This is a genomic window from Alcanivorax sp. VBW004, from assembly GCF_009718865.1.
Classification (GTDB): Bacteria; Pseudomonadota; Gammaproteobacteria; order Pseudomonadales; family Alcanivoracaceae; genus Alcanivorax.
The window spans coordinates 1,745,299-1,802,969 of the sequence record NZ_WNHC01000001.1 but is presented as its reverse complement, the minus strand read 5'-3'; the positions used below and the strand labels follow the sequence as shown (position 1 = coordinate 1,802,969).

Genomic DNA, 57,671 nt, shown 5'->3' with positions numbered 1-57,671 from the left:
CATTGGGGGTGGGCTCGGCAGGGGGGGTGCTGGTCACCGGCACCGACGATGAGCCGCCCCCGCCACAGGCGGTGAGCAAAAGGGTCAGGGTGACAGGCATGACAAACGCAGGCATTTTCATCGCAGGCTCCTCCCCGGGCGGCAACCGCTGGCGCGCCGGGATCAGCGTGGACCGCTGATTGTTCTTGTTAAGATCCGCACAATCCGCACGGGTAGACCTTGATTGTCAGAGAGATCCCGGCGCCACACTGTTGCGGTACGGTGGTGCCATAGTTACCGGCATGGCGGCATTCTTTTCAGAATGTTGCACGAATGTGCCACCCAATGAGAAAGGAATGGCTGGACCGAATGGCGCACACCTCATTAGCTGATAAGGTAGCCCCATCGAATGCACAGGACTGCCTATGACCCGCCTGAAACTCGCCCTGCTGATGCTGGTCGCACTGACCGCCAGCACCGCCCTCTGGCACCGCTACAAGCCGCTTCCTCCGGGACTGAACGTGCAAGGGGAAACCCATGCGGTGTACGGGCTCAAATTGCTGGTAGACGATACTTGGGAAAGCGGCAACGGTGGCGAAACCACGCGGCTTAGCCGGCAACATATCTTCGACGAATTCTTCCGGTTAATCGGTCAGGCGGAAAAACTCATCGTGGTCGACATGTTCCTGTTCAACGATTTTCAGGGCACCGCCAGCGAGACCGAACGGGCATTGTCCAGCGAGCTCACCAACGCCTTGCTGGCTCGACGCGCCAGCCACCCGGCCATGCCAATCGTGGTCATCACCGACCCCATCAATACGCTTTATGGCGGGCTCCACAGCAAGCACCTTACGCGCCTGAAGAAAGCCGGCGTCACCGTCGTCACTACGCCTTTGCCGGCACTGCGCGATTCCAACCCCAGTTGGTCCGGCCTGTGGCGGGTGTGCTGTCAGTGGCTGGGCAACAACCCGGACAAGGGCTGGCTGTCCAATCCCATGGGGCCGGGACAGGTACCCCTTCGCAGCTACCTGACGCTGCTGAACTTCAAGGCCAATCACCGCAAGACCCTGGTGGTGGACGAAGGTGAACACTGGACCGGCCTGGTCACCTCCGCCAATGCCCACGATGGCAGCAGCGCCCACAGCAATATCGGCCTACGCTTTCAAGGCAATGCGGTCAAAGACCTGCTGGCCAGTGAACTGGCTGTCGCAGAGCTGACCGCCACCCGACTGCCCACACTACCCACCTTGCCAACACAACCGGCTGACCCGGCCGCCGACGCACGCCTGCAACTGCTCACCGAAGGCGCCATTCGTGATGCCTTGCTCGCTACCCTCAACCACAGCCAGGCCGGCGACCAGATTGATGTGTCCGTGTTCTATCTGTCCCATCGCCCGCTGATGAAGGCCCTGCTCGCGGCACAGCAACGGGGCGTACAACTGCGTGTCCTGCTGGATCCCAACAAGGATGCCTTCGGGCGTGAAAAGAACGGGATTCCCAACCGCCAGGTGGGGAGTGAATTGCACAACGCCGGCATCCCGGTGCGCTGGTGCAACACCCAGGGTGAACAATGCCATACCAAAATGCTGCTGCGCCGCAGCGCCAACAGCGCCGAACTGATCCTCGGCTCCGCCAACTACACCCGGCGTAATCTGGACAACCTGAATCTGGAGAGCAGCGTGCGGCTGATCGCCGCCCCCGACCACCCCATCATGCAACAGGCCGGCGACACCTTCGAACGGCGCTGGGAAAACCGTTACAACGAAAAACACAGCACCGACTATGCGGTGTATGCGGATGACTCGGTGTGGAAGTACTGGCTGTATCGAGGGATGGAATTCAGCGGCTGGAGCAGTTTTTAGGGATAGACGCCGTAGGAGCGCCACTTGAGGCGCGAACGCTTAGGTCCGAGTTGCGAGAAACGAGGCACGAGAGAAAAAAGCTTTTCGAAACTCAAACCTCGTCCCTCACTCCTAATGCAATTCGGGTGCAAGCACGTTCTACAGTGGCAATAAAACGCTGGGGGTTATTCTGTCGCCGGAGATTCTTTCACTGGCCGATTGCGATGCCAGTCCAGGCCGGCGACAGCGCCGTTGATCAGCCAGGCCGCAGCCACCAGACCGCCCGCCATGGGCCAGCCCCAGCTTTGTGGCAACAACTCCGTGCCGGGAACAAACAACAAGAACAGTAGCGTTTCCAGCAGCGCCAGCAACACCGGCGCCACCAAACGAGCCGGGTAATGCAGCTCCACACCCAACCAACGCAAGCCCGCCGCGCCCATGGTCAGGCCTAGCCAGATAATAATAATGCCACCGATGACTACTGCCATTGCCGTCTCCCTGCCTGTTCAGTTCTGTCCGCCATAGAGCGCTTCGCGGCCGTGGCGCACTTCCATGCCTTCGCGCACTTTTTTTGGCAAACCACCCACCACCAACGCGAAGGAATGATCGATCATGCGCTGGATTTCCCCTTCAGGAATGGAACCATCCAGTTTGATCGTATTCCAGTGTTTCTTGTTCATGTGATAGCCGGGCAGCACGGCGGTAAAGATATCCCGCAGCGCCAGGGCCTGATCCGGATCGCACTTCAGATTCATGCGCCCTTCACCGCTCTCTTGGCCCAGCGTTGCGAACATCTTGTCGCGCACTTTCATCACCGCCACATCCGGGCCAAAAGGATAATCCTCCATCGCTTCGGGCTTGCCGAGAAGATATTGGCGAGCGGTATCGACATCCATGTCCACCTCGTTTCAAATGCGGGTTCCATTGCCCGACCCGCAGTAAAACGGCCATGTTTAGCATGGGTCAGGTTCTTCGATTTTCGCTGTTAACTATTCACTGTTAACTATTAACTGCCTTCTCATATTTCCCGGGTTTCGCGGAAACGAATGTCCGGGTGACGTTCCTGGGCCAGTTGCAGGTTAACCCGCGTGGGTGCCAGGTACGTCAGGTGCCCGGCACCGTCACGGGACAGATTGTCATAGGCCTTGCGTTCAAAGGCGGACAGCTCTTTATCGCTCTCGGCTTCCACCCAGCGAGCCGTGGCCACACTGACCGGCTCATAACGGCAATCCACCCCGTATTCGCCTTTCAACCGCGCCGCCACCACATCGAACTGCAGGGTACCCACCGCACCAAGAATCACATCGTTATTGCGCAGCGGGAAGAACACCTGGGTAGCACCTTCTTCTGCCAGCTGGGTCAGGCCCTTGTGCAACTGCTTGCTCTTGAGCGGGTCGTTGAGCACCACCCGCTGGAACAGTTCCGGAGCGAAGTGCGGAATGCCGGTAAAGGCCAGCTCTTCACCTTCGGTGAAAGTATCGCCGATCTGAATGGTGCCATGGTTATGCAGCCCGATAATGTCACCGGAGAAGGCTTCTTCCACATTATCCCGCTCACCGGCCAGGAACGTCAGGGCATCGGGAATGCGCACATCCTTCCCGGTCCGCACCTGCTTGAGCTTGATACCCTTTCGGTAGGTGCCGGAACAAATGCGCATGAATGCAATGCGATCCCGGTGGCGGGGGTCCATATTGGCCTGAATCTTGAACACAAAGCCCGTCATCTTGGGCTCATCGGCCGCCACGGTGCGAGCCGTCGCATCGCGGGGCTGGGGTGGCGGCGCCCACTGCACCAGACCATCGAGCATATGATCGACACCGAAGTTGCCCAGCGCGGTACCGAAGAAAACCGGAGTCAGTTTGCCGGCCAGGAAACGCTCCAGATCGAACTCGTGGCTGGCACCCTGCACCAGCTCCAGGGTATCGCGCAGCTCCTCGGCGTAGTCAGCCCCCACGGCCTCATCCAGTTCGGGATTGCCGAGCCCTTTGACCTCACGCACGTCCTGTACGGTGTGGCCCTGACCGGTCTTGTACAACACGGTGGTGTCAGTGAGCAGGTTGTAGACACCCTTGAAGCTCTTGCCCATGCCAATGGGCCAGGTGATCGGCGCGCACTCGATATTCAGCACGTCCTCGATTTCATCGAGCACGTCGATGCCATCGCGCACATCCCGATCCAGCTTGTTGATGAAGGTAAGAATCGGCGTGTCACGCAGACGGCACACTTCCATCAGCTTGACGGTCCGTTGCTCCACACCCTTGGCGGCGTCGATAACCATCAATGCCGAGTCCACCGCGGTGAGGGTGCGGTAGGTATCTTCAGAGAAGTCCGCGTGGCCGGGGGTATCCAGCAGGTTGACCGTGGCGTCCTTGTAGGGGAATTGCATCACCGAGGTGGTCACGGAAATGCCCCGCTCCTTCTCCATCTCCATCCAGTCGGAGGTGGCGTGCTTGCCGGACTTCTTGCCTTTCACGGTGCCTGCGCTCTGAATCAGGTTTCCGTACAGCAACAGCTTTTCGGTAATAGTGGTTTTACCGGCGTCCGGGTGCGAAATGATCGCGAAGGTGCGGCGCTTGGCCACCTGGTCTTGCAGGCTCATGGTGCTCAATCTCTGACTGGGTATTTCGAGGGCGCGAGTATAACAGCCTTCGCGGCCTCATTTCCCGTCAGACCAGCCCGGAACCCTTCAGTTGCCGCTGGCGCATCAGCAGGTACAGGGCAAAGCCCACCGCAACCCCGGGAACCACGCCCAGCAACAAGGCCAGCCAGCCGCCGCGCACCTGATAGCGCTGGCGCTCAAACAGCACCCAGATCGCCAGAATCACCCAGCACAGGATGACATCGGTGGCGTAGCCAGCCGCATAAGGGTTGACGAAACCGCCAGCGGCGGCAGCCAGTATATCCGGGTTGGCCATGAGCGGCGGGATGACCAGCACCGCAAAAGCGCCGCAAAAGATCAGCGCCACCATGATCAGCAAACGACGAAACAGGCTTTCGGACATGGGCAATCCCTCCTTGGGTAAGTTTTTCTGTTCCCCTATCGTTGGCATTAATCGACCCGCTGTCCAGTAGCTAACAATGGCGCCATTGGGTCAGCGGCTAAAGCGGTGCTAGAGTGACCGCTCCTCTTTTCAATCAGGACACAGCCATGTCTGCCACCCTTCGTTGCGTTCACATTGTGACAGCCCTGCTCGCCCTTACCCTGTTGAGCGCCTGTAGCCGTAGCCCCGATGCCGGCGATGCCCAGAAAGCCCTGGAAGCGGAAATGCGTAACGCCCATCTGGATGGATTGCTGGAAGTCACCGATGTGGAAAAGCACAACGGTTACGAGGATGGCGATGGCCGCTACACCGTGGAAGTCAGCTACAGCCTGGAGGCCCAGGAAGACCTGGAGGGCTATACCAACCAGGTAAAAGGGAACGAGGAACTCTCCGGCCTGGACCGGTTCGCCATGATCATGGCGCTGAGCGCGTTGCGGGTGGAACACGGCAATTTCAAGAAAGGCGACACCTTCCAGCGCCAACGGGTCATCCACTTCCGGGATACGGAAAAGGGCTGGATGCCGTTGGAATAGGAAGCCGCTGCAGGCTTCACGCTACACGCGGCAACGCGGTTTGGGGATGGTGCCGTACGACGGCCGCCCTGCCCGCGGAATTCAGTTGAAAGTTCAAAGTGAAAAGTTGAAAAGGAAAACCGGGGGTCGGACCACGCCGTTGGCTCCAGGGAACCGCTGAAACCTGCCGAGCTCAGATATCCCTGATCGCTCTCCTGGCGATGGCCTCGCTGCGCGAGGTTCGTCCCCTGGAAGGGAACTCCTACAGCAGCTGCGTAGAAACCACTGCGGGTCACGGCACTTTGCCTCCTTGCTTACCTTTTTTCGCAGAGTGTAATTATTTATGCCCCGAGGCCAGCAGGCACTGCATCAGTACCGCATCCTCGTGGCCATCGCCCCGGCGGTAATAGTTTTTGCGGATGCCGGAAACCGTGAAATCCAGTGACTCATACAGCGCCCGGGCACTGTGATTGCCTTCCCGCACTTCCAGGTAGATCACACTCATGGCATCGCGGCGGGCCGCGTCTATGGCCTGCTCCAATAATCGACGGGCCAGACCCTGACGCTGGCGAGCAGGGGCCACGGCGATATTGAGCACATGGGTTTCATCAAGAATTCGCGACATAATCAGAAACGCCGCTGGCTGCCCCTCAACCTCCACCACCTGACACAGATAATGGGCGTTGCCGAGGCAATCGAGAAAGTGACTACGGCTCCAGGGGGTCAACTGCGCCGCCGTTTCAATGGCCAGCACCGCCTCCAGGTCTACCTCCTGCATGGCCCGAATCGGGCCGGCATCATCAAACGCCATCGTAGCCGTGGGCCTGCATGGCTTGCCAGCTGGCTTTCTTGTGCTGCACCGGGTCTGCCAGCATTTCTGCCAGGCTGCTGATCACCAGTGCCGGCAACCGTCCCAGCTCGAAAGGCTGGTAACGGGGCTGTTCAAACAGGGCCTCGGCCACCGTTTCCGGCAGACATAACAGCACCCGTTCTCCGCCGCTCTGCTCGCTGAGGCCGGCCACAAAGGCGGACAAGGCCTGGGCGGCTTCGTGCGCCGGCATGGGTTGCTCTGTGAGAGGGCAGAAGAAACGACGCGGGCGCTGCGCACGCCCCTGAAACAGCGCCAACAGGTTGGCCATCAACGGGGCTTCGAAACGCCCCAGCCCCGGAGCCTGGCTGTCTTCCTGGGCACACAGCAACCAAGTGGTGCCACCCAAGTGGGCTTCCAGCGTAAAGGTCAGCCCTTTCACTTTCGCCTTGGCTGGTGCAGGGGCCTCCTCCTTCGCCTGCTCTTGGGCAGGTGCCACGGAACGGGCCGATGGCGCTTTCGCCAATGCATCGGCTGCCGATGCCTCAGGTGCATGCTCGGCCGGGTTGGATTCAGCGGCGGCCAAGGGAACATCGACAGGAGCTTCAGGCTCCCGGGACGGCACCGCCACATCAACAGCAGGCCCTGCCGATGCAGGAGCATTAGCCTGCTCTTCCTCCGGCCAGTCCAATGCCGGTGACGGCGCCGCCCCGGGCAAAGCCACGCGGGCCACCCAGGGCGTCAGCCCCATGGCCTTGAGATAACTCTGCCGCTGCGCTTCGTTCATTGAGCACCTCCGGTGCCGCCAGACGCCGGACGCACCACGCACCACGCAAGAAGAGCACCACCGACTCTCTTACCGTCAGGCCTCAGGCATCCGGCGTCAGGCAGTTTCTTCATACATCCGCCGCTTGAGGGTGGGCTCGTTCCACGCCGGCTGCGAAGTGATTCAAGGCGTTGAGGTAGGCCTTGGCCGATGCGGTAATGATGTCCACATCCGCGCCATGGCCGTTGACGATACGGCCGCCCTTCTCCAGGCGCACGGTCACTTCCCCCTGACTGTCGGTGCCCGCAGTAATCGCGTTAACCGAATACAGTTGCAGGGCCGTGTGGCTGTCCGCCAGCGTTTCAATCGCCTTGAAGGCGGCATCGACTGGACCGGCACCCGTGGCGGTAGCGTCCTGTTCAACACCATCAATGGACATCACAATGCGGGCCTGCGGGGTTTCACCCGTGCGCGCGCTGGCTTCCAGCAACACCAGCTTGAAGCGCTCCTGCTCCACCGCCCGTTTGGTGTCGCTGACCAGCGCCTGCAGATCCTCGTCGAACACTTCGTGTTTCTTGTCCGCCAGGTCCTTGAAGCGCAAAAAAGCTTCGTTCATGGCCGCTTCAGACGCAAACACGATGCCCAGCTCGTCCAGCCGGGCCCGGAACGCGGCACGGCCGGAATGCTTGCCCAGCACCATGCGGTTTGTGTGCCAGCCCACATCTTCGGCGGACATGATCTCGTAGGTCTCGCGGTGCTTGAGCACCCCGTCTTGGTGGATGCCGGATTCATGGGCGAAAGCGTTGGCGCCGACGATGGCCTTGTTCGGCTGCACCGGGAAGCCGGTAATCTGCGACACCATTTTCGAGGTGGGCACAATTTCCCGGGCATTAATGCCGGTATCTACATTGAACAGGTCCTGACGGGTTTGCACCGCCATCACAATCTCTTCCAAAGAGGCGTTGCCGGCCCGTTCGCCCAGCCCGTTGATGGTACATTCCACCTGCCGCGCCCCGGCCTGCACCGCCGCCAGGGAATTGGCCACTGCCAGCCCCAGATCGTTATGGCAATGCACGGAGAAGACCGCCTTGTCCGCATTGGGAATGCGCGTGAGCAGCTGGCTGATGGTGTCGCCGAATTGCTCGGGAATGGCATAGCCCACGGTGTCCGGAATATTGATCGTACGCGCGCCGGCATCAATCACCGCTTCGATAATACGGCACAGGAAGTCGATCTCGGAGCGGCCCGCATCTTCACAGGAAAACTCCACGTCACCCATATGGTTGCGCGCGTGCTTGACCGCCGCCACCGCGTGTTCGATGACCTGATCCGGCTCCAGCCGCAACTTGTGCTGCATATGAATCGGGCTGGTGGCGATAAAGGTATGAATCCGCCCGGATTCGGCCCCGGCCAGTGCTTCCGCCGCCCGGTCGATATCCGCCGCCTTGGCACGGGCCAGGGAACAGATGGTGGATTCACGCACGGTATCGGCAATGGCTTTTACGGACCGAAAATCCCCCTGGCTGGCGATGGCAAAGCCGGCTTCGATCACATCCACCCGCATGCGTTCCAGCGCCCGGGCGATACGCAGTTTTTCATCCTGGTCCATGGTGGCACCGGGACTCTGCTCACCGTCACGCAGGGTGGTATCAAAAATAATCAGGCGGTCTTTGCTCATGGGATCTCTCGCACATTATCGGGGGACTGGATCACCCCTTTTCACCGCAGGAGCACGCTTACACGCTCCTGCGTTTCAAGTTCAGACTGGCGAACAGTTTACACCAGTCGCAGGGTGCGCAGCACGGCCTCACGCAAGGCGTCACCCGCTTCGCGCCCGGCGATGCCCTCAGCCAAACGGATCTTTTTGCCATCAATCTCGGCGATCAACGCCATGTACTCGGTCTGGCGGCCATTGCTGGTGCTGCTCATGCCCGTCTTCAGCACCACTTGCTCTGCCCGCAGTAACTGGCCCTTGCGGGTAAACACGGGGATTCCCAGCCAGCGACGCAGGCTGCGCACTTCGCCACCGCGAATCCACACATCCAGACCCCTGCCCAGGGTGAACACGGTAATCCCCACAATGAGATAACCAATCAGCCCGAAAATGCTGCCCATGAAGTACAACATAAAGCCTTCGCTGGCGGCGGCGATAAACAGCCCGGTGCCCACGGCGGCGAAAATGCCACCAAACACCAGCAGCGCCAGTTTCATCCCCAGGTGGCGGCCCGGACGGCTTTGCAGATGCAGGCCCTGGCTGGTCTGCTCCACCCGTATCTGTTCATTGGCGGATTCCAGTGCCTCCACCTGCCGCTCGCGCTGGTCGGCCATGACGTGGGACTCCGGCAGCCGGAAACGGCTCTCACTCTCTCCTGCCACTACCGGGATATCCCAGCTGCGTTTCAGCTTGCGATCTTCAACCATGCCCTCCAGCTCGACTCGCCAGCAGATATAATTGCGACCGCTACCGGATGACGGCGGCTGCTCCGCCGGCACATCGAAACAGAACAGGATATCGCTGCCCTGCTGGGTGGGCTGGCACAGGGCGCGCTGGTCGGTCTGCCAGAGGATGTCTTCCACGGTCTTGCGGTCTTTACCGCTACCGCTTTCGCGGCCACGGATGCAGCTCAGCCACACATCCATATCCGTCTCCCGGGGCAACGCCTTGCCCAGGTGGATGGCGCCCTCTACCTGACCGCCGGCATGGCCGGGCTCAGGATCCAGTTCCAGCGGGGTGGGGCCGAAGAACTGATAATTGCTGCGCATCTTCCAGCCCGCCCAGGCAATGCCTGCGCCCACGGCAGGAAATAACAGCACCATCAGAATCGCATAATCTCCCCCGCTGACCTTGTCCCAGACTGCCAGATAGGCCGGCGATGGCAGCAGGATGAAGATGGCGCCGAAGCCCACCAGAAACCAGTGGCCGGATTTTTCCTTGCTGTGGTACTGCCCCCCTTCTGCCAAATCCGCCTTGCCCTTGCTTCTCCGGTTGAACAGAAACATCAGGCCGCCACCCACCAAGGCAAAGACGCCGCCGAAGGCCAGGCCAAACACCAATGATCCCCAGCGCAGAGTGCGATCCAGAAAAGCCTCGGAGGGATTCGCCGGGTTGACCCAGGCCATAACAGTACGCCCCCGGGAGCGAGCGGACTCCAGCCGGCTGGCCAGACGCTGCCAGTAATCGTCGAAATTATCGCTGCCGCTGTACTGACTCACGGTGCTGCTGGAATAGCTGCGCCCGTTATAGTCATAACGGTACTGGGCGCTGACACTGTAGGTGGTGGAGCCGTCGGAATAACTGCGATTGAGCGTACTGCTAAGCACGGTGGCCGGCACCCGGTCCCAGCTTCCGGCCTGCCAGTATTGAAAGGCGGGCTTGAGCCCGACAAAGAACATCACCGCCAGGCCTGCCACCAGGAAAACGCCTGGAAACAGGATGGTCATGCACCCTGATGCTTTATTATCTTTCTGTGTTTCCTGTTCTGCGTTTTCTGCCGTATTCGACACCCGTGATTCCCCCAAACAACAACACTCCGGCCAGGGCACCGTACAGGTGGGCATTCACATAAACCCGCCCGTCGATCCAGCTACGGAGATACTCCACGTCATAGCCTGCCTGCTGCTCACTGACAATGCGCCCGGCGATCACCAGCAACACCAGTGAATGCAACCAGGGATTCCCCCGCCAGCCCTGCAGCAGGCAATAGACCAGCAAGCCATGGAGGATACCGGACAGCCCCACATAGTGCTGCAAACCGGTATCCAGAAAATACAACGCCAGCCCGGTGAGCACCCCACAAAACAGCAACCAGCTCCAGAATCGCGCACGATCAAGCAGGTCCGTGAAAAAGTAACCACACAACAGCAGGCCAGCCAGGTTCAGCAGCATATGCCAGTGATTCAGGTGCACCAGATGGCAGGTGAAAAGTCGCCACCATTGCCCCTGCTCGATCGCCCCCCGATCAAACGCCAGCCAGGGATTCACCCAGGCATGCGCCAGCCCCAACACCACCATGGCGACGACGACCAGGGCAAAGTGCGGGAGGAGTTTTCTGTCTCTGGGTTGCATGTGGTTGCCTGTCAGGGATGAAGGGGAATTATGGGAAGGGTGAGTTGAAAGTTCAAAGTGTAAAGTTGAAACGCGGGGTCGGGAAGTGCCACACGAAAACCGGCGGTGCCCGCGATTCCTCGCAAGAGCGGTGCCATGCTAAGGCGCTCTCGGCGCGGCTCAAACGCTTGTCGATTGGCACGAGTTCTAACCGCGTTTCAACTTTACACTTTGAACTTTCAACTCGCTTCTGCCCCAAAAAAGAAAACCCCGCACAAGGCGGGGTTTTCTTTAAGGCTTTCAATGGTCGAATGACCGGCTGATTTACATCATGCCGCCCATACCACCCATGCCACCCATGCCGCCCATGTCCGGGGCGCCACCAGCGGCATTTTCTTCCGGCTTGTCCGCCACCATGGCTTCGGTGGTGATCATCAGGCCGGCGATGGAAGCCGCTGCCTGCAGCGCGGAACGGGTCACCTTGGCCGGGTCCAGAATACCCATTTCCAGCATGTCGCCGTACTCGCCAGTGGCCGCGTTATAGCCGTAGTTACCTTTGCCATTGCGCACTTCCTGCACGATGACGGAGGCTTCTGCACCGGCGTTGTAAGCGATCTGGCGCAGGGGCATTTCCAGCGCACGGAAGGTCAGAGCGATACCGGCGTTCTGCTCATCGTTGTCACCCTTGATAGAGCCAACGTTGGCCAGAGCGCGCACCAGGGCAACACCACCGCCCGGTACCACACCTTCTTCTACCGCAGCACGGGTGGCGTGCAGGGCATCGTCCACACGGGCTTTCTTCTCTTTCATTTCAATTTCGGTGGCAGCACCGATCTTGATGACCGCAACACCGCCGGCCAGCTTGGCCACGCGCTCTTGCAGTTTTTCCTTGTCGTAATCAGAGGAAGAATTTTCGATTTCCTTGCGGATCTGCTCCACACGGGCGTCGATATCTGCCTGCTGGCCAGCGCCATCAACAATGGTGGTGTTGTCCTTGTCGATGTTCACTTTCTTGGCGGTACCCAGATCTTCCAGGGACGCGTTTTCCAGGCTCAGGCCCACTTCTTCGCTGATCACGGTACCGCCGGTGAGGATGGCGATGTCCTGCAGCATGGCCTTGCGACGGTCACCAAAGCCCGGCGCTTTCACGGCGGCGCACTTGATGATGCCGCGCATGTTGTTCACAACCAGAGTCGCCAGTGCTTCGCCTTCGATGTCTTCAGCGATGATCAGCAGCGGCTTGCCTGCTTTAGCCACATTTTCCAGGGCCGGCAGCAGTTCACGGATGTTGGAGATTTTCTTGTCTACCAACAGGATGTACGGGTCTTCCAGCTCGACCTGCATCTTTTCCTGATTGTTGATGAAGTACGGGCTCAGGTAACCGCGGTCAAACTGCATGCCCTCAACCACGTCCAGCTCGTTCTGCAGGGACTGGCCTTCTTCAACGGTGATAACGCCTTCCTGGCCCACTTTTTCCATGGCCTGGGCAATGATTTCACCAACAGATTTATCGGCGTTGGCGGAGATGGTGCCGACCTGCTCGATGCTCTTGGTGTTGTCACACGGAGTAGACAGCATCTTCAGCTCTTCCACCACGGCGGCCACGGCCTGGTCGATACCACGCTTCAGGTCCATGGGGTTCATGCCGGCGGTTACGGACTTGAGGCCTTCGTTTACGAATGCCTGAGCCAGTACCGTGGCAGTGGTGGTGCCGTCACCGGCTTCGTCGTTGGCCTTGGACGCGACTTCTTTCACCATCTGGGCGCCCATGTTCTCGAACTTGTCTTCCAGTTCGATTTCGCGGGCAACGGAAACGCCATCCTTGGTGATGGACGGGGCGCCGAAGGATTTTTCCAGCACCACGTTACGGCCTTTCGGGCCCAAGGTTACCTTAACGGCGTCGGCCAGAATGTTGACGCCTTTGGCCATACGTTGACGCGCTTCGTCACGGAACAAAATTTCTTTAGCCATGTTTTATATACCTCTGCGATTCTTTACCCAGTGATGGGCTGAATGCCCTTGCGGGCGTTCGATGTCTGTCTAGACCGGAAGAGTTATCCGGGCCGTATTCAGCGTTCAGCCTTCAACGACGGCCAGAATTTCGGCTTCGCTCATGATCAGCAGCTCTTCGCCTTCCACCTTCACGGTGGACCCTGCGTATTGGCCAAAGATCACCTTGTCGCCTGCTTTCACATCCAGCGGGCGCACATCACCGTTTTCGGTGATCTTGCCATTGCCTACGGCAATGACTTCGCCACGGGACGGCTTCTCGGCAGCGGAACCGGGCAGCACAATACCGCCAGCGGTTTTGGTTTCTTCCTCTTCACGGCGAACCAGCACGCGATCATGCAAAGGACGGATGCTCATTTTTCCTTAAACTCCCAGTTAGTTCTTTTGACACCCAAGTCGGCCACAGCGGCCAAACTCGACAGTCTGAATTAGCACTCTCATGAGTGGAGTGCTAATCATAGTAAGGACGCCAGCACAGTCAACAGGAAATACCGATCATCGCCGGGGCTCCCTGCGCCTGCCTGCTGGCCGTGGAATGGGGTCGTAACGGCGGGATTCAAGGGCGGACGAGGAAAAAATCCTCTGGAGGAGTACGGGCGAGCATCACCAGGGTGTCACGCACTTGCCCAGCGTCTTCCGCCCGGGCCGGGAACGGTAGCCGACGTAACCGCGCCTCATGCCACAGCCAGGCACCCCAGGGGTCCACCGCCAGCATCTGCGCCCCCTGCCCCGGCGCGCCCAGCAAGGCCAGATAGTGGTCGATGGCCTCGGCGTGATCATCATTCATGTGCCCGACCATGGCCTGTTCACGGGCCAGGTCCCAACCCCACGGCTGCACCAGCGCTTCGGCATTCAACCAGGTCGCCCGGGCAAAACCCGGTATCCAGCGCGCCGTCGTCGGGCGCAACGCCAGAAAATAAAAATCCAGCTGGAGGTACTCGCGGGCGTGAGGAAACACCTGAAAGTAACGCTCCCCCTCGGCCGGGGGCACAGCCACCACCTCGCCGGACACGGTCAACCGCATGGCCGCCTGCCAGTCGCTGTGCTGTTGCTCCACCCACACCAGTGATGCCGCCGGGTTGGCCGCCAGGTTCACACTATGCGCCGCCAACGCACTGACCAGCATCAACAGGCGCCCTTCATGGTCCGGAACCACATTGACGGCAGACGCAAACGGCGCTCCCTCACTGTCCACGGTAGCCAGTGCCGCATGGCTGTGCTGATAGATAAACGACTGGGCTTCTGCTTCCTGATGCATCTGTGGTCCTGCTCTCCGTTTCCCGTTTTACGGCGGGCCTGAGCAATCCGGTCATTGGCCTGCCCGCTGCACCTCACCATAATCCGTTGCAACGTGAACCGACAGTGTAAGGAATCACCATGGAACTGAACCAGAAAGTGATTGTTGTGACCGGCGCCGGCCGTGGCCTGGGTCGTGGCATCGCCACCTTTTTTGCCGGCAAAGGCGCCAGGCTGGCCTGTGTGGATCTGAGCCAGGAAGACCTGGACGCCACCGTAACAGCCTGTGAAGCCGCTGGCGGCGAAGCCCGCGCCTACCTGGCCAATGTGGCTAAAGAGGAAGAGGTGGAAGCCCTGTTCAACAATGTGGTTGCCGATTTCGGCGCCCTGCACGGCCTGGTCAACAACGCCGGCATCACCCGTGACGGGTTGCTGATCAAGGCCAAAGACGGAGAGCTGGTCAGCAAGATGAGCTTGCAACAGTGGCAGGCCGTGATCGACGTGAACCTGACCGGGGTGTTCCTGTGTGGCCGTGAGGCCGCCGCCAAAATGGTCGAAACCGGCGCCGAAGAAGGCGTGATCGTTAACATTTCCTCCCTGGCCCGCCAGGGTAGCTTCGGCCAGAGCAACTACTCTGCCGCCAAGTCCGGGGTAGCCGCCATGGCCGAGACGTGGGCGAAAGAACTGGCCCGCTACAACATTCGCACCGGTGCGGTGGCGCCGGGCACCATCAACACCGACATGCTGGCCGCCATGAAACCGGAAGCCCGCGAGCGCCTGGTACAAGCGGTGCCCCTCAAACGTCTGGGCGAAGCCGAGCACATTGCCCGCAGCGTGGCCTTTATTTTCGAGACCGACTATTTCACCGGTCGCTGCATCGATATGGACGGCGGGTTACGGTAACAACGCCTGACGCCCCATGCCAAACGCAGGATGCGGCAACCCCAAAGAGGAAATCGGCTGGCACCGGTTTCCTCTTTTTATTGTGCTCTGCGTTTTTACTTGCAGCTGGAAGCTAGCCACTGGAAGCTACCTTTCATGAACCCTGAATTCCGAGATGCCGTTTACCAGATCGTCGCCGCTATTCCCCCCGGGTACGTCAGCAGCTATGGCGCCGTGGCAAAGCAGGCGGGCTTTCCCCGTCATGCCCGTTTTGTTGGCCGGCTGATGAGTCAGCTCCCCAAGGACACCCGCCTGCCCTGGCACCGGGTGCTGCGCGCCGATGGCTGTATTGCCCTTGCCGGCACCCCCTCGGGGGAAATTCAGACACAACGGCTACTGGATGAAAATATTCCGGTGCTGGGCGACCGCGTGCCCAGACAGTATTTCATCTAGGGAACCCGCATCGCCCCCTGCGAACAAAGTGTCTATGATGAGCCTTTCGCCAATCGGCAATACCCGCTAAGAGTCCTATGCCCCCACAATCGACCAGCTGGCAGCAATCCCTGAAGGCCTTCCTGCACCCCCGTGTAGAGACCATGTTTTTTTACGGGTTTTCGGCGGGCATTCCGTTGCTGCTGATTTTCTCTTCGCTGTCGCTCTGGCTACGCGAAGCAGGCGTAGACCGCTCCACGGTGACCTACTTCAGCTGGGCGGCGCTGGCCTACTCGTTCAAATTTCTCTGGGCGCCGCTGATTGATCGCTTGCCTATTCCTTTCCTGACCCGCTGGCTGGGCCGACGGCGGGCCTGGTTGCTGGTGGCACAACTGGCGGTCGCCGCCGCCATTTTCAGTATTTCCCTGGTCGACCCCACCCAGCCCGGCGCCCTGAATGTCATGGCGTTTGCCGTGGTGTTGCTGGGCTTCACCGCCGCCACCCAGGATATCGTTATTGACGCCTACCGGATTGAATCCGCGGGGGCGGAATTGCAGGCGCTGATGTCCTCGTCCTATATCGCCGGCTACCGGATCGGCATGCTCACCTCCGGGGCCGGCTCTTTAGTACTCGCCAGCTGGCTGGGCTCCACCAGTGAGTCCTACAGCTACGCCGCCTGGCAAAGCACCTATGCCATCATGGCGCTAACCATGCTGGTCGGGGCCGTCACCACCCTGATCATTCGCGAACCGGAAAACCACCGGCCCTCCAACGCGCAGTACACCAGTCGTCAGTACCTCAAATTTCTGAGCCTGTTCGTGGTGGGCATCGCCGCCTTTGTGTCGGTCTACATCTTCACCGCCGAGTCCGCCGCCACCTTCCGCCAGACACTCACTGATGCGGTGAACAACGGAGCCTTATCCGGCCTGGTGGTGGAAACCCTGCGCCTGGCCCTGGCGATCACGCTGGTAGCCGCACTGATCAAGCTACTCTCCCTGACCCCGCTGTATGACAAGCAGCTGGTGCAGGAAAGTTATCTCGACCCGGTGAAGGATTTTTTCCAGCGCTATGGCAAACGCCTGGCCCTGTTGCTGCTGGTTTTCGTGGGCTTTTATCGCGTTTCCGATATTGTACTGGGGGTGATTTCCAACGTCTTTTTTGAAGACATGGGCTTCACCAAGAACGAAATTGCCGGCGTGGTAAAAACCTTTGGCCTATTCATGACCATTGCCGGGGGCTTTCTGGGCGGGGTCCTGGCCATGCGCCACGGCGTTATCCGGGTGCTTTACCTGGGGGCGTTCCTCACCGTGGCTACCAACCTGCTGTTCCTGTGGCTGGCCTATGCGGGCCACGATATCCGCATCCTCTATGCGGTGATCTCCGCCGACAATCTCACCGCCGGCCTGGCCAGTGCGGCCTTTGTGGCGTTCCTGTCGCAGCTCACCAATGTGTCCTTCACTGCGGTGCAATACGCCATCTTCAGCTCCCTGATGACATTGCTGCCAAAAACCATTGGCGGCTACTCCGGCAGCATGGTGGACAACCTGGGCTACCCGGGCTTCTTCCTGCTGGCCAGCCTGATGGGCGTGCCCGTGCTGGGCCTGATCTACCTGATCCAGCGCCACAGCGCGTTTAGGAACTAACCCAAAGCACCGCTCATCGGCTACTTTTCAATCAATTCGCAAACCGGCTATAGTGGAGACTTACAAAAAACAACAAGAAATCCGATGACCGTCTCTGAACTCGATATCCTGGTGGTAGACGACGCCCGCTTTTCCGCCGCCGTGGTCAACCGCACCCTGGCCACCGCCGGCTATACCGGTATCCGCCATGCCCACAGCGCCCACGATGCCCTTGGCCAGCTTGCCGAGAAACCGGCCGATCTGGTGGTGGCCGACTGGTTGATGCCCGGCATGGACGGCCTGGAGCTGACCCGCCGCATCCGCCAGAACGACGAGGCCAACAACCGCTATACCTATGTGCTGCTGCTCACTGCCCGCGAAGGCGTGGACGCCCTGCAGCAGGCCTTTGATCAGGGCGTGGACGATTTCGTCTCCAAGTCCACCATGACCGAACAGCTGCAACACCGGGTGATGGCCGCAGACCGCATTATCCAGCGCCACAATCGGGTACAGGCCGACTACCAGCGCATGCTGACGGTGAACCGCCAGCTCAAACGCCAGGCCCTGATCGACCCGCTCACCGGTTTTGGCAATCGCCAGGACGCCCTGCGCGCGCTGGACAGCACACTCAAACACGCCCAGAAACGCGGCGGCGCCGCCTGCATGCTGCTGATGCGCCTGGAAGACTTCGAGCTACAACAACGCCAGCGCGGCAACAAGGTCATGCAACAAGGCGTCCTCGCCTTCAGCCGGAGACTGCGCCAATCCGTGCGGCCCATGGATCATCTCTGTCGCCTGCAGCAGGATCACTTTGCACTGATTACCTACCAGCCACAGCTGAGCCACTGCGACCCCACCAGCTTCCGGCGTCTGTACGACAGCCTGAACCACCGCGCCTACCAGACCGCCGCGGGCTTTCTCAGCCTGCAAGTCAGCATCGCCCTGGCCGCATCGGCTGGCGGAAACAGTGCGGACGGCATGCTCGAGCAGGCAACCCTGGAGCTGGAGCAGGCCCTGGCAGAAAAACGGATCGTCTCCGCTGCAGCAAGCGCCTGACACACCGAACATTCCCGGCACCTTCGCAGAGAAAAACGCTCCATTTCACGGCCCTCAGGGCTTACCATTCCCCCCATGACTGAATCCCTTCCACACTGGTACCTGCTCGGTGCCGGCAACATGGGCACGCTGGCCGCCTGGTATCTGACCCGTGCGGGCCATACCGTCAGCATCGTTACCGACAACCCGCAACCGCCACTGCACAAACAGCTTTTTTTTGCTGACCAAAGCGTGTCACTCACCCTCTCCTGCGCCAGCCCGGAACAGCTCCCCGCGACCATTACGCATTTATTGGTGGCCAGCAAAACGCCTTACACAGAAGCAGCGTTACGCCGGGTGAAAGGCCATCTTAGTGACAAGACTTTGGTGCTGCGCTTTCAGAATGGCATGGGTGCACTGGATGGCAGACTCCCTGCCGGCACTGCCGTGCTGGAGGCCATCACCACCAGCGCCGTGAAAGGGCAGTCACCACAGCACACCATCGTGGCAGAAAACACCACCTGGTTGGGTGGCACCCAGCAGCCACCGGAATGGCTGAAAGGCCTGCAGCGCCACTGGCCCGACCTGCACTGGGAAGCAGACATACGCTTCGTGCAATGGAAAAAACTGGTGGCCAACGCGGTGATCAATCCGCTCACCGCCCTGCACGATGTGCCCAACGGCGCCGTCGTTGACGATCCAGCCTTGCAACAGGAAGCCCGCGCGCTCTGCGCCGAGGCCGACACCCTGCTAACCGCACTGGATTCCCGCTGGCCCGGCCATTCGTTTTCCGCCGTGCTGCAGGTGGCCCGAGCGACCGCCGGCAACACCTCCTCCATGCGCGCAGACCGGCAGCGCGGCGCCACCACGGAAATCGAGGCCATCAACGGTTGGCTGCTACGCCAGGCACAGCGTCATGGCCTGGACCTGCCCACCCACCGTCGCCTGGTTGAGGCCCTGAGAGGCCAGGCGCCCACATAAACGCACAGGCCCTCAGCGGCTGGCTCTGGTAAGCTCCCCTGCGTGCAGACCCCATTGTTCGGAGGATGAATGTCCACTCGCCACGCCACTCGCTATCCCGCGCTTTTTTTACCTGCTGCTGTCAGCCTGTTACTCGCCGCCCCGTTGCCGGGGATCGCCGGTGAACCCACTGACACAACAAACACGACGGACGCGGCCAGCGACCGTCACGCCCTGGGCACGGTGAAAGTCAGTGGCGCCCGCAACACCAGCCTGGCTGGCGAGCTGCCCACCGGCACCGTGGTGATCGACCGGGAAGCCATCGACAGCCTGCCAGCGACCAATCTGGCGGATCTGCTCGACACCGTGGGCGGCCTGCAAAGCAGTCGCCTGTATGGCATCAACGGCAGTAACGCCAGCGTGGATCTGCTCGGCTTCGGCGCCACCGGCAACCAGAACACCCTGATCCTGCTGAACGGCCGCCGACTCTCCAACATCGACCTGACCACCCCGGAACTGACCGGCATTCCCCTGGCGGCCATTGAGCGCATCGAAGTGCTGCCCGGTGCCGGTGCGGCCTTGTACGGCAACGGCGCCGTGGGCGGCGTGGTCAACATCGTCACCCGCCGCAGCTATCGCAACAGCGCCGGGCTGGAAATCAACAGCGGCAGTTACAACAGCCTCGGGGGCAACGGCTACGCCACCGGCAACCACGGCAACCTGAGCGGTGCGGTGGCGCTGAGCACCCTGGACAGCGATGGCTATCGCGACAACAACGCCCTGCGTAACGACAGCGCCTTCGCTGACCTGCGCTACCAGCAGGACCGTGTTGAAGCCTATTTCACCGCCAATGGCACCCGGCAATCCCAGGACCTGCCGGGGGGCCGCGACCCCATGGAATTCAATAATGATCCGCAAGGGGCCGATACCCCCGACGACGACGCGGAGCAGGAAAGCTACTGGTTGATGCCCGGCCTGCGCATTGCCATGGCCGGCAATACCGCGCTCACTCTGGACGCCAGCCGCCGCCGCCAGACCCAGGAGTACCGCTACCCCTCCAGCGGTTTCAACGGCGAGTCAGTGGTGGACAGCTACAGCTTCACTCCCAAGCTGGAAGGCCAGACCGCCACCGGCAGTGCCATGCATAACTGGACGCTGGGCGTGGATCTGCATGAATACGATTACACCAGCCGGACCAATTTCGGCGACCGGGAACTGGAACAAAGTCAACGCGCCTGGTACCTGCACAACCTGGTCAGCCTGACCCCGAAACTGTCTGTCAGCGCCGGCGCCCGCCAGCTGGAAAGCACTCTCAGCGGTGAAGGAGCCGACAAGGAGCAGGACGGCGAAATGTACGAGGGCGGCATCCGCTACACCTTCACCGGCAACCTGGCCCTTTTCGCCGGCGCCCAGCGCAGTGTACGCATCGCCAATGTGGATGAACTGTCCCCGTTCAACCCGCCCATCGACCCGCAAACCGGCCACAGCTACACCACCGGCGCCAGCTGGTCGCAGGGCCGGCAGCACTCCACGCTGACGTTCTGGCGCGCCGAGATTGACAACGAAATCGTTTACGACCCCATCGCCTTCGCCAATCGCAATCTGGACGACCGCACCGTGCACAAGGGCGTCAGCATCAACTCCCGCTGGCGGCTGGACAAGGACATCACCTTCACCGCCAACGCCAGCGCCCAGCAAGCCCGTTTTGATGGCGGTCCCTTCAGCGGCAACGACGTGCCCCTGGTGCCCGAACACACCATGGAACTGATTGCCGACTGGCAGGCGCTCACCTGGCTGTCCGCCCAGATCAGCCACCGTTACGTAGGCGATCGGCATTACGATGGTGACGTGGACAATGAGTACCGCAAACTGGATCACTACCGCACCACCGATCTGCAACTGACGACCCGCTATCGCAAACTCTATCTCAAAGCCGGTGTCTACAATCTGGAAGACAACGTGAATGCGGACTACGGTAACTACAACCCGGCCAGCAGCAACGCGGTACTCTACCCGCTGCCAGAACGCCATTACCGGGTCGCACTGGGCATGGAGCTGTAATGAGTGATAGCAACGGAACCGGAAACCGCGACAAGACCCGCATCAACCGGGTCATCACCCGCACCGGGGATGCCGGCGAAACCGGCCTGGCAGATGGTTCACGGGTGAGCAAGTGTCACCCGCGCATCGTGGTACTGGGCGAGCTGGACGAACTGAACAGCGCCTTGGGCGTACTGCGTGCCCGCCCGCTGGATAGCGATCTGGACGCAGTACTGGGCCTGGTCCAGCAAATGCTGTTCGACATCGGCGGCGAGCTGGCCATTCCCGGCCACCGCGTCATTGATGATCACGACCTGGTGGAAGTGGAATCCCAGGCCGACACCATCAACGCCGAACTGCCCCCATTGAAAGAATTTGTGCTCCCCGGCGGCCACCCGGATGCCGCCTGGTGCCACCACTGCCGTACCGTGGCGCGCCGGCTGGAACGCCACGTTATCGCCCTGCACGAGACCGACGAAGAGGCGATCAATCCGGTGAGCCAGGCGTTGATCAACCGGCTTTCCGACCTGTTGTTCGTCATGGCCCGCCTGATCAACCTGCGCCACGAAGCCCCGGAAACCTTGTGGATGCCAAAAGCAGATCGGTGAGGTGAGGGAGCGCCAGAGGCGAAAACCCGCCCCTTCGTGGCCCGTGTTTGTCTGGCCAGGTATCTGGCGCCGCATTATGGAAAGATTGTGCAAACCGGCCCACCGCTACTGCTAGCGCGCTACACTGAAGGTCCTGACTGATGATGTAGCGCCATGGGCATTCGCAATAAACTGTTTCTGATTTTCCTGGGTACCTTTCTGGTGCTGATCGTGGCCGCCAGCGGATTCTATTATCTGTCTTTTGTGCGCAGCCTCGACACCTACCTGGACGAACGCCAGCAATCCCAGGTAGAGCGCCTGGCCAATCACCTGGGCACTCTCTACCAACAACAGGGATCATGGCAGTTTCTGCGCGACGATCCCCGCCGCCTGAAACGACTTTACTGGCTGGCCGGTGATCGGGAAGAAGGCAAAGACGACCGCGGCGACCACCGCCACCTGCAACTGCTCGATGCCCGCAAGCGTGTGCTGCTTGGTCCGCCTGCCCCGGAAAAATACCGTGTCGATGTGCCCATTCAGGATGATCGCCGCATCGTGGGTTATCTGACTTACCCAGACCAGGAAGCCATTCGCGATAAACTCGACCGCCGCTTCATGGGCCGCCAGCTTCGCTTTGCCCTGTGGATGCTGTGCGTAGGGCTCGGCCTGTCTCTACTGGTTTCCTGGCTGCTGGCCCGCCACCTGGTGGCACCAATTCTGGCGCTTTCCCGCCATACCGCTGAACTGCAGGAAGGTAACTACGACTCTCGTCTGGCCAGCGACCGCCGGGATGAGCTCGGCACCTTGACCCGCCAGGTTGACCAGTTAGCCGAGCGTCTCGACCAGGGCCAGCAGGCACGGCAACGCTGGTTCTCGGATATCGCCCATGAGCTACGCACTCCGGTGGCCATTCTCCAGGGTGAGCTGGAAGCACTGTGCGATGGCATACGCCCCCTGAATCAGGAAAACCTGAAAGGGCTTGAAAGTGAAGTCGCTCAACTGACCCACCTGATTAACGACCTGCACGACCTGGCATTGGCCGACGGTGGCAACCTGCGCTATCAGTTCCGCCTGGAAGACTTGAGCAGCCTGGTGGAAGAGGTACTCGACAGTTATCGAGGTGCGTTCGCGCAGCGTGACATCACCTGCAAAATCACTCTGCCCGACCAGGCCGTGATCCAGCAGGATCCCGTGCGGCTACGCCAGTTACTGGATAACCTGTTCCAAAACAGTCTCAAGTACACCGCCGACGGCGGCGAGTTAGCCGTCTCCCTGAACCAACAGAAAGACAGCACCTGGCAATTGACGGTGGACGACAGCGCCCCCGGCGTCCCCGACGATGCCCTGCCCAAACTGTTTGACCACTTGTACCGGGTGGAAAGCTCACGCAATCGCCGCACCGGCGGAGCCGGCCTGGGGCTCGCCATATGCCTGCGCATTGTCGAGGCCCACGGCGGTACGCTTCATGCAGAACACAGCCCGCTGGGCGGTGTGCGCATCCAGATCTCGCTACCGGGAGATGCCCAATGAGCCGTATCCTGATCGTAGAAGATGAGCCGCGCCTGTCACAGCTGGTGGCGGATTACCTGCAACACGCCCACTACCAGACCGAACAGACCGACAGCGCCAAAGCCGCCATTGCCCTGGCCCGTGAGCAATCCTTTCAAGCGGTATTGCTGGATCTGATGTTGCCCGACGGCGACGGCATGGAAGTGTGCAAAGCGATCCGTCAACACAGCAACGTGCCGATCCTCATGGTCACCGCCCGGGTGGATGAAGTGGACCGCTTGCTGGGCCTGGAGCTGGGCGCTGACGATTACATCTGCAAGCCCTTCAGCCCCCGTGAACTGGTGGCACGGGTGAAAGCGGTGCTACGCCGCGCCAACCCCGAACCCACCGAACAAGAGCACGAATTACAACTTGATGAAGAGCGCTACGAGGCCATTCTCAAACAGCCACAGGGCCAGCAGCGCATCGCCCTTACCGCTATCGAGTTTGCCTTGCTCGCCACCCTGTCTCGTCACCCAGGCCGTATCTGGTCACGGGACCAGCTAATGGACGAAATCTATAAGGACCACCGCGTGGTTTCCGACCGCACCATCGACAGCCATATCCGCAAACTGCGCCGTAAACTCAGCGACGGCGACGAGCAATCCCATGACTGGATCGGCAGTGTTTACGGAGTGGGGTATCGGCTGGAAACGCCTTGATACCGCACCGACTTGTAGGCGCTCCCTTCCAGGGGACGAACCGTGCGCAGCACGGAATCGCCGAAAGGCGATCAATCATGCGGAACGCCCGTCTAGCGCTTCGCTTCGCGAGGTTCGTCCCTTGGAAGGGAACGCCTACAGCACAAATCAGGCGTCGTTCCGGTTTTGATTTTCCTTGCAGCTCGAGACTTTAATCTTGTGACTGCTCTTCCACATTTCCTGCATATTCCTTGCACCTTGTTACGCAATACTCTCCCCATCACATTCAAGGACTCAATGGAGTCATAAGGAGAGAGCCCCATGAAAAAAATCGCTATCGTTATTCTTGCTGTTTTTGCCACATCCGCTTTTGCCATGGGTCCCGGTCAACGGGGCGGCGAAAAAATGGTCGAGCACATGACCAAGAAACTGGAACTGACCGATACCCAAAGCGCCCAGATGCAGACCGTCTTTGAAGAGCAGGGTAAAAAAATGAAAGCCTTGCACGATGAGACCCAGGCAAAGATCAATGCACTACTGACGCCCGAGCAGCAAGAAAAGCTGGCCAAAATGCAAGAAGACCGTAAAGAGCGCCGCGACGACCGCCACGAAAAGCGCAAAGAGCGTTAATCAATAACGCGGCACCACTCACAAAAAAGGCCTTCATATGAAGGCCTTTTTTGTTTATGCAGATTACGTAGGTTTTCGAAATATCACGTGCCTGTTCCACAACCATTTTCACAGCTATCTTCACAGCAACGCCTGACGCATATCCGTCAATAGTTGGCTCAGGTAGGTCGTGAACCGCGCTGCGGCCGCGCCATCAATGACACGGTGATCGTAAGACAGGCTCAGCGGCAGAATCAGCCGCGGCTGAAACTGGTTACCATCCCACACCGGCTGCATATCAGAGCGGCTCACCCCCAGAATCGCCACTTCCGGCCAGTTCACAATCGGGGTAAATGCGGTGCCGCCAATACCGCCCAGGGACGAAATGCTGAAGGTCCCGCCTTTCATGTCCGCCGGTGTCAGTTTGCGGTTACGGGCTTTCTCGGCCAGTTCGCCCATTTCCAGGGCGATCTCCTTCAACCCTTTCTTGTCCGCATCCTTGATCACCGGCACGACCAGACCGTTGGGCGTGTCTACCGCGATACCGATATTGATATAGCCTTTTTCAATCAACGCCTCGCCACTGTTTTCCAGCGAACTGTTGAAACGCGGGTACTCCTTCAACGCTCGCGCGCAGGCTGTCACCAGAAACGCCAGCATGGTGAGCTTCACGCCCTCACGTTCAAGGCGTTTGTTCTGGCTTTTGCGGAACGCTTCCAGATCGGTGATATCCGCGTTGTCATGCTGGGTCACATGGGGGATGGTCAACCAGGAACGTGTCAAATTTTGGGCGGAGACCTTGCGCAGCTTGTTCAGCTCGACCCGTTCGATGTCGCCAAACTGGCTGAAATCAATCTCTGGTAACTCTACCGCCAGCCCACCGCCAGCGCCCCCGGCCGGCTGCCCTTCCAGGCGCTGCTTCACATAGGCATGCACGTCATCTTTGAGAATGCGGTCTTTCGGGCCAGTGGCGCGAACCTGTGACAGATCCACCCCGGTTTCCCGTGCCAGCTTGCGCACCGCTGGGCCAGCGTGAACAGGCGTGGACGGAGACGCACCACTGTCGGCGGCTTGCCCCCGGGATGATGAGGGAGGCTCGCTTTTCTGTGCCGGCTTGCCTTGTGCGCCTGTGTCGCTTTCTTTCCCGGTTCCCGTCTCATCCTTATTGGCGTTTTCGGCATCAGCCTCTTTTTCACTCTCCGGTTCTCGCTCGCTTTCTTCTGCTGATGCCGAACCACCCGCAACCGCCAATGTAATCAGGGCATCACCGGTGCCGACCTTGTCTCCAACGCTGACGCTAACCGACTCCACCTTGCCGGCGTTCGGCGACGGAATTTCCAGCGACGCCTTGTCGGATTCCACCACCACGATGACCTGCTCTTCGTCGAGCTCGTCACCCACAGCCACGTTGACTTCGATGATCTCTGCCGCATCGATATCGCCGAGATCCGGCACCTTCACGGTTTCGGTGCGGCTTCCCGTCAGCTCTTTCGGTTTCTCCGCTTTATCACTGGAGTCTGTGCTGCTCTTAGTGCTCTGCTTACTCGGTTTACTCTGCCCTTGGGCCCCTGCACCGTTGCCTTTCGCCGTGTCGCCTTCGTCATCCGCTGCAACAGCATCATCGCTGCCATTGGCCTCTTCGGCATCAAGCTCCATGATCGCATCACCTTCCTTGACGCGGTCACCCACCTTGACACTGATTGCGGCAACTTTTCCGCCCTGGGGCGCTGGCACTTCCACCGTGGCCTTGTCGGATTCCAGCACAATAATGGTGTCTTCGGCGCTAATGGTATCGCCGACTTTTACGCTGATCTCGATGACATCAACAGGATCACTGCTGCCCACATCGGGAACATGAATTTGCGTTTTACTCACACCTGAACTCCTTATAGTGAGATCACTGATCGATAATCAGTGACGGGTGCGATCAATGCATCACCGGATAGGGTTTATCCGTATCAATGCCATATTTCTCGATAGCCTGTTTCACCACCGCTGCGTCAACCTTGCCCTCTTTGCGCAAGGCATTCAGTGCTGCCAGCACCACGAAGTATCGGTCTACTTCAAAGAAATGGCGTAACTTCTGACGCGAGTCGCTGCGCCCAAACCCATCGGTGCCCAGCACCGAATACGGGGCGTTCACCCAGGGACGAATCTGGTCGGCAAAGGCGCGCATGTAATCGGTAGACGCAATCACCGGGCCGGCGCGATCTTTCAGGCATTTCTCCACCCAGTTAAGCTCACGTTCCTGCTCCGGGTTGAGCATGTCATCGCGGTCCATGCGAAGCCCTTCACGGCGCAATTCGTTGAAGCTGGTCACGCTCCAGACGTCCGCCGCCACACCGAAGTCCTCTCGCAATAATTCTGCCGCCGCTTCGACTTCGCGCAGTATCGTACCGCTGCCCAGCAACTGAACCCGCGGAGTTTTCCTGGTTTTGGGTTTGCCCTCGCGCAACAGATACATGCCCTTGCGGATACCTTCCTCTGCACCTTCCGGCATGGCACCGTGCACGTAGTTTTCATTCATCAGGGTCAGGTAATAGAACACCTTCTCGTTGTCCTCATACATGCGTCTGAGGCCATCCTGAATAATGACTGCCAGCTCGTAACTGTAGGCGGGGTCGTAGCTGACACAGTTCGGCACCGTGCCGGCCAGGATATGACTGTGACCATCCTGATGCTGGAGCCCTTCACCGTTAAGCGTGGTGCGCCCGGCCGTGGCGCCCAGCAAAAAGCCCCTCGCCTGCGAATCTCCCGCTGCCCAGGCCAGGTCGCCCACACGCTGAAAGCCGAACATGGAGTAATAGATGTAGAACGGAATCAGGGCGAAGTCATGGACGCTGTAACTGGTGGCTGCCGCCAGCCAGCCGGACATGGCACCGGCTTCGTTGATGCCCTCTTCAAGAATGCGCCCCTTCTTGTCTTCCCGGTAATACATCACCTGGCCAGCATCTTCCGGTTCATACTTCTGGCCGCCGGATGAATAAATGCCCAACTGGCGAAACAGTCCTTCCATGCCAAAGGTGCGGGCTTCATCGGGCACAATCGGTACCACGCGTTCACCAATCTGCTTGTCCTTGATCAGCGTGCTCATCATGCGCACGAAAGCCATGGTGGTGGATATTTCCCGATCACCACTGCCTTCCAGGAAGTTGGCGAATACATCCAATCCGGGGATGGTTAACTGCTGGCTGGCTTTCTGGCGGCGCACGGGCATATAGCCGCCCAGTTTGTCGCGTTGTTCCTTCATGTAACGCAGCTCCGGGGAGTCATCCGCCGGGCGGTAATAGGGCACGTCTTCCAGCTGTTCATCAGTGAACGGCATATCGAAGCGATCGCGGAAATCCTTCAGGCTTTCCAAATCCAGCTTCTTCATCTGGTGAGCCTTATTGACGGCTTCTCCGGCACCGGTCGCATAGCCTTTTACGGTCTTGGCCAGAATCACCGTGGGCCGCCCCGTATGTTTCACCGCCGCATCATAAGCCGCATACACCTTGAACGGATCGTGGCCGCCCCGGTTCAGGCGATACACGTCATCGTCACTCATATGCTCGACCAGTTTCTTTAGCTCCGGGTTCTCGCCAAAGAAATGTTCGCGCGTGTAAGCCCCACCGTTTTTCTTGTAGGCCTGATATTCCCCATCCACACATTCTTCCATGCGGCGACGCAGCAGACCTTCGCTGTCTTTTTCCAGCAGCGGGTCCCACAAACGCCCCCACACGACCTTGATCACATTCCAGCCGGCGCCACGGAACACGCCTTCCAGTTCCTGGATGATTTTGCCATTACCCCGCACCGGACCATCCAAGCGCTGCAGGTTGCAGTTCACCACGAACACCAGGTTATCCAGCTTCTCACGGCCGGCCAGAGCAAGAGCGCCGAGGGATTCGGGTTCGTCCATTTCCCCGTCACCAAGAAATGTCCAAACCTTACGGTCGTCCTGCTGAATCAATTCCCGGTTCTGCAGGTACTTCATGATGTGGGCCTGGTAGATGGCCTGAATCGGCCCCAGCCCCATGGAAACGGTGGGGAATTGCCAGAAATCCGGCATCAGCCAGGGATGCGGATAAGACGATAAGCCCTTGCCATCCACTTCCCGGCGGAAGTTATCCAGCTGCTCTTCACTAATACGTCCTTCCAGATAGGCTCGAGCGTACACGCCCGGTGCCGAATGCCCCTGAAAGAACACCAGATCGCCCTCGTTCTCGTCACTGGGAGCGCGAAAAAAATGATTGAAGCCCACATCGTAGAGCGTCGCGGAAGAGGCAAAAGAAGCAATGTGCCCCCCCAGCTCATCATCGTTATCGATATTGGCCCGCATAACGGTGGCGAGAGCATTCCAACGGATCAGCGAACGAATTCTGCGCTCCATGAACATGTCACCGGGGATGGCGGCCTCGTCCTTGGGAGCAATGGTATTAAGGTAGGGCGTATTAAGGTGGGTGCGATAAACGCCCTGTTCCTGGGCTTCATTAGTGATCGCATCAAGTAGCCAGGCGGCTCGCTCAGGGCCTTCTCGCTCAACTACCGATTCCAGGGCCTCGAGCCATTCCCGGGTTTCAGCCGGATCAACGTCATCAAAAAAACTGCGTTTTTGCATGGGCGTGCGTCCTTTTTCGCGTTGCCATGCGCCGCCGCAGGATCACTGCAGCGACGCTGAAAGAGGCCCAAGGGTGGCTGGGCTTGAGACCTGAAGTCTCACGACATCGGGCACGGAGTGGCATCTCTGCCAAATCGCCGATGTACGTTAATACTAGCGCCGTAGACCGGTTGGCGGTCAAGTTGGCCAGTGACGAAAAAAATCAGCCGACACAGTATGTTGGCCATTTTTTTCGGTTATGTCCCTATCCTGAACCCGGTGCAGGGAAACCGGAATTCGACCAAGGTCGGTTCTATTGAAACGCTATTCACGCCCGCACGTTCACAGCAACATGATCCACAACGCGGCCATAATCAGCCAGATGGCCACACAGCGCAGCAGCAGGCCCTGCAACCCTTCCAGATGATCCATGGCGGTGTGCAAGGTTCCGGGGCTGGTGTCATGATTTTCTTCCTGTGCCACATTGGCCACGGACACTATCAGCGAGGGGGTCGGCTGCAGCTGCCACCAGGCGCCGCGCATTCTTTCCATTACTGCGGTAAAGTCCCCGGCCAGCGACATACTGACAATAAGCAGTTGCCGGGCAGGCAAGCTCAACCAGTCATCCAGTGCTTTCTGCCAACCCAAGGTCTCTGATTCGCTACAGTGACGCCGCTGACGCTGCAGCCAGGCATGGTTCAGGACCACCAGAAACGCCGCCCCGAACCCCAGCAACACCAGCCAGAAAATCGCCACGAACAAGCGTTCTTCCCGCGCCAGAATCTGCTCACTCAGTTGCTGGTGGTAGGCCGGATCGCCGGGCACGCCGTTAACGGAAAATTCGTCCGTGGCCAGGGCAGCAAACCCATCCGGGTCATTCATACGGCCGCGCACCAGCAATTCATCCACATGGCGAAACTCGCTGTGACTGCCCAGCAGCCACAAGAGCAGCAATGTGCCCAGACCCAGCACCAATAACTGACCCCAGAAACCGGACAACCAGCACGCCCCCCAGGCGATCAACACCGCAGGAAGCAGCACCGCGACCCACCACACCCGGTTCGGCTGGCCAATGCGGCTACCGCAGCGTTGCAGCCAGCGCTGGTGACGTTCCTCACCGGCCAGCAGCGGCGACCAGCCTGCATCCATCCGGCGTAGCCCCATCACCACGATCAACACAATAAACTTCATGCCTTTTCCTCCCTGAAATCGGCCAGTTGTTCACGGTAACGCCGCCAGTCGAACGCCGGGCCGGGGTCCGTTTTTCTTCCCGGTGCAATATGTTCATGGCCGGTAATGCGGGCATCGGTAATCGCGGGATAGTGATGCTGCAAAAGCTGCGTCAGCGCAGCCAGCGTGTCGTACTGGGCGTTTTCGTAGGGGATGTTATCGGCCCCTTCCAGTTCGATACCGAGGGAGAAATCATTGCAGTTTTCCCGCCCCTGAAACGTGGAGACGCCAGCATGCCAGGCTCGCTTATCGCACGGCACAAACTGTAGCAGGCCACCGTCACGACGAATCAGAAAGTGGGACGACACCGTCAATTGGTGGATGGTTTCAAAATAGGGGTGATCCGCCGGGTTCAGGCAGTTTTGAAAAAACGCTTCGATATGGCCGCCGCCAAACTGGCTCGGCGGCAAACTGATGTTATGGATCACCAGCAACGAGATATCGGCCGGATCAGGGCGTTCGTTAAAATTGGGGGATGGGCACCATTGCGCCTGATCGACACGATGTCCGGAAAGGGTAAGCACCCGCGCAAGCTCCTTTTGCCTGCGCCGGGATGAATACGGCAGGGGTTAGTGTTGCACGTTACCCTGCATGCGACGCAGATCGCCAATAACTGCTTCCAGAGCCCGATCAAACAGGGCTCCCTCTTCAATGAGTTTAACAGTCCCGTTATGCAGGGCAACGGCCAAGGTGTAAGCAGAAAACTCCTGCACCTTGATACCGCGGCGGTTGGTAAACACCATTTTCACGCCAGCTCGGATGTTGGCCGCCAGCTTGGCACGGCGCGGTTCGCCGTCGTCCTGAATTTCAATCCACTGCCCCGGCGCCAGCTGACTGCATTTCTTCACCAGGAAATGATTTTCCGGCAATTCCGGCACCGTTTCCGGCTGGGCCGGTTCGGCGGGCTGCTCTGGCTCCACCGCCACCCGCTCCGTCTGCAGGCCCTTGAGCAGCTGCTGATGCACATCACGGAATTTAACCAGCAGCTGCTTGGTTTCCACCGCATCGTAGTTAATCTGGCTGAGACCGCTGTGCAGGGTCTTGAGCAGCTTCGGACTCAGATCCTTCAGTTTTTCCAGGGCCGCCTGCTCCCGGTGCTCCAGCACACTCCAGACCACCGCATCGACCACCTTCACCTGCTGCTGCCACAATCCGCTATCATCGCCTTCGCGCAGCCAGGTCAAGTACAACACCTGTTGCCAACCCTGGCGCAGCAGACGCACCACCACATCCGGCAGCTGCCGCCCGGCCATGCGCTTATCCAGCACCGCCACCACTTCGCTACGGGCCTGTTCGGCCCTGGCCTTGCCCTCTTCTGCCTCGCGAACCCGCTGTTCCACACGATCGGAACGGCTTTTCTGGTTATCGAAGAAGTGCTGGAACTCCTGCAACAGGGAGGAGAACAGGCTGGCATCATCTTCGTAATCATCAATGATGCGGTGCACCGCCTGATTAATCCGCTGGTAGAGGTCGTCCTGGATACCCTGCTGCGGATCCCACTGGCTGCCGGCCCGGGCCAGCATGTTCAGCAATAGACGGGCTTCATGATTGTCGTTGCTAAAAAAGGTTTTATCGATGATCGCTACTTTCAGCAGCGGGATCTGCAGGCGACCAATCAGTGCCTTGATTTCCGAGGGCAGGCCTTCGTCATCCAGAATGAAATCGAACAGCAGAGCCACCAGATTGATGACATCATCATCGGCCTGATCCAGGGCATGGATGGCCTCGCCGTGCTCATTGTCGAGCAGCTCGGACAGGTCCGTTTTCAGGTCGGCACGGTCTTCGCCTTCATCTTCACCGAGGCTACGCTCTACCCGCTGCAGGCGATTCAAGACACCGAGCAGATCATCGGAACTGACCTGATGCACAGACGCCGCGTTAGCCACCGGCGCGCCATTCATATAGGGCACACCATTCTGCATAACGGCCATGGCCGCCTCACTGGCAGCACCCGGCGCTCCACCGGATCCACCGCCACCCGGGCCACCTTGCATGCCGCGCATGGTCACCAGCAGTTCCTGCAGCAGCCCAAACATCTGATCATTGCTGGGGCCACCGGCATTCCCCGCCGTGGGCATCACACTGTCAGAGCTCTGGCTTGCCAGTGAGCGGGAACCGGGCTTGCGGGCCGGAGCGATAGGCGCGGACTTCATTTCCGGCAGCACCCCGGCATCAATCAGCACCTTGTTGGCTTCACTGACCAGATAACCGGTTTCCGCCATCACTTCCCGCTCGAACAGCTTGAGGATGATCAGACGAGCTTTGATATCCAGCGACAGCTTTTCCAGCCCTTCACTGAAACAGGCCACCAACTGGCGGGGTTCCAGCGGGTTGTTGTGTTCGTTCACTTCCCGTTTGCTTTCAAACAGGTATTCGATGCGATGACAGAGGACCTTCAGCTGCTCGTTACAGCCATTTCGGGCCCGGCGTGCCATGTTGTCCAGCGCCACCGAGGTTTCCAGCTCATCCTCGTGAACCAACGTCAGGGAATCCAGATCTACCGGCGTTTGTTCCAGTGTCTCGGTTTCCGGGGGGCGTGCCAGGGTCAGAAATTGATGATTGATGGCCTGCTTGAAGCTGCCCACCAGCCCAGCACGCTGAATGCGCAGCTCGCGCATGGCCTCGAAATAGCGCTCTCGCTCGCTATCGGTTTCCTTCTCGGCCAGGTCAAAGAGCTTGTCATCGGCACCATCCAGCATATCGCCAAGGTAGGCCGCACTGAGAGACAGGTAACGCGCACACACCTTCTCAAGCGGCCGCGGCATGCTGCCTGGCGTTGCTTTCCCGGAAACCGGCTTTAGCTGTGTGACCTTGGACATTGCTCCCCCGGCAGGCGGACCCGCGACAGGCTGGGTGAAATACATCAAAACAGGGCGTATATGGCACCAACGTTTTAATACTTTAATACGCTACCATGCATCAAGAGTAAGAATTTTGAACTAGTTGGCACTGACAGAATAGTGTGCGAGCACTCACAAACAAAACGCCCCACTTTCCCTACCCCGGAAATTCCCCTAGCCTAAGGCCTTTCGGGGCATTGGACGATAGTCATGGAACAGACGGTTACCATACTCAAACAGATTAGTGGTCTTCTGTGGGGATGGCCGGCGCTGATTCTCATCGCCGGCACAGGCATTTATCTCACCCTCATTCTCGGCTTCCTGCCCTTGCGCCAGCTGGGTTTCGGTTTCCGGCAAATGCTGGGGCCGCAACGCGGGGTGGGCACCATCGGTGCCGGCGCCGCCCTCGCCACGTCGCTGTCTGCCACCATTGGTACCGGTAATATTGTCGGCGTGGCCACCGCCATTCACTCCGGTGGCCCCGGTGCCCTGGTCTGGATGTGGCTGATCGCCCTGGTGGGCATGGCGACCAAATACGCAGAAGCGGTCCTCGCCGTCCATTTCCGGGAAAAAGATGCCGCCGGGCAATACGTGGGCGGCCCCATGTATTACATCAAGAACGGCCTGGGCAAGAACTGGCACTGGCTGGCCATCGCCTTCGCCGTATTCGGCATGATTGCCGGCTTCGGGATCGGTAACAGCGTCCAGGCCAACTCCGTGGCTCACGGACTCAGTGACAGCTTTGGTCTGCCACCCTGGATCACCGGCGTCACTCTGGCGGTCCTGGTGGGCATGGTGGTGCTGGGCGGCATGAAGCGGATCGCCACCGTGGCAACCTTCATTGTGCCCTTTATGGCGCTGGCCTATTTGTTGGCAGGCCTGGTGGTTCTGGCAGATCACGCCAGCGCCATCCCCGATGCCCTGGCCCTGTGCTTTGAAGGGGCCTTCAGTGGCACCGCCGCCGCCGGTGGCTTTGCCGGGGCGCTGGTGAAAGAAGCCATCCGTTTCGGTATGGCCCGGGGGATCTTCTCCAACGAAGCCGGCCTGGGCAGCGCCCCCATCGCCCACGCCTCCGCCAACACGGACCATCCAGCACGGCAGGGCTCCATCGCCATGCTCGGCACCTTTATCGACACCATTATTGTCTGCTCCGTTACCGGCTTGGCGATTGTATCTACCGGCGTCTGGGACAGTGGCGTCAAAGGCGCCCCGCTTTCCGCCATGGCGTTTTCGTCCACCTTCGGCGGTGCCGGCAACATCATTGTGGCCTGCAGCCTGGCCGTCTTTGCCTTTACCACCCTGCTGGGCTGGAGCCTGTACAGCGAGCGCTGCACCCAGTTCCTGTTCGGCAACAAGGCTGTCATGCCATTCAGGATTATCTGGGTACTGGCCGTGCCGTTAGGCGCCATTGTCAGCCTGAACTTCGTCTGGGCACTGGCCGACATCATGAATATCCTGATGGCCGTGCCAAACCTGATCGCTCTGTTATTATTGTCCCCCATTGTGGTTCGGCTAAGCCGTGAGTTCTTCGCCAACCGCCCGGATTAACTCCTGACGGTTGACGGTTACAGCCGTCAACCGTCACTGTCACGCCCCACCGCCGCCAGCATTCGATGAAGGCGCGCGGGGCCGCGACCTGTAACCGTATTCAGAGATCCCATGACCTTCAGCGCCAACCTGCCCGACTATATTCGTGACGACATCACCCGCAATGTGACCTTTGCTCTGGAAGAAGATATCCGCGATGGCGATATCACCGCCCAGCTCATCGACGCGGACAGCCGCAGCACCGCCACCATCATTACCCGCGAAGACACCGTCATGTGCGGCACCCCCTGGGCCGACGAAGTATTCCGGCAGTTGGGCGACGTGGACGTTGAATGGCATGTCCAGGATGGCGACCGCCTCCCAGCCGAAACCACTTTGTGCACCCTGCGCGGCAATACCCGCAAGATACTCACCGGCGAGCGCACTGCCCTGAATTTCCTGCAAACCCTGATGGGCACCGCCACCACCGCCCGCCACTACGCGGATGCCGTGGCCGGCAGTCAGGTCACCATCCTGGACACCAGAAAAACCCTGCCCGGCCTGCGCGCCGGCCAGAAATACGCCGTGCTCTGCGGCGGCTGCCAAAACCACCGCATCGGCCTCTACGACGCCTTCCTGATCAAAGAAAACCATGTGACGGCTTGCGGCGGCATCACCGCCGCCATTGAGCGCGCTCGAGCGCTGGCACCGGAAAAGAAGGTTATTGTGGAAGTGGAAACCCTGGCAGAGCTGGAAGAAGCAGCCGGACTGACGCCGGATCAGATTATGCTGGATAATTTTAGCGTAGAAATGCTGAAAGAAGCGGCCGGGATGCCCATTGAATCAGCGCTGGAGGTGTCAGGTAATTTAACTGTGGATAATGCAGGTGGGCTACCGAAGAGTCGGCACTGGTTTTTGTCTTCCGGGGCGCTGACCAAGCATGTTCAGGCCACGGATTTGTCGTTGCGATTACAAACCTAATACTTGCTCCTCATCCTCGCATTATAAAAGCTCACCAAACTGCCAAAATCGAGGCTCAAGATGCCCCTCGGTTGGCAAATCACGCCAATAATCAAAAACCAAAACGACATAGCTTAAGGCAGTAAAAAAAACACCTATAGTAACGAATCTACCAAACGAAGAATCGGCCCGCCCAATATCACTGCCAAGAACCTTTTCCTTCAAAGAAGAAAAAAGAAACGCCAGCGACAAAGCAAAAACCATCGCTGCCGCAGGAACAAACGGCCCCGCACCGACCAAAGAATGAACCATAAATGCGACTACCCCGGCAGTACCAGAGATCGAAACAATATCTTCTCTTAGCCTCTCTCTTTCCCTCCATAGCATTCTATAAAATATAGCCGTCCCGGCGCCCACCAATAAAACCAGGAACACTCCATACTCATAAGCTATCAAGAACAGGAAATTATGAGGATGCGCCACATGCAAAGAACTATTCAAAGAATAGCTTAACGGACCATGGCCAAACCAAGGAGAATCAATAAATCCTAGCCACGCAGTCTGCCAAAGTAAAAACCGTTTTGAATCAGAGGCATAATTATGATGAAGCAAAGCCCCCTCAGCTGATCCCGTGTCATGAAGCCACAACAGCCCCAAAAACAAACATAACGACACAAGGAAACAGGCAGCCATCCAAAGAAAATATATTTTTATATTATCGCTTTTCCCTAAAAACGCGATCAGAAACAATGCGGAAAAAAAGGATAAAATCCCACCTCTGGAGCCTATGATCAAAATCATAGCTCCGAGGAAGACACCCATAATAAAGACTAGCCCCGCACCCAGCCTTGTCGAAAAAAAAGACACCGAACGCAACGCAGGAAGAAGAAGCAACAGCGGAACATAGAATGCAACCGCATGATTTTTATTAGAAAAACCATCAATTAAGTAATCTGCACCTATCAAACCATTGTAAAACAGTGCCAACCCACCAACACTGAAATAAAGAATATGCACTGCAGAAACAATCAATATACTTCTAGATAAAAAAGACAATTTCCTGGAATCAAGCAATGAAAAGGCAGATATCAGAACCACTATCACAAAAAACCATAGCAGAATTCGGGCGCCACCTACCCAGCCCCTAAACCCTACTTCACCCAAAACACATGCTGCAAAGGTAGAAAAAATAAAAATAGAGAAGAGGGTTTTATTCTTACAAACAAATCCCGGCACTACATTTTTGAAAAAGCAGGACGCAAAAATAACAGAAAAAAGAAAAAAAACCTCAACCCAACGGGAGTAATCATAAACCCACAGCCCTTCAGGCCTCCACCAAGGCTGTAAAAGCATGAAAAACGCAATCGCAAAAATGCCACAAAAAACAACTTTTCCTCTATCTTCCATAAATCAAAATCATCCCCAAAAAAAAGAGCGCCACAAGGGCGCTCTTTTTACTTAGCCAATCAAACTATTAGGTAGCACGACAGTTGCTTGGCAAATATTTGTTAGATACGTTACTGCTAGCCAGACAGTTCCACTGAACCCCACCGGCATTATAAGTAGGGTTAAACGCGATGCTACCAGTGCCATCAGTTGCACCCAGAGCGGCCCAGTCAGGATTGATTGTAATCACACCAGCAGCCACTGTCACACTTGTGATATAAGGGCTGGCGGCAGCAACATCAGCAACATCAATTCCTGACGCAGCAGCGGTACAGTTTGTCAAGCCACCGTCGGTAAGAGCGCATTCAGAAACACTCGTTTTCATCGAGGAAGCGAAACCAAGAACTTCGGATACTTTAGCGCGAGAAGTATAATCTTGGTAGGCGGGAATCGCCACTGCCGCAAGAATACCGATGATCGCCACAACAATCATCAGTTCGATAAGGGTGAAACCTTGTTGCATTTGCTTCTTCATTTTGTTTTCTCCAATCATTGGCAAACTTTTTTGAGCCCACCCTTGGCGAGCATCTGCATAAGTACAAAGCATGGAGTGTGCCAACTTAATGCTATTGGGAAAAAATCATTAGAACGGCAGCTTCCTGCGCCTCAAGACTACATGACTGTTACTACTGTACAGCGAAAACAGGCCTCACCCGCCAACGCTAAATGTCACCTCCTGACACTTCATGTCACCAACCCACTTGAGGTTGACGTAATTTGTCGGCTTTACCGACCCGGGAACCTTATAATGTGACAGGACCGTCACCACCTATCCTCAACCTTACAGGTGCGAGCACGCCCCTTTTCACCTGCGCGCATTGCTTTATCGCGGTGGAACCACCGCTCCTACAGACCAAGGGGCATTGGCCACTCTGTGAAGCAATGCCCCAATGGTCGCGTCGATATCTTCGTCGTGGGAACATGACTTTCCACAAACCCAGTCCCTCTATCGCGTCCCTAAGCCTGACGGCTGCAACGGGGATCGATGCTTGCATCGCACCCGGATGGAGTATTAGTGAGCAGCACTGTCGCCTGCACACCACTTTCTATGGCGTGAGGGCTCAGCAAACGGTGGAAATGGTTGAGAAATCGGTGGCAAGGTACTGATTTTGCGACATCTGGCCTTCCCAGGCACGAACACACACGGTATGTTAGGAAAAAAGTGTTGGGTACACGGACCATACTAAGCATAAACAAGCAGGTTACCATGACTAGCCAAACCGCCTCATTCAGCGGCTTACCGCACCGATTAATACAGCAGGGCTTGCTGGACGCCGAGAGCGCCCAGCAGATTCTGCAACAGGCCCGCCAGGAGAAGACCAGCTTGGTACGCCAGATCGTTGCCAGCGGAAAACTGACGGCCAGACAAGTTGCCGGTGCCGTAGCAGAGGAATTCGGGGACCCGATTCTCGATTTGAGCAGCTTTCAACGTGACAGCTTGGTTAAAGATCTTGTTGACCCTAAGCTGATCAACAAGCACCACGTTCTGCCCCTTTTCCGGCGGGGAAGTCGCCTGTTCGTTGCCGTTTCAGATCCCACCAATCTCCCGGCCCTAGAAGAAATCCGTTTTAATACTGGTCTAAACGTTGAGACGGTGATTGTCGAAGAGGACAAATTAACACAGTGGATCGACGCGGTAGAGTCTGAGACTGAAGACGATGCCTTCGGCGATCTGGATGACGGACTGGATAATCTGGACATCGGCGGCGGCGAAGAAAAGAAAGATGAGACCCAGTCCGGCGCGGATGACGCGCCTATTGTTCGTTTCGTGAACAAGCTTCTATTAGATGCCATTAAAGGCGGAGCGTCAGATTTGCACTTCGAGCCCTATGAGAAAACCTACCGGGTTCGCTTTCGTCAGGACGGTATTCTGCAAACCGTATCAAAGCCACCCATCAATATCGCCAGCAAGCTCTCCGCTCGTCTGAAGGTTATGTCTCGTCTGGATATCTCCGAGCGTCGAGTTCCCCAGGACGGCCGTATCAAGCTGAAAATCTCAAAGACCCGGGCCATCGACTTTCGGGTAAACACCTGCCCCACTCTGTTTGGCGAAAAAATTGTATTGCGGATTCTGGACCCAGAATCCGCCAAGATGGGCATTGAAGCGCTGGGTTACGAAGACGAACAGAAGCAGATGTACCTGGATGCGCTGCACAAGCCACAAGGCATGATCCTGGTCACCGGGCCCACCGGCTCAGGCAAGACTGTTTCTTTGTACACCGGGGTCAATATTCTCAATACGCCAGAGCTCAACATTTCCACGGCTGAAGACCCGGTAGAAATCAACTTGGAAGGAGTCAATCAGGTTAACGTGAACCCGAAGCAGGGCATGAATTTCTCATCGGCACTACGCGCCTTTCTGCGTCAGGACCCTGACGTAATTCTGGTCGGGGAAATTCGTGATTTGGAAACCGCTGAAATCGCAGTAAAAGCCGCTCAAACCGGGCACTTGGTGCTTTCAACCCTCCATACCAACAGCGCTCCAGAAACCCTGACTCGTCTCCGCAATATGGGCGTACCCTCTTTCAACATCGCCACCTCAGTATTGTTGATTATCGCCCAACGCTTAGCCCGCCGCCTTTGCGAACACTGCAAAACACCGGTGGATGTTCCCAAACAATCCTTGCTTGAGATCGGCTTCACTGAAGATGACATTGCAAACGGGTTTACTGTATACGGCCCGGAAGGGTGCGACAAATGCAAGAACGGCTACAAAGGGCGCGTGGGGGTTTATGAAGTGGTCAAAATCACTGACGGCATCGCACGCATCATTATGGAAGAGGGGAACTCCATCGAGATTGCCGACCAGTGTCGAAAAGAAGGCTTTAACGACCTCCACCGTTCTGGCCTCGTTAAAGCAATGCAAGGGGTTACCAGCCTGGAAGAAATTAACCGTGTCACCAGCGGACATTAATTATGGCGACTAAATCAGTACAACAAAAATCAGCCACTTTCACCTACGAAGGTCTTGACCGTCAGGGCAAGAAGGTTAAAGGGGAAACGTCAGGTAAAGGCGCCGCTCTTGTGCGTGCCGAGTTGCGCAAACAGGGTATCAACGCAAAAAAGGTAGTTAAAAAGCGGGAAATCAATCTAGGGGGGAAGAAAAAAATCACCCCCATGGATATCGCCATTTTCACTCGGCAGATGGCGACCATGATGAAAGCAGGTGTTCCGTTGGTACAAGCTTTCGAGATCGTTGCCGATGGTCTGGATAACCCTTCCATGAAGGATGTGGTCATGAAAATCAAGGCAGACGTGGAAGGTGGTAATAATTTTGCCGGCGCCTTGCAAAAACATCCTCTACTTTTTGACGAACTTTATTGCAGCTTGGTTGATGCAGGGGAGCAATCTGGTGCTTTAGAAACTATGCTGGACAGAGTAGCGCTATACAAAGAGAAAAGTGAGGCGCTTAAGCAAAAAATTAAAAAAGCAATGAAGTACCCCATAGCGGTTATCTGTGTTGCCGTTATTGTTACCGCCATTCTGCTGATTAAAGTGGTCCCCACTTTCCAGGAGTTGTTTCAAGGCTTTGGGGCAGAACTCCCTGCTTTTACTCAGTTCGTTATTGATTTATCTGAATCACTGCAGGCCAATTTTCTTATCATTGTCGTGTCGATAATCGGTTTCGCGATTGCCTTCAGCGAGACACGCAAACGATCCGACAGTTTTAGGAACTGGATTGACCGTACCTTATTAAAATTACCCATTATTGGGGACATTACTTTCAAAAGCACAATTGCCCGCTATTCCCGCACTCTCGCCACAACCTTTGCCGCAGGTGTGCCACTGATTGACGCTCTCGATGCCTGCGCAGGCGCCACCGGCAATGTGGTATACCGAAAAGCGGTACTCCAAGTGAAAGAAGATGTCTCCACTGGCCAACAACTTCAATTCGCCATGCGCAGCACCGGCGTTTTCCCTGCAATGGCACTGCAAATGACCGCCATTGGCGAAGAATCAGGCGCACTCGATGCCATGCTGGAAAAAGTCGCCATATACTACGAGGATGAAGTAGACAACGCGGTCGACGGCCTGACCAGCATGATGGAGCCATTGATTATGGCTGTACTCGGCGTCCTCATCGGCGGCCTTATTATCGCCATGTACCTTCCCATCTTTCAGCTTGGCCAAGTGGTATAACGTGTCCGAAACACTCAACCTCCTCTCTTCCAGCCCGACCCTTTTGGTCGGGCTTTGTGTTGTTATGGGACTGCTGGTAGGCAGTTTTTTGAATGTGGTCATTCACCGCTTGCCGCTGATGATGGAACGGAGCTGGAAGCAGGAAGCCCGCGAAGTCCTTGAGCTGCCAGCGGAAGACAGTGACGGCATTTTCAACCTGGTGACACCGCGCTCGCGCTGCCCGAAATGCAGCCATGCGATCAGCTGGTATGAAAACATTCCCGTGTTTAGCTGGCTGGCCCTGTGCGGCAAGTGCAAGGGCTGCAAAACCCCGATCAGCAAGCGCTACCCCATTATCGAACTTGTCAGCGGTGTGCTCGCCGGACTGTGTGCCTGGCACTTCGGGTATGGTCCCTGGCTGGTGTTTACGCTTTTTGCTACCTGGCTACTGCTGGCCGCCGCCATGATTGACGCTGACACTACCCTGCTGCCGGATAGCCTGAACTACTGGTTGCTGTGGGCAGGCTTGTTGGCGGCCGTTGTAGGCGTATCGCCGGTTTCATTGAGCGATGCGGTAATCGGCGCCATGGCCGGGTATCTTTCGCTGTGGAGTGTTTACTGGCTGTTCAAGCTGATCACCGGGAAAGAAGGCATGGGCTACGGCGATTTCAAGCTGCTGGCCGCGCTGGGAGCCTGGGTCGGCTGGCAATACCTGCCGGTGATTATTCTTTTGTCATCGGTGGTCGGGCTGGTCTTCGCTATCGCCACGATGATGTTCAGCGGCGAAAAACGCACACAAATCCCTTTCGGTCCTTATCTGGCCACGGCCGGGTGGATTGCCCTGCTCTGGGGCGATAGTATCGTCAGCTCGTATCTGGGTATGTTTAAACTTTGATTACGCAAACGCGCCCCACGCTACACGCAGGCACGCCAACAGGCACCGCGTGATTCGTGCCGCGTGATGCATGCAAGCGGAACTCATCATGTTTGTTGTTGGCCTCACCGGTGGCATTGGTAGCGGCAAGACCGCTGCCACGGATTATCTTGCTCAACAGGGCATCACCATCGTGGATGCGGATCTTGCATCACGCGTGGTGGTTGAGCCCGGGCAACCCGCCTTACTCACCATCGCCGAGCATTTTGGCCAGCATGTCATCGCCGACGACGGCGCGCTGGATCGGCGGGCACTCCGCGAGATCGTGTTTGCTGACCCGGACGCACTAAAAACCCTCGAAGGTATTACCCACCCCGCCATAGGTGACGAACTTCGCCGGCAGATCGGGGCGAGCCAATCGCCCTACACTGTGCTGGTCTCCCCTCTTCTGCTGGAAACCTCGCAAAAAGCCTTGGTAGATCGCATTCTGGTCATTGATGCCTCTGCAGAATTGCAGGTAGAGCGCACCATGGCACGGGATCAGGTACCGGAAGCACAGGTCGCGGCGATCATGAAAGCGCAACTGGCGCGCAGCAAGCGACTGGATCAGGCGGATGATGTCGTAGAGAATCATGGTTCTCTGGAAGCACTCCACGAGCAACTGGGGATGCTGCATAAGCACTATCTGGAATTGGCCGGGACATCTTCATAGGGCGGAAAGCGGCGCCAGCATCGCTCCGCCATCCAACAACGGTAACCAATTCCGCTCCGGCAGAGATACCTGAGAGATACATCCGCCCCACAATTCGCCCTCTTCTTCTCGAAGAGGGAAAACCTGCACAGAGAAATAGCGCGCATAAAACCATGACTGACAAAAGCCCGGCCAAGAAAGCTACCCAGACTTACCCCTGCCCACAGTGCAAAAGCCTCACTCGCTGGGACAACAACCCCTTGCGGCCGTTTTGTAGTGAACGCTGCAAGTTGATTGATCTCGGGGACTGGGCGACAGAGCGCCACGCTATTCCGGGTGATGACGATGCACCCGGAGACTTTGAAGAATTTTAGTAAGCGCTCAACACAAAGGATGAAGTAAAACTCTGCGTTGTTGTCATTCGGATTGCAGGATGTCGGGTTACGCCGCTTCTCGGCTCTCTGTGCCCTAGGGTGAACACGACCTACGCGACAAGAGATCTGTCTCGGAGAACACTAATCACGGCCAGAAGGCGCGGATACCCGCCACGCCCACCGCGCCGTGATCACGGGCGTTGATCAGATCGCCCGGTGCCACACCTCCCAGCGCATAACAGGCAAGCGGCGCCCCCTTCATTAGCAACTCCGCTTGCGGCCAGCCCAATGCGGGCTTACCCGGATGTGTCGGAGTGGGCAGGACAGGTGAAACCAGCGCCATATCCAGTCCCAGATTGCCTGCCCTATCCCGGGCCGCCTGATCATGCACCGCCGCACTGGTAATTCCATCAAATGCGGGACGCTCATCCAGCTGGGCCAGTGCTCTGCCCGGAAAATGCACGGCAAATACACCCAGCGCTTTTGCTGTCGCCACACTCTGCGTGTCCACAGCACGCAACCAGACTTTTACGCCGCGTTGCTGACATTGCGCCACAACCGCAGCCACCTCGGCATGGTCACTCCACTGCCGCAAATACAGCCCCTGCTGCTCCCCATTCAACCGATCAATCCCGGCCAACAACTCGTGAAGAGTGATATCTTCCGGCGCGACCACTAACTGCTCAGGCAACTGTATGGCATTCACCACCGGCTGATTGGCCGCCGGGAAGCGCAGGTCCGCCAGTTCACCCGGGAGAAACCACTGCACCCGCTGCCCTTCCCGGCCTTCCGGCTCTCCCTGCCAGACGCGGACATCACGAAAGTGCAGGGTCACGTGCAGATCATCGTACTGGTGGGCAATCGTCATAAAAGGGCTGGACGTCGCCCCTGCCATACCAAGCTCTTCTTCCAGCTCGCGGGCCAACGCTGCGCTCAGCGCCTCACCTTGCTCCACCTTGCCACCGGGAAACTCCCAACGCCCGCCCTGATGCTTATTGTCAGGGCGCTTGCTAAGACAAATACGGCCATCTTTGCCACGGATGATGGCGGCGACGACGGTAATGGCAGGGGTTGAGCGTGTTGGCATGGGACTCTTTCCGAATGTCTGTGGGGCCTGTTTGCAAGTGAACCGCCTGGCGTGCCGATCAGGCAGTTTCGCTTGCGAGCAAGCCCCTTTCGTTCTCAGCGGCTTGTCGGATTACGCCTTTCAGGCTCTCTGTGCCCTTGGGTGAATTCGACCTACGGTGAAACATGATGCGTGATGCGTCTCTAGGTCCGATACTCCGCATTGATCTTTACGTAGTCATAGCTGAAATCACAGGTCCATACGGTGCACTGCGCATCACCCGACGCCAGATCCGCCCGAATGGTGATTTCCGGTTTCGCCATCACCGCAGCGCCTTGTGCTTCCTCGTAGCTGTCCGCCACGCCGCCCTGTTCTACCAGCGGCAAATCACCCAGCCAAACACTGACTTTGTCCACATCCAGCGCCGCAATCGGCGCCCGGCCAATGGCAGCCAAAATACGGCCCCAATTAGGGTCCGAGGCAAACAGCGCCGTTTTCACCAGGGGGGAATGGGCAATGGTTTCAGCCACCGCTCGTGCGTCACTCTCGCTGGCGGCCCCGGTCACGGTAATTTCCACAAACTTGGTGGCCCCTTCACCATCACGCACCAGCGCCTGAGCCAGTTCAGTGAAGACCTCTTCCAGCGCCTGATACAGCAGCTGACTGTGACCATCCAGCGCGGTGATCTCATCCATTTCAGCCTGAGCCGTGCTGATTAACATGCAGGCATCATTGGTGGAGGTATCCCCGTCCACCGTCACCCGGTTGAAGGATTTATCCGCCAGGGCTTTCACCCACTCATCCAGTAGTGGCTTGGCAATCGGTGCGTCGGTGGCGATAAAACCAAGCATGGTGGCCATGTTTGGCTTGATCATGCCGGAGCCCTTGGACATCCCTGTGATCGTCACTGGCACACCATCCATTTCCACCCGCCGACTGGTGAGCTTTGGGTAGGTATCGGTGGTCATGATGCCTTCCGACGCCCGCCCCCAATGATGGACGTCCAGTGCATCCAGCGCCTTGGGCAAGCCGGTGGCAAAGGCCTCCAGCGGAAACTGTTCTCCGATAACCCCGGTGGAATACGGCAGGATTTCATCCGCATCACAACCTGCTGCTTTCGCCAGCAACTCACAGCTGGCCAGGCAGTTTTCCAGGCCTTTCTTGCCGGTGCCTGCATTGGCATAGCCCGTGTTGATCATCAGGTAGCGTGGCGTAGTGGCAGCCAGGCGAGACTTGGCCACCTGCACCGGTGCCGCACAGAAACGGTTCAGGGTGAACACACCACTGACACGACTCCCCTGGGCCAGCTCCAGCACTACCAAATCCTTGCGATTGGCTTTTTTGATACCCGCTTCAACGGCGGCAAGCCGCACGCCAGGAACCGGCAACCACTCAGACTGTGTCATCACGTTTTTCCTGCTATCCATGTATTGAAAGCTTGCTACGAAACAAGCGCCCTGCCAAGCGTGGAGCTTTGCAGGGCTGCTCCCAGGCTGTTTGTCGGATTACGCCTTTCAGGCTAATTCGACCTACGAATTAAAACGACAAGCCCCAAACAAAGAAAGCACCGACGTTGCCGGTGCTTTTGGTTTTCCTTGTCGCTTGAAGCTTGTTGCTGCTCTTATTCAATCTTACCGTGACACTGCTTGTACTTCTTGCCGGAACCACAAGGGCAAGGTTCGTTACGGCCGACTTTGCGGCCGTCCCGGACCACTGTCTTCGGCTGTTCACCCTGTTGACGGGGTTGGGCATCGCCGTCAGTGCCCGGCTCGGCTACCGCCTGCATCTTCATTTTTTCCGCCTGCACGCGCGCTTCTTCCTCGCGCTGCTGCTCCAGACGCTCCACTTCGTCATCGCGACGTACCTGGAAGCTATGCAGCACACGAATCAGTTCATGCTGGATCTGGTTAAGCAGGCCCTGGAACAACTCGAAAGCTTCTTTCTTGTATTCCTGCTTGGGGTTTTTCTGGGCGTAGCCGCGCAGGTGGATGCCCTGGCGCAGGTGATCCATGCTCGCCAGGTGCTCTTTCCAGTGGCGATCCAGAATTTGCAGCATCAGGTGCTTCTCGATCTTGCGCAAATCCTCGGTACCGATCTCGCCTTCCTTACGCTGGTAATCCTCGTCCATGCGCTCGACCAGCTTTTCGATCAGGCCCTCGATATGCAGCTGATTGTCTTCATTGAGCCACTGGCCAATCGGTGCATGGCACTGGAATTCCGCATCCAGGGTTTTCTCCAGGCCCGGGATATCCCACTGATCTTCCACAGAGCCCGGCGCCATGTAATCGTGGACCACTTCGGTCACCACATCGCGACGAATCCCTTTCACGGAATTTACCAGATCATCGGCTTCCAGAATCTGGTCACGCTGGCCGTAGATTACCTGACGCTGGTCGTTGGCAACGTCATCGTATTCCAGCAGGTTTTTGCGGATATCAAAGTTGCGCCCTTCCACTTTGCGCTGGGCATTTTCGATGGCGCGAGTTACCCAGCGGTGCTCAATGGCTTCGCCGTTTTCCAGGCCCAGAGAGCGCATCAGGTTACGAATCTTGTCTGATGCGAAGATGCGCATCAGGTCATCTTCCATGGACAGGAAGAAACGGGTGTAGCCCGGATCACCCTGACGACCCGCACGCCCGCGCAGCTGATTATCGATACGGCGGGACTCATGGCGCTCGGTACCGATAATGTGCAAACCACCGGCTTCCATAACGGTATCGTGGTTTGCCTGCCACTCGGCACGGATTTTCTCCGCTTCTGCCTCGGACGGGGTGTCCATGTGCTTGATCTGCTCTTCGGGATTACCGCCGAGCACAATATCCGTCCCCCGACCCGCCATGTTGGTGGCAATGGTGACCGCTCTCGGCCGCCCGGCCTGGGCAATAATCTGGGCTTCGCGCTGGTGGAACTTGGCGTTCAGTACCTCGTGAGCGATCTTGTCCTGCTTCAGACGCTTGGACAGATACTCCGACGCTTCAATGGTGGCAGTACCCACCAGCACCGGCGCGCCCTTGGCCACCGCCTCGGTCACTTCCTTGACGATAGCGTCGAATTTTTCCTGCAGGCTCAGGTATACCAGATCATTGGCGTCAATCCGCACCATGGGTTTGTTGGTGGGGACCACGACCACATCCATGCCATAAATCTGGCGGAATTCCAGTGCCTCGGTGTCCGCAGTACCGGTCATCCCGGACAGCTTGTTATAAAGACGGAAATAATTCTGGAAGGTGGTGGACGCCAGGGTCTGGTTTTCCTGCTGGATATTCAGCCCTTCTTTCGCCTCGATGGCCTGATGAATACCTTCGGACCAGCGACGCCCCGGCATGGTACGGCCGGTGTGTTCATCCACGATCACGATCTGGTCGTTCTGAACAATGTAATCCCGATCGATATGGAACAGGGCATGGGCTTTCAGCGCCGCATGCACATGGTGGAGCAGCGCCAGGTTATGGGCCGCGTACAGGCTTTCGCCCTGCTCCAGCAACTGGTTGCTGACCAACAGCCCTTCAATTTTCTGATGGCCGGATTCAGTCAGCTCTACCTGCCGTTGTTTTTCATCAACGAAGTAATCGCCTTCGCTCTCTTCCGTTTCTTTCTCCAGCTGCGGCATCAGCTGATTCACCGCCTGGTAGAGCTCGGAGGAGTCCGCCGCCGGGCCGGAAATAATCAGCGGGGTTCTCGCTTCATCGATCAGGATGGAATCCACCTCATCGACGATGGCGTAGTTCAGCCCGCGCTGCACACGGTCTTCCAGCCGGAAAGCCATGTTGTCACGCAGGTAATCGAAACCGTATTCGTTGTTGGTCCCGTAGGTAATATCCGACGCATACGCAGCGCGTTTCTGTTCGGTGGGCTGCTGGGAAAGGATGATCCCCACTGACAGGCCCAGGAATTCGTACAGCGGGCGCATCCAGTTGGCGTCACGTTCGGCCAGGTAATCATTCACCGTGACCACATGCACTCCTTCACCGGAAAGCGCATTCAGGTAGGCCGGAAGGGTCGCCGTCAGGGTTTTACCTTCACCGGTACGCATCTCGGAGATGCGACCTTCATGCAAGGATATCCCGCCCATCATCTGCACGTCGAAATGGCGCATCCCCATCACCCGGGTAGAGGCTTCGCGGACTACCGCAAAGGCTTCGGGCAGCAATTCATCCAGTGTTTTGCCATCTTTAAAGGCCTGCCGGAAAGCGGTTGTCTTGTGCTGCAGGTCGCCATCGGTAAGCTGCCCCATCGCATCTGCGTGGCTATTAATGGCGTCGACCAGCTTTGCCATTCGCTTGATTTCACGATCATTCTTGGTGCCGATGATTTTTTTTACGATGGTACCCAGCATAAAACTTCCGGTTCAGTAAAAGTCAGGACAAACAGCCCGATGGCGGCAAGGTTATTCCCCCGCAAGGTGAGCCATTCTAAACACAATAGGATTGAGAGATAAGGTGGTATTCGCCGTAATCAAGGCCCGATAACGAAAAACGGCCCCATCGGGCCGTTTTGCATTTTCAGTTTTAGCGACGGGCGCGGTAAATATAAGGCTGCGGGTTCACTTGAGCGCCGTTTTTGAGCACTTCGTAGTGCACATGCGGGCCCGTGGAGCGGCCGGAGCTCCCCACCTTGCCCACAACATCACCGGTTCGAACAATTTCACCCGGCTCAACCAGCAACTCCTTAGCATGCCCATAACGGGTGGAGAGGCCATTGCCATGATTGATCTCAACCATTTTCCCATATCCTGAACGCTCACCAGAATAGGTCACAACCCCCGCACCGGTGGCCACAATCGGCGTGCCCTCTTTGCCCGCGAAGTCTACCCCCTTATGCCAGGCAACGCGGCCGGAAAAAGGATCGGAACGGCGGCCAAAACGGCTGGACATCCAGCCCTTGGTCAGTGGACGGCCTGACAGGTAGGTCTGATCTTCCAGTTGCTTGTCAGCCAACAGATCTTCCAGAATATCCAGCTGCCGCTCACGGCGCTCCAAAGTGGCCGTCATTTGATCCAGCGCGCCCATAAAGGAAGGCAACTCATAGCTGGCCCCCTCTTCCGGGGACTCCGGGCCACCGACACCGGGCACACTGCTGAAATCGAATTCGTCACCGCCGATATCGGCCACTTCCACCAGCCGCTCACCCAGTGCATCCAGACGAACCAGCCGGGCCTGGGCCTGGGCCAGCTTGAGCGTCAAAGCCCGAAACTGTTCCTGACTCTGTTGATCCAGCTGGGAGAGAACCTGCTGCTGCTGTTCCAGCTGACCTGCGAAACGCTCCGTCATCACCGGGGTAAATTCAGGCTGACCACCCACACGATAGGCCAGAAGATAGGCACTAACGCCAATAATAGCGGGAAACACCACCAACGCCGCAGCCAATAACCAGGGCCAATGGCGGGGAACGGGCAGTGTGCGCGAATGGCCGCGCTTGCTGTTAAGGACTATGATGTTCATAAGATTTCGTAGCGCACCGGCTAAAAGTCAGTCAATTCAATATGTTGCATCTTTCTTTTATAAATTTTTTTACAATCTGCAGGCTAGTCTAAGTAAAACCCATGAGCAAGACAACGTCGCCCAAAGCCCTCCTCGCCCTGCTAAGCGGTCACCCCGCTCTTTCGGCCTTGGCGAAAGAAGCCAGGAAGACCCCTGCCCAGGAGCAAAATGACCCTTTGCATTGCCTGCCTCCAGCCCTGCGTGAGCGCGTCACTCTGGTAGAAGACCAGCATCGCTGGCTGGCCATCGCGGAGACCAGTGCCACCGCGCAACTACTACGCTTTCATCTACCGAAACTGCAACAGGCCATGCCCGGGCAACAAATCAAGATCGTGGTGGGCGGCAAGCGCCACCCCATGTCGAGCAATAACCATGCCAGCAAACCGGCGGGGCCACATTTAGCCCAGGAAAGCGCTCGACACATCGAAGCTGTGGCCGAAGCCATTGAGGATGACGCGCTAAAAGCGTCATTGCAGCGGCTGGCAAGCCGCGGTGAACCTGATTAAGAAACGCTAACCGTTCTATCTCTCCACCCTTGAAACGAAAAGCCACCTGACTGCGGGAGACAGCCAGGTGGCCAACAGGGCTTCGACGTACAGCCGAATCGCTTCGGCCAGAGTCAGCCATCCTTCCGGGTCATCCTGACCCGAAGCGGCCAACCATTTTCTTTACTGCTTTGCCGCCACTTATTCTGCTGCCAGAACAGGGCGCATATAGGACACAGGCGCATCGGTGGCATCTTCAAATGTCACCACCTCGTAGGAATCTTCCTGACGGAGAATTTCCCGCAACAGCGCATTGTTGAGTGCATGGCCGGATTTGTGGCCGATGAACTCGCCAATCAGGCTGTGGCCCAGCAGATACAGGTCGCCAATGGCATCCAGCATCTTGTGTTTGACGAACTCGTCGTCATAACGCAGGCCGTCTTCGTTGAGGATACGATACTCGTCCACCACGATGGCATTATCCACGCTGCCCCCCAGAGCCAAGTTCTGGCTGCGCAGGAACTCAATATCGCGCATAAAGCCAAAGGTCCGGGCACGGGCCACTTCTTTCACGAACGAAGTCGTGGAGAAGTCGATACTGGCCAGCTGGTTACGATCTTCAAACACCGGATGGTCGAACTCGATGGAAAAAGTCACCTTAAAGCCGTCAAAAGGCACGAACGTCGCCGTTTTGTCGTCTTCACGCACCGTCACTTCTTTCTTGATGCGGATGAACTTCTTGGCGGCTTCCTGCTCCTTGATACCGGCAGATTGCAACAGGAAGACGAACGGACCGGCACTGCCATCCATGATCGGCATTTCCGGGGCGGACAACTCCACAAAGGCGTTATCGATGCCCAGGCCTGCCATGGCGGACAGGAAGTGCTCTACCGTACCCACTTTCACGCCATCCTGAACCAGCGTGGAAGAGAGGGTGGTTTCGCCCACCGCGTCCGCGGCAGCCTTGATCTCCACTACCGGGTCCAGGTCCACACGCCGGAACACGATACCGGTATTCACCGGTGCCGGGCGCACGGTCATGTAGACCTTTTCGCCGGTGTGAAGCCCTACGCCAGTGGCGCGGATCACGTTTTTTAGCGTTCGTTGTCTGATCATCAGTCTGTCACACAGCTGCGGGTACCCTTGAGGATACCGCTTTCCTCAACACAAAATTAGGGCGCGATTATACTGGAACACCCCGATTTTGCACCAATCTCGCCAGACCGTTAGTCGGCCTGGCGGCGCAGGAAGGTCGGAATATCAATGAAATCCAGATCTTCTGCGGTGCTCACTGCCTGCTGGCCACGGCCACCGGCAGCCTGCTGGGCGGCGCGTTTACGCTCCACAGCCGGGCGATCCAGGTCGCTGTAGTCCACCCGACCGTCTGCCGCGACAGGGGTCTGACGGCCGCGTACCACTTTTAGTTCCTGTGCCGCCGCGCCCAGGCCAGTCGCTACCACGGTAACACTGATGCTCTCGCCCATATCCGGGTCGATAGCGGTACCGATGATCACGTTGGCATCGTCACTGGCCAGCTCGCTGACGATATCACCCACTTCAGAGAACTCATCCAGAGCGATGGACTCGTTGGCCGTGATATTGATCAGGATACCCCGCGCGCCGCGCAGATCCACATCTTCCAGCAGCGGGCTGGAGATAGCCGCCTGGGCCGCTTCTGCCGCCCGGCCTTCGCCGCTGGCAGTACCGGTACCCATCATGGCGGTACCCATTTCGCTCATCACGGTGCGCACGTCAGCGAAATCCACGTTGATCATGCCGGGGCGAACGATCAGGTCCGCAATCCCTTTCACCGCGCCCTGCAGCACTTCGTTGGCAGCCTTGAAGGCGTCCAGCAGGCTGGTGGAGCCACCGAGAACCGCTTGCAGCTTCTCGTTGGGGATGGTGATCAGGGAGTGAACGTGCTCTTTCAGCTCTTCGATCCCTTGCTGGGCAGAGCGCATGCGCTTTTTGCCTTCGAAGGGGAACGGCTTGGTGACCACAGCCACGGTCAGGATGCCCAGTTCCTTGGCAATTTCAGCCACAACCGGGGCAGCACCGGTACCCGTGCCACCGCCCATGCCGGCGGTCACGAAGACCATGTCTGCACCATCCAGCAGCTCGGCGATGCGATCGCGATCTTCCTGAGCGGACTGACGGCCGATTTCCGGGTTCGCGCCGGCACCCAACCCTTTGGTAACCTGGCTACCCAGCTGAATCACGGTCTTGGATGAGGCATTACGCAGGGCCTGGGCGTCCGTGTTGGCGCAGATGAAATCCACCCCTTCCACACCGGAACGCACCATGTGATCCACGGCGTTACCGCCGCCACCACCGACACCTACCACTTTGATTACCGCACCATGCGGTACGCTGTCTTCCAGTTTGAATTGCATGGTTGATCTCCCGTTGTTGCTTCCCTGTTTACTACTCATTACGTCGAAGTGTTCCGGTCATCTTGCCGCGGCCCGGAACAACCGCTTGCGCTCAATTTGACGCTTCCCGCGTGTTACCTGATGCGTGAAGCGTGCTGCGACTCTTGTTAAAAATTGCCTTTGAACCAGCTCTTGATACGTTCCAGCCAGTCCAGCTCACCACCGCCGGCCTGGGCCTTGGCGCTGGTGCCTTCCTTTTCCATGCGCTGGCCGTACAAGAGCAAGCCCACGGAGGTGGAATAAATCGGGTTCTTCACCACGTCGATCAGCCCGGAAATCCCCTGCGGCGCACCCAGGCGCACCGGCATATGGAAGATTTCCTCGGCCAGATCCACGGCCCCTTCGATCTTCGAGGAACCACCGGTGAGGACGATGCCACCGGGGATCAGATCCTCGAAACCGGAGCGGCGAATTTCCGCCTGCACCAGGGTGAACAGCTCGTCGTAACGCGGCTCCACCACCTCCGCCAGGTTCTGGCGACTAAGGGTGCGCGGCGGGCGATCGCCCACGCTGGGCACCTTGATGGTCTCGTCCGCGCCGGCCAGCTGAGTCAGGGCGCAGGCGTACTTGATCTTGATTTCATCCGCATGTTGCTTGGGCGTGCGCAGGGCCATGGCGATATCGTTGGTCACCTGATCCCCGGCGATGGGAATGTTGGCCGTGTGACGAATGGCGCCTTCGGTGAAGATGGCGATATCCGTGGTGCCACCGCCGATATCGACGATGCAAACGCCCAGTTCACGCTCGTCTTCGGTGAGCACGGCGTGAGCACTCGCTAACTGCTCAAGGATGACGTCATCGACTTCCAGGTTGCAGCGACGCACGCATTTCTCGATGTTCTGCACCGCATTCACCGCACAGGTCACCAGATGCACCTTGGCTTCCAGGCGCACACCGCTCATGCCAATGGGCTCGCGCACCCCTTCCTGATTGTCCACCACGTATTCCTGCGGCAGCACGTGCAGGGTTTTCTGGTCCGCCGGAATCGCCACCGCCTGAGCGGCGTCGATCACCCGGTCGATATCTGCCTGGGCCACTTCCCGGTCGCGAATGGCGACGATGCCGTGGGAGTTGAGGCTGCGCACATGGGAGCCGGCGATGCCGGCGTACACCGTGTGGATATGGCAGCCCGCCATCAGTTCGGCTTCTTCCACAGCGCGCTGAATGGAACGCACGGTGGCTTCGATATCCACCACCACGCCCTTTTTCATGCCCCGTGACGGTTGCGAGCCCAGCCCGACGATTTCCAAGGTGCCATCGGCTGCTGTCTGGCCGACGATGGCAACCACCTTGGAGGTGCCAATATCGAGTCCGACAATCATGTTTTCTGTTGCTGTCGCCATGTCACCCTTTCTCCTAACTTTGCTGCTCGCGCCAGGTCACTGCCATGCCGTCCGCATAACGCAGATCGACCCGAGCTACCTGGCGGCTATCCGTGCTCAGCACGCCACGATAAAGCCGCACAAAACGGCGTAATTTGGTGGTGTAATGCTCACGGTCAACCACCAGTTCCATGTCGTTATTCAGCGTCAGGCGCGCAGTCAGGCGCGCATTGACGTCCATGCTGCGAATGCTCAGATCCACATCCGCCAGCGTTTTGCCCATGCTGTGGTAGAAGCCCATGACTTCCTCCAGCCGTTGCTCCGGGCCACTCAGGTGGGGCAGATCCGTCAGGTCATACTGCTTGAGCGCCTTGAACGGCTGCCCGCTGTCCGACACCAACACTGCCTCGTTCCACACTGCCACCGGGCGACGTTCTTCCACTGTCAGCACCACAGTATCGGGCCACTGACGACGGACGGAGACCTCCTCCACCCAGCTCAATCCCTGTGACTGCTGGTAAATATCTTCCAGCGGCACAGAGAAATAATTCTCTTCACGCACCAGCGCCGCCAAGGCGGTCTCTATCTGTTGCTGACGGCGCACATCGGTGACACCGTCCACGCCCACCTTGCGGATCGGGTAACCATCCAGTGCTGACGGCAGGTAGATCACCGCCAGCAGCATGACCAGCGCCACCGAGCTCACCAGCATCCACGGCACCGCCGCTGCAATCCGCTCACGCAGCGGTACGCCAGCCTTTTTTACCGGCTTGCGGCGGGCGCCACGCGGCGCGGGGGCGTTTCTAGCCACGACCCCGTTCCAGTGCGTCCAGCAGGATTTCACCCACCAGCACATCAAAATCCCGGCCGGTGGCCTTCGCCGCCATCGGCACCAGCGAGTGATCGGTCATGCCGGGCACCGTATTCACTTCCAGCAGCTGCCACTGGCCCTGCGCATCGCGCATCACATCAACTCGGCCCCAGCCACGGCAACCGGCGACCCGAAATGCGGTCAGCGCCAGCTGCCGCAGCGCCTGCTCGTCGGCATCATCCAGCCCCGCCGGACACAGGTACTCGGTGCTGTCGGACTGGTACTTGGCTTCAAAGTCATAAAACGCATGGGGCGTTTGCAGGCGGATGGCCGGCAAGGCTTCATCGCCCAGCACTGCCACGGTGTATTCCGGGCCGTTGACCCAGGCTTCCACCAGCACGTCCTGGTCAAATTTTTCTGCGGCGACCAGCGCCTCGGCCAGCTCGTCAGCGTTATCCGCCTTGGCCATACCGATTGAGGAACCTTCATGGGCCGGTTTCACAATTACCGGGAACCCCAGATCCGTTTCTTCACGGCCGGCCACGTAAAACGCTGGGGTTGGCAAACCCGCCCCTTTCCACAGTTGCTTGGTGCGCACCTTGTCCATGCCAATGGCAGATGCCATCACCCCGGACCCGGTGTAGGGAATTTCCAGATGCTCCAGTACACCCTGGATCACGCCGTCTTCGCCGCCGCGACCGTGCAGGGCAATGAAGGCGGCATCAAAGCCTTTCAGCGTCTCCACGCTCTTGTCTGCCGGGTCCACCAGCTCTGCGATCAGGCCCAGATTGCGCAGGCCCTGATGCACCGCCGCACCGCTCTTCAACGACACCGGGCGCTCTGCGGATTTGCCGCCGGCCAGCACCGCCACGCGGCCCACCCGGCTCAATCGTTGCTTCAATGCACGCTTATCCACGGCGGCCTCCCTGAGCAGCCAGCTGCTTGGCAATGGCACCGACATTACCGGCGCCCTGCGTGACGAGCAGATCTCCGTCCTGTAGCTGGCTGGCTAACAAACTCGCCAGCTTGTCCGGGTCATCCACAAACACCGGCTCCAGGCCGCGTTTACGCAGGCTGCGGCACAATGCCCGGGCATCCGCCCCGGGAATCGGGTCTTCCCCGGCGGCATACACTTCCAACATCAACAGCACATCCACCCCGGAGAGCACTTCCACGAAATCCTCGTAAAGATCCTGCGTACGGGTATAGCGGTGCGGCTGGAACAGCATGGCCAGGCGCCGGTTCGGCCAGCCTTCGCGAATGGCATCAATAGTGGCGGCCACTTCACGGGGGTGGTGACCGTAGTCGTCCACCAGGGTCGCGCTGCCGCCTTCAAAGTGGTACTCGCCCTGCACATCAAAGCGACGCCCCACCCCGGTAAAGTTATTCAGGCCACGGATAATGGCTTCATCATCAGCCCCTTCGTCCGCCGACACCGCGATGGCCGCCAGCGCATTCAATACGTTGTGGCGACCCGGCATGTTCAGGGACACCTCCAGTGGCTCGCCTTCGGCGCGCACTACCCGGAAATGGGTGACCATGCCGTCCTGGCGCACGTTCTCGGCACGCAGGTCCGCATCCTCGCTAAAGCCGTAGCGAATCACCTGACGGTTGACCCGGGGCAGCAACTTGCGCACCACCGGATCATCCACACACATCACCGCCACGCCGTAGAACGGCAGGTTGTGGAGGAACTCAATAAAGGTGTTCTCCAGCTGGGCGAAGTCGCCGCCGTAGGTGTGCATGTGGTCCGCATCGATATTGGTAACGATGGCACTCATGGGCTGCAGGTGCAGGAAGCTGGCATCGGATTCATCCGCTTCCGCCACCAGATAACGGCTCTGTCCCAGGCGTGCATTGGTGCCAGCGCTATTCAGGCGCCCGCCAATAACAAACGTCGGATCCAGTCCGGCCTCGGCCATGATCGCTGCGGTCAGTGACGTGGTGGTGGTCTTGCCATGGGTGCCGGCCACAGCAATGCCATGGCGGAAACGCATCAGCTCCGCCAGCATCTGGGCACGCGGCACCACCGGAATACGACGCTCGTGGGCCGCCGCCACTTCCAGGTTTTCGGTATTCACCGCCGTGGAGGTCACGACTACATCCGCGCCGTCGATATTTTCAGCACGGTGGCCGATGTCCACCCGCACGCCAAGGCTGCGCAGGCGCTCTACCACCGGTGATTCCTTGATGTCGCTGCCGCTGATGGCATAGCCCTGATTGGCCAGCACTTCGGCAATGCCGCACATACCCACACCGCCGATCCCCACAAAGTGGATCCCGCGAATGCGGCGCATCTCCGGCACCGTATGAATCATGTCGTTATCGGCCATTGGCCACCTCCTCACACAGCGTGGCGGCGCGCTCAGCGCTATCCGCCATCGCCTGCTCACGGGCCCGCTCGGCGATTTGCGCCAGCAGGCCACGCTCTGCAACCGGTTTCAGGGTGCCGGCAAGGCTTGCCGCACCCAGGTCCCGTTGGGGCAACAGCAGCGCGGCTCCGCGCTCTGACAACCAACGGGCATTCAATGTCTGGTGGTCATCCACTGCACTGGGCAGTGGCACAAACATGGCGGCCACACCCGCCGCAGCCACTTCCGCCACGGTCAGCGCGCCGGCCCGGCAAATCACCAGATCCGCCCAGCCGTAGGCTTCTGCCATGTCATCAATAAACTCACTCACCTGAGCCTGCAGGCCCAGCGCCTGGTAAATCGGCGCCGCTTCCGCAGTACGTCCGGCGCCACACTGATGACGCACCTGTATATCGCGACCCAGCACTGCCAGCAGCAGCTCGGGCAAATCCTGGTTCAGCACCAGGGCCCCCTGGCTACCGCCCAGTAC

51 protein-coding genes (2 of these 51 only partly in view) are annotated in these 57,671 nt (G+C 58.3%); 20 read left to right on the top strand and 31 right to left on the bottom strand.

Annotation, left to right across the window (positions count from 1 at the left end):
• Positions 1-121, bottom strand: the 5' portion of a protein-coding gene (locus F1529_RS08340) for a DUF6351 family protein (protein ID WP_155133676.1). The gene continues 2,501 nt to the left of window position 1, outside the view; only the first 121 of its 2,622 coding nucleotides appear in the window; its start codon is at positions 119-121; its stop codon lies beyond the left edge, outside the window.
• Positions 122-404: 283 nt separating this feature from the next.
• On the opposite strand from F1529_RS08340, the gene F1529_RS08335 reads away from it, so the two are divergent.
• Positions 405-1,841, top strand: a complete 1,437-nt coding sequence (locus F1529_RS08335) for a phospholipase D family protein (protein WP_155133673.1) — start codon at positions 405-407, stop codon at positions 1,839-1,841.
• Between the two features lie 164 nt (positions 1,842-2,005).
• Here the strand turns inward: F1529_RS08335 and F1529_RS08330 are convergent, their stop codons facing one another.
• The 4 genes from F1529_RS08330 to F1529_RS08315 all read right to left on the bottom strand — a co-directional run bounded on the left by F1529_RS08330 (position 2,006) and on the right by F1529_RS08315 (position 4,822).
• On the bottom strand, positions 2,006-2,308 hold the full coding sequence (locus F1529_RS08330; RefSeq protein ID WP_007148785.1) for a hypothetical protein: 303 nt from the start codon (positions 2,306-2,308) through the stop codon (positions 2,006-2,008).
• Between the two features lie 18 nt (positions 2,309-2,326).
• Positions 2,327-2,716, bottom strand: coding sequence for an MmcQ/YjbR family DNA-binding protein (locus F1529_RS08325; RefSeq protein ID WP_155133670.1), 390 nt, complete (start codon positions 2,714-2,716; stop codon positions 2,327-2,329).
• 122 nt (positions 2,717-2,838) lie between these two features.
• The gene (gene prfC, locus F1529_RS08320) at positions 2,839-4,428 is read right to left on the bottom strand and encodes a peptide chain release factor 3 (RefSeq protein WP_370456979.1); all 1,590 of its coding nucleotides are present in this window, start codon (positions 4,426-4,428) and stop codon (positions 2,839-2,841) included.
• 58 nt (positions 4,429-4,486) lie between these two features.
• Entirely contained in the window at positions 4,487-4,822 is a 336-nt protein-coding gene (locus F1529_RS08315) for a DUF2834 domain-containing protein (protein WP_007149769.1), read from the bottom strand.
• A gap of 146 nt (positions 4,823-4,968) precedes the next feature.
• On the opposite strand from F1529_RS08315, the gene F1529_RS08310 reads away from it, so the two are divergent.
• Positions 4,969-5,394 (top strand): hypothetical protein, encoded by a 426-nt coding sequence (locus tag F1529_RS08310; protein ID WP_050760175.1) that lies wholly within the window; start codon positions 4,969-4,971, stop codon positions 5,392-5,394.
• 316 nt (positions 5,395-5,710) lie between these two features.
• Here the strand turns inward: F1529_RS08310 and rimI are convergent, their stop codons facing one another.
• The 8 genes from rimI to F1529_RS08270 all read right to left on the bottom strand — a co-directional run bounded on the left by rimI (position 5,711) and on the right by F1529_RS08270 (position 14,260).
• A complete protein-coding gene (gene rimI / locus F1529_RS08305) occupies positions 5,711-6,184 on the bottom strand; it encodes a ribosomal protein S18-alanine N-acetyltransferase (RefSeq protein WP_155133664.1) in 474 nt (157 codons plus the stop codon).
• Complete coding sequence (locus F1529_RS08300) at positions 6,174-6,968, bottom strand: hypothetical protein (protein WP_155133661.1); 795 nt, start codon at positions 6,966-6,968, stop codon at positions 6,174-6,176. Before F1529_RS08300 ends, rimI begins: the two co-directional genes overlap by 11 nt.
• A 109-nt stretch (positions 6,969-7,077) precedes the next feature.
• Complete coding sequence (locus F1529_RS08295; protein WP_155133658.1) at positions 7,078-8,625, bottom strand: 2-isopropylmalate synthase; 1,548 nt, start codon at positions 8,623-8,625, stop codon at positions 7,078-7,080.
• A gap of 98 nt (positions 8,626-8,723) precedes the next feature.
• Positions 8,724-10,388 (bottom strand): DUF3592 domain-containing protein, encoded by a 1,665-nt coding sequence (locus F1529_RS08290; RefSeq protein WP_155133655.1) that lies wholly within the window; start codon positions 10,386-10,388, stop codon positions 8,724-8,726.
• Between the two features lie 16 nt (positions 10,389-10,404).
• On the bottom strand, positions 10,405-11,013 hold the full coding sequence (gene rrtA / locus F1529_RS08285; protein ID WP_155133652.1) for a rhombosortase: 609 nt from the start codon (positions 11,011-11,013) through the stop codon (positions 10,405-10,407).
• Between the two features lie 303 nt (positions 11,014-11,316).
• Complete coding sequence (gene groL, locus F1529_RS08280; protein WP_155133649.1) at positions 11,317-12,963, bottom strand: chaperonin GroEL; 1,647 nt, start codon at positions 12,961-12,963, stop codon at positions 11,317-11,319.
• 105 nt (positions 12,964-13,068) lie between these two features.
• Positions 13,069-13,359: a co-chaperone GroES gene (gene groES / locus F1529_RS08275; protein WP_007148402.1), complete on the bottom strand. Its 291-nt coding sequence runs from the start codon at positions 13,357-13,359 to the stop codon at positions 13,069-13,071.
• Between the two features lie 199 nt (positions 13,360-13,558).
• Positions 13,559-14,260 (bottom strand): HugZ family protein, encoded by a 702-nt coding sequence (locus F1529_RS08270; RefSeq protein ID WP_155133646.1) that lies wholly within the window; start codon positions 14,258-14,260, stop codon positions 13,559-13,561.
• A 119-nt stretch (positions 14,261-14,379) separates the two neighbouring features.
• On the opposite strand from F1529_RS08270, the gene F1529_RS08265 reads away from it, so the two are divergent.
• The 10 genes from F1529_RS08265 to F1529_RS08220 all read left to right on the top strand — a co-directional run bounded on the left by F1529_RS08265 (position 14,380) and on the right by F1529_RS08220 (position 24,615).
• Positions 14,380-15,141: an SDR family oxidoreductase gene (locus F1529_RS08265; protein ID WP_155133643.1), complete on the top strand. Its 762-nt coding sequence runs from the start codon at positions 14,380-14,382 to the stop codon at positions 15,139-15,141.
• A gap of 135 nt (positions 15,142-15,276) precedes the next feature.
• On the top strand, positions 15,277-15,573 hold the full coding sequence (locus F1529_RS08260; protein ID WP_155133640.1) for an MGMT family protein: 297 nt from the start codon (positions 15,277-15,279) through the stop codon (positions 15,571-15,573).
• Between the two features lie 77 nt (positions 15,574-15,650).
• Complete coding sequence (locus tag F1529_RS08255) at positions 15,651-17,195, top strand: MFS transporter (protein WP_155133637.1); 1,545 nt, start codon at positions 15,651-15,653, stop codon at positions 17,193-17,195.
• Positions 17,196-17,279: 84 nt separating this feature from the next.
• Positions 17,280-18,230 carry a response regulator gene (locus F1529_RS08250; protein WP_007148689.1) on the top strand — a complete coding sequence of 317 codons (951 nt, stop codon included), beginning with the start codon at positions 17,280-17,282 and terminating at the stop codon, positions 18,228-18,230.
• Positions 18,231-18,305: 75 nt separating this feature from the next.
• Positions 18,306-19,190 (top strand): ketopantoate reductase family protein, encoded by an 885-nt coding sequence (locus F1529_RS08245; RefSeq protein ID WP_155133634.1) that lies wholly within the window; start codon positions 18,306-18,308, stop codon positions 19,188-19,190.
• A gap of 69 nt (positions 19,191-19,259) precedes the next feature.
• Positions 19,260-21,230 (top strand): TonB-dependent siderophore receptor, encoded by a 1,971-nt coding sequence (locus tag F1529_RS08240; protein WP_155133631.1) that lies wholly within the window; start codon positions 19,260-19,262, stop codon positions 21,228-21,230.
• On the top strand, positions 21,230-21,817 hold the full coding sequence (locus tag F1529_RS08235; protein WP_155133628.1) for a cob(I)yrinic acid a,c-diamide adenosyltransferase: 588 nt from the start codon (positions 21,230-21,232) through the stop codon (positions 21,815-21,817). The genes F1529_RS08240 and F1529_RS08235 overlap by 1 nt, the downstream gene beginning before the upstream one ends.
• A 153-nt stretch (positions 21,818-21,970) precedes the next feature.
• Complete coding sequence (locus tag F1529_RS08230) at positions 21,971-23,326, top strand: ATP-binding protein (protein ID WP_007149549.1); 1,356 nt, start codon at positions 21,971-21,973, stop codon at positions 23,324-23,326.
• The gene (locus F1529_RS08225) at positions 23,323-24,006 is read left to right on the top strand and encodes a response regulator (RefSeq protein WP_007150966.1); all 684 of its coding nucleotides are present in this window, start codon (positions 23,323-23,325) and stop codon (positions 24,004-24,006) included. Before F1529_RS08230 ends, F1529_RS08225 begins: the two co-directional genes overlap by 4 nt.
• A gap of 300 nt (positions 24,007-24,306) precedes the next feature.
• Positions 24,307-24,615, top strand: a complete 309-nt coding sequence (locus F1529_RS08220; RefSeq protein WP_155133625.1) for a hypothetical protein — start codon at positions 24,307-24,309, stop codon at positions 24,613-24,615.
• A 120-nt stretch (positions 24,616-24,735) separates the two neighbouring features.
• Here F1529_RS08220 and aceF read toward each other — a convergent pair whose 3' ends face one another.
• The 5 genes from aceF to F1529_RS08195 form a co-directional block, all read right to left on the bottom strand.
• Positions 24,736-26,469 (bottom strand): dihydrolipoyllysine-residue acetyltransferase, encoded by a 1,734-nt coding sequence (gene aceF / locus F1529_RS08215; protein ID WP_370456978.1) that lies wholly within the window; start codon positions 26,467-26,469, stop codon positions 24,736-24,738.
• 52 nt (positions 26,470-26,521) lie between these two features.
• Complete coding sequence (aceE, locus tag F1529_RS08210; protein ID WP_155133622.1) at positions 26,522-29,194, bottom strand: pyruvate dehydrogenase (acetyl-transferring), homodimeric type; 2,673 nt, start codon at positions 29,192-29,194, stop codon at positions 26,522-26,524.
• A gap of 321 nt (positions 29,195-29,515) precedes the next feature.
• A complete protein-coding gene (locus F1529_RS08205) occupies positions 29,516-30,364 on the bottom strand; it encodes a hypothetical protein (protein WP_155133619.1) in 849 nt (282 codons plus the stop codon).
• Positions 30,361-30,927 carry a 1,6-anhydro-N-acetylmuramyl-L-alanine amidase AmpD gene (gene ampD, locus F1529_RS08200; protein WP_290518829.1) on the bottom strand — a complete coding sequence of 189 codons (567 nt, stop codon included), beginning with the start codon at positions 30,925-30,927 and terminating at the stop codon, positions 30,361-30,363. The genes F1529_RS08205 and ampD overlap by 4 nt, the downstream gene beginning before the upstream one ends.
• 45 nt (positions 30,928-30,972) lie before the next feature.
• Entirely contained in the window at positions 30,973-33,222 is a 2,250-nt protein-coding gene (locus F1529_RS08195; RefSeq protein ID WP_155133613.1) for a DUF1631 domain-containing protein, read from the bottom strand.
• A gap of 231 nt (positions 33,223-33,453) precedes the next feature.
• On the opposite strand from F1529_RS08195, the gene F1529_RS08190 reads away from it, so the two are divergent.
• Together F1529_RS08190 and nadC are read left to right on the top strand one after the other, a co-directional pair.
• The gene (locus F1529_RS08190; RefSeq protein WP_155133610.1) at positions 33,454-34,791 is read left to right on the top strand and encodes a sodium:alanine symporter family protein; all 1,338 of its coding nucleotides are present in this window, start codon (positions 33,454-33,456) and stop codon (positions 34,789-34,791) included.
• Positions 34,792-34,902: 111 nt separating this feature from the next.
• Positions 34,903-35,751, top strand: a complete 849-nt coding sequence (gene nadC, locus F1529_RS08185; protein ID WP_155133607.1) for a carboxylating nicotinate-nucleotide diphosphorylase — start codon at positions 34,903-34,905, stop codon at positions 35,749-35,751.
• Positions 35,752-35,772: 21 nt separating this feature from the next.
• Here nadC and F1529_RS08180 read toward each other — a convergent pair whose 3' ends face one another.
• Both F1529_RS08180 and F1529_RS08175 read right to left on the bottom strand, forming a co-directional pair.
• Positions 35,773-37,137: an O-antigen ligase gene (locus F1529_RS08180; protein WP_155133604.1), complete on the bottom strand. Its 1,365-nt coding sequence runs from the start codon at positions 37,135-37,137 to the stop codon at positions 35,773-35,775.
• A 67-nt stretch (positions 37,138-37,204) separates the two neighbouring features.
• Complete coding sequence (locus F1529_RS08175) at positions 37,205-37,651, bottom strand: pilin (RefSeq protein ID WP_155133601.1); 447 nt, start codon at positions 37,649-37,651, stop codon at positions 37,205-37,207.
• A gap of 732 nt (positions 37,652-38,383) precedes the next feature.
• Between F1529_RS08175 and pilB the strand changes: the two genes are divergently transcribed.
• The 5 genes from pilB to F1529_RS08150 all read left to right on the top strand — a co-directional run bounded on the left by pilB (position 38,384) and on the right by F1529_RS08150 (position 43,234).
• On the top strand, positions 38,384-40,090 hold the full coding sequence (gene pilB, locus F1529_RS08170; RefSeq protein WP_155133598.1) for a type IV-A pilus assembly ATPase PilB: 1,707 nt from the start codon (positions 38,384-38,386) through the stop codon (positions 40,088-40,090).
• Between the two features lie 2 nt (positions 40,091-40,092).
• Positions 40,093-41,316 (top strand): type II secretion system F family protein, encoded by a 1,224-nt coding sequence (locus tag F1529_RS08165; protein WP_155133595.1) that lies wholly within the window; start codon positions 40,093-40,095, stop codon positions 41,314-41,316.
• A gap of 64 nt (positions 41,317-41,380) precedes the next feature.
• A complete protein-coding gene (locus tag F1529_RS08160) occupies positions 41,381-42,190 on the top strand; it encodes an A24 family peptidase (protein WP_155133592.1) in 810 nt (269 codons plus the stop codon).
• Positions 42,191-42,278: 88 nt separating this feature from the next.
• On the top strand, positions 42,279-42,881 hold the full coding sequence (coaE, locus tag F1529_RS08155) for a dephospho-CoA kinase (RefSeq protein WP_230457740.1): 603 nt from the start codon (positions 42,279-42,281) through the stop codon (positions 42,879-42,881).
• A 152-nt stretch (positions 42,882-43,033) separates the two neighbouring features.
• Positions 43,034-43,234, top strand: coding sequence for a DNA gyrase inhibitor YacG (locus tag F1529_RS08150; RefSeq protein WP_155133586.1), 201 nt, complete (start codon positions 43,034-43,036; stop codon positions 43,232-43,234).
• A 145-nt stretch (positions 43,235-43,379) separates the two neighbouring features.
• Here the strand turns inward: F1529_RS08150 and F1529_RS08145 are convergent, their stop codons facing one another.
• The 4 genes from F1529_RS08145 to F1529_RS08130 all read right to left on the bottom strand — a co-directional run bounded on the left by F1529_RS08145 (position 43,380) and on the right by F1529_RS08130 (position 49,741).
• Complete coding sequence (locus F1529_RS08145) at positions 43,380-44,321, bottom strand: Nudix family hydrolase (RefSeq protein WP_155133583.1); 942 nt, start codon at positions 44,319-44,321, stop codon at positions 43,380-43,382.
• A gap of 182 nt (positions 44,322-44,503) precedes the next feature.
• A complete protein-coding gene (argJ, locus tag F1529_RS08140) occupies positions 44,504-45,706 on the bottom strand; it encodes a bifunctional glutamate N-acetyltransferase/amino-acid acetyltransferase ArgJ (protein WP_370456977.1) in 1,203 nt (400 codons plus the stop codon).
• A 215-nt stretch (positions 45,707-45,921) separates the two neighbouring features.
• Positions 45,922-48,636: a preprotein translocase subunit SecA gene (secA, locus tag F1529_RS08135; RefSeq protein WP_155133577.1), complete on the bottom strand. Its 2,715-nt coding sequence runs from the start codon at positions 48,634-48,636 to the stop codon at positions 45,922-45,924.
• A 172-nt stretch (positions 48,637-48,808) separates the two neighbouring features.
• Positions 48,809-49,741: a M23 family metallopeptidase gene (locus tag F1529_RS08130; protein WP_155133574.1), complete on the bottom strand. Its 933-nt coding sequence runs from the start codon at positions 49,739-49,741 to the stop codon at positions 48,809-48,811.
• A gap of 101 nt (positions 49,742-49,842) precedes the next feature.
• On the opposite strand from F1529_RS08130, the gene F1529_RS08125 reads away from it, so the two are divergent.
• Entirely contained in the window at positions 49,843-50,286 is a 444-nt protein-coding gene (locus tag F1529_RS08125) for a hypothetical protein (protein ID WP_196220382.1), read from the top strand.
• Positions 50,287-50,466: 180 nt separating this feature from the next.
• Here the strand turns inward: F1529_RS08125 and lpxC are convergent, their stop codons facing one another.
• From lpxC to murG, 7 genes are all read right to left on the bottom strand, one after another.
• On the bottom strand, positions 50,467-51,381 hold the full coding sequence (gene lpxC, locus F1529_RS08120; protein WP_007150078.1) for a UDP-3-O-acyl-N-acetylglucosamine deacetylase: 915 nt from the start codon (positions 51,379-51,381) through the stop codon (positions 50,467-50,469).
• 110 nt (positions 51,382-51,491) lie between these two features.
• Positions 51,492-52,658 (bottom strand): cell division protein FtsZ, encoded by a 1,167-nt coding sequence (ftsZ, locus tag F1529_RS08115; protein WP_007150913.1) that lies wholly within the window; start codon positions 52,656-52,658, stop codon positions 51,492-51,494.
• 146 nt (positions 52,659-52,804) lie between these two features.
• Positions 52,805-54,040: a cell division protein FtsA gene (gene ftsA, locus F1529_RS08110; RefSeq protein ID WP_007151175.1), complete on the bottom strand. Its 1,236-nt coding sequence runs from the start codon at positions 54,038-54,040 to the stop codon at positions 52,805-52,807.
• A gap of 13 nt (positions 54,041-54,053) precedes the next feature.
• Positions 54,054-54,830: a cell division protein FtsQ/DivIB gene (locus F1529_RS08105; protein ID WP_290518835.1), complete on the bottom strand. Its 777-nt coding sequence runs from the start codon at positions 54,828-54,830 to the stop codon at positions 54,054-54,056.
• Positions 54,823-55,746, bottom strand: coding sequence for a D-alanine--D-alanine ligase (locus F1529_RS08100; RefSeq protein WP_370456976.1), 924 nt, complete (start codon positions 55,744-55,746; stop codon positions 54,823-54,825). Before F1529_RS08100 ends, F1529_RS08105 begins: the two co-directional genes overlap by 8 nt.
• The gene (murC, locus tag F1529_RS08095; RefSeq protein WP_155133565.1) at positions 55,739-57,163 is read right to left on the bottom strand and encodes a UDP-N-acetylmuramate--L-alanine ligase; all 1,425 of its coding nucleotides are present in this window, start codon (positions 57,161-57,163) and stop codon (positions 55,739-55,741) included. The genes F1529_RS08100 and murC overlap by 8 nt, the downstream gene beginning before the upstream one ends.
• Positions 57,153-57,671, bottom strand: partial view of an undecaprenyldiphospho-muramoylpentapeptide beta-N-acetylglucosaminyltransferase gene (murG, locus tag F1529_RS08090; RefSeq protein ID WP_155133562.1) — the 3' end only. 555 nt of this gene lie beyond the right edge of the window; 519 of the gene's 1,074 nt are visible here — the last part of the coding sequence; the start codon falls outside the window, past its right edge; the stop codon is at positions 57,153-57,155. The genes murC and murG overlap by 11 nt, the downstream gene beginning before the upstream one ends.

Coding starts and splice junctions, on each gene's coding strand:
- murC (WP_155133565.1), bottom strand. CDS start 57,163: ATGGCCGATAACGACATGATTCATACGGTGCCGGAGATGCGCCGCATT.
- F1529_RS08225 (WP_007150966.1), top strand. CDS start 23,323: ATGAGCCGTATCCTGATCGTAGAAGATGAGCCGCGCCTGTCACAGCTG.
- F1529_RS08190 (WP_155133610.1), top strand. CDS start 33,454: ATGGAACAGACGGTTACCATACTCAAACAGATTAGTGGTCTTCTGTGG.
- F1529_RS08165 (WP_155133595.1), top strand. CDS start 40,093: ATGGCGACTAAATCAGTACAACAAAAATCAGCCACTTTCACCTACGAA.
- F1529_RS08310 (WP_050760175.1), top strand. CDS start 4,969: ATGTCTGCCACCCTTCGTTGCGTTCACATTGTGACAGCCCTGCTCGCC.
- F1529_RS08295 (WP_155133658.1), bottom strand. CDS start 8,625: ATGAGCAAAGACCGCCTGATTATTTTTGATACCACCCTGCGTGACGGT.
- F1529_RS08220 (WP_155133625.1), top strand. CDS start 24,307: ATGAAAAAAATCGCTATCGTTATTCTTGCTGTTTTTGCCACATCCGCT.
- F1529_RS08260 (WP_155133640.1), top strand. CDS start 15,277: ATGAACCCTGAATTCCGAGATGCCGTTTACCAGATCGTCGCCGCTATT.
- F1529_RS08175 (WP_155133601.1), bottom strand. CDS start 37,651: ATGAAGAAGCAAATGCAACAAGGTTTCACCCTTATCGAACTGATGATT.
- ftsA (WP_007151175.1), bottom strand. CDS start 54,040: ATGGCGACAGCAACAGAAAACATGATTGTCGGACTCGATATTGGCACC.
- coaE (WP_230457740.1), top strand. CDS start 42,279: ATGTTTGTTGTTGGCCTCACCGGTGGCATTGGTAGCGGCAAGACCGCT.
- F1529_RS08230 (WP_007149549.1), top strand. CDS start 21,971: ATGGGCATTCGCAATAAACTGTTTCTGATTTTCCTGGGTACCTTTCTG.
- F1529_RS08195 (WP_155133613.1), bottom strand. CDS start 33,222: ATGTCCAAGGTCACACAGCTAAAGCCGGTTTCCGGGAAAGCAACGCCA.
- lpxC (WP_007150078.1), bottom strand. CDS start 51,381: ATGATCAGACAACGAACGCTAAAAAACGTGATCCGCGCCACTGGCGTA.
- F1529_RS08130 (WP_155133574.1), bottom strand. CDS start 49,741: ATGAACATCATAGTCCTTAACAGCAAGCGCGGCCATTCGCGCACACTG.
- F1529_RS08335 (WP_155133673.1), top strand. CDS start 405: ATGACCCGCCTGAAACTCGCCCTGCTGATGCTGGTCGCACTGACCGCC.
- F1529_RS08245 (WP_155133634.1), top strand. CDS start 18,306: ATGACTGAATCCCTTCCACACTGGTACCTGCTCGGTGCCGGCAACATG.
- F1529_RS08160 (WP_155133592.1), top strand. CDS start 41,381: ATGGGACTGCTGGTAGGCAGTTTTTTGAATGTGGTCATTCACCGCTTG.
- F1529_RS08145 (WP_155133583.1), bottom strand. CDS start 44,321: ATGCCAACACGCTCAACCCCTGCCATTACCGTCGTCGCCGCCATCATC.
- rrtA (WP_155133652.1), bottom strand. CDS start 11,013: ATGCAACCCAGAGACAGAAAACTCCTCCCGCACTTTGCCCTGGTCGTC.
- secA (WP_155133577.1), bottom strand. CDS start 48,636: ATGCTGGGTACCATCGTAAAAAAAATCATCGGCACCAAGAATGATCGT.
- F1529_RS08300 (WP_155133661.1), bottom strand. CDS start 6,968: ATGAACGAAGCGCAGCGGCAGAGTTATCTCAAGGCCATGGGGCTGACG.
- pilB (WP_155133598.1), top strand. CDS start 38,384: ATGACTAGCCAAACCGCCTCATTCAGCGGCTTACCGCACCGATTAATA.
- F1529_RS08290 (WP_155133655.1), bottom strand. CDS start 10,388: ATGACCATCCTGTTTCCAGGCGTTTTCCTGGTGGCAGGCCTGGCGGTG.
- F1529_RS08125 (WP_196220382.1), top strand. CDS start 49,843: ATGAGCAAGACAACGTCGCCCAAAGCCCTCCTCGCCCTGCTAAGCGGT.
- ftsZ (WP_007150913.1), bottom strand. CDS start 52,658: ATGCAATTCAAACTGGAAGACAGCGTACCGCATGGTGCGGTAATCAAA.
- groES (WP_007148402.1), bottom strand. CDS start 13,359: ATGAGCATCCGTCCTTTGCATGATCGCGTGCTGGTTCGCCGTGAAGAG.
- argJ (WP_370456977.1), bottom strand. CDS start 45,706: ATGACACAGTCTGAGTGGTTGCCGGTTCCTGGCGTGCGGCTTGCCGCC.
- F1529_RS08265 (WP_155133643.1), top strand. CDS start 14,380: ATGGAACTGAACCAGAAAGTGATTGTTGTGACCGGCGCCGGCCGTGGC.
- F1529_RS08180 (WP_155133604.1), bottom strand. CDS start 37,137: ATGGAAGATAGAGGAAAAGTTGTTTTTTGTGGCATTTTTGCGATTGCG.
- F1529_RS08255 (WP_155133637.1), top strand. CDS start 15,651: ATGCCCCCACAATCGACCAGCTGGCAGCAATCCCTGAAGGCCTTCCTG.
- nadC (WP_155133607.1), top strand. CDS start 34,903: ATGACCTTCAGCGCCAACCTGCCCGACTATATTCGTGACGACATCACC.
- groL (WP_155133649.1), bottom strand. CDS start 12,963: ATGGCTAAAGAAATTTTGTTCCGTGACGAAGCGCGTCAACGTATGGCC.
- F1529_RS08150 (WP_155133586.1), top strand. CDS start 43,034: ATGACTGACAAAAGCCCGGCCAAGAAAGCTACCCAGACTTACCCCTGC.
- F1529_RS08205 (WP_155133619.1), bottom strand. CDS start 30,364: ATGAAGTTTATTGTGTTGATCGTGGTGATGGGGCTACGCCGGATGGAT.
- F1529_RS08240 (WP_155133631.1), top strand. CDS start 19,260: ATGTCCACTCGCCACGCCACTCGCTATCCCGCGCTTTTTTTACCTGCT.
- F1529_RS08235 (WP_155133628.1), top strand. CDS start 21,230: ATGAGTGATAGCAACGGAACCGGAAACCGCGACAAGACCCGCATCAAC.
- rimI (WP_155133664.1), bottom strand. CDS start 6,184: ATGGCGTTTGATGATGCCGGCCCGATTCGGGCCATGCAGGAGGTAGAC.
- F1529_RS08315 (WP_007149769.1), bottom strand. CDS start 4,822: ATGTCCGAAAGCCTGTTTCGTCGTTTGCTGATCATGGTGGCGCTGATC.
- F1529_RS08270 (WP_155133646.1), bottom strand. CDS start 14,260: ATGCATCAGGAAGCAGAAGCCCAGTCGTTTATCTATCAGCACAGCCAT.
- F1529_RS08250 (WP_007148689.1), top strand. CDS start 17,280: ATGACCGTCTCTGAACTCGATATCCTGGTGGTAGACGACGCCCGCTTT.
- F1529_RS08330 (WP_007148785.1), bottom strand. CDS start 2,308: ATGGCAGTAGTCATCGGTGGCATTATTATTATCTGGCTAGGCCTGACC.
- aceE (WP_155133622.1), bottom strand. CDS start 29,194: ATGCAAAAACGCAGTTTTTTTGATGACGTTGATCCGGCTGAAACCCGG.
- F1529_RS08325 (WP_155133670.1), bottom strand. CDS start 2,716: ATGGATGTCGATACCGCTCGCCAATATCTTCTCGGCAAGCCCGAAGCG.